This is a genomic window from Streptomyces sp. S.PB5, from assembly GCF_030403745.1.
In the GTDB taxonomy this organism is placed as follows: Bacteria; Actinomycetota; Actinomycetes; order Streptomycetales; family Streptomycetaceae; genus Streptomyces.
This window is the reverse complement of sequence record NZ_JAQMWP010000009.1, coordinates 1-56,151: the sequence shown is the minus strand read 5'-3', so window position 1 is coordinate 56,151 and position 56,151 is coordinate 1. Positions and strand designations below refer to the sequence as shown.

At 69.1% G+C, this 56,151-nt stretch carries 56 protein-coding genes, 1 tRNA gene and 2 pseudogenes (1 of these 59 only partly in view); 9 read left to right on the top strand and 50 right to left on the bottom strand.

The features are described 5' to 3' along the window. Positions 1-932: the 3' portion of an LLM class flavin-dependent oxidoreductase gene (locus PH203_RS23865; protein ID WP_289922525.1), read on the top strand. 97 nt of this gene lie to the left of the window's left edge; 932 of the gene's 1,029 nt are visible here — the last part of the coding sequence; its start codon lies beyond the left edge, outside the window; its stop codon occupies positions 930-932. Between the two features lie 81 nt (positions 933-1,013). Here PH203_RS23865 and PH203_RS23860 read toward each other — a convergent pair whose 3' ends face one another. Beyond that, positions 1,014-1,406: an SCO5389 family protein gene (locus PH203_RS23860; RefSeq protein ID WP_019060740.1), complete on the bottom strand. Its 393-nt coding sequence runs from the start codon at positions 1,404-1,406 to the stop codon at positions 1,014-1,016. A gap of 249 nt (positions 1,407-1,655) precedes the next feature. Here PH203_RS23860 and nucS point away from each other — a divergent pair, with 249 nt between their 5' ends. Next, on the top strand, positions 1,656-2,339 hold the full coding sequence (nucS, locus tag PH203_RS23855; RefSeq protein WP_289922524.1) for an endonuclease NucS: 684 nt from the start codon (positions 1,656-1,658) through the stop codon (positions 2,337-2,339). Between the two features lie 127 nt (positions 2,340-2,466). On the opposite strand, the gene PH203_RS23850 is transcribed toward nucS, so the two are convergent. The 4 genes and pseudogenes from PH203_RS23850 to PH203_RS23835 all read right to left on the bottom strand — a co-directional run. Next, entirely contained in the window at positions 2,467-4,986 is a 2,520-nt protein-coding gene (locus PH203_RS23850) for an ATP-binding protein (protein WP_289922523.1), read from the bottom strand. A 255-nt stretch (positions 4,987-5,241) separates the two neighbouring features. Continuing rightward, positions 5,242-5,565 carry an STAS domain-containing protein gene (locus tag PH203_RS23845; protein WP_067029557.1) on the bottom strand — a complete coding sequence of 108 codons (324 nt, stop codon included), beginning with the start codon at positions 5,563-5,565 and terminating at the stop codon, positions 5,242-5,244. 173 nt (positions 5,566-5,738) lie between these two features. Then, positions 5,739-6,587 (bottom strand): 3-hydroxyacyl-CoA dehydrogenase family protein, encoded by an 849-nt coding sequence (locus tag PH203_RS23840; RefSeq protein ID WP_289922522.1) that lies wholly within the window; start codon positions 6,585-6,587, stop codon positions 5,739-5,741. 137 nt (positions 6,588-6,724) lie between these two features. Further along, positions 6,725-6,850: pseudogene (locus PH203_RS23835) on the bottom strand (TetR/AcrR family transcriptional regulator); the annotation flags it as partial. A gap of 47 nt (positions 6,851-6,897) precedes the next feature. Here PH203_RS23835 and PH203_RS23830 point away from each other — a divergent pair. Next, positions 6,898-7,470 (top strand): cob(I)yrinic acid a,c-diamide adenosyltransferase, encoded by a 573-nt coding sequence (locus PH203_RS23830; protein ID WP_289922521.1) that lies wholly within the window; start codon positions 6,898-6,900, stop codon positions 7,468-7,470. A 10-nt stretch (positions 7,471-7,480) separates the two neighbouring features. On the opposite strand, the gene PH203_RS23825 is transcribed toward PH203_RS23830, so the two are convergent. After that, positions 7,481-8,146 carry a hypothetical protein gene (locus PH203_RS23825; RefSeq protein ID WP_289922520.1) on the bottom strand — a complete coding sequence of 222 codons (666 nt, stop codon included), beginning with the start codon at positions 8,144-8,146 and terminating at the stop codon, positions 7,481-7,483. Between the two features lie 161 nt (positions 8,147-8,307). Between PH203_RS23825 and PH203_RS23820 the strand changes: the two genes are divergently transcribed. From PH203_RS23820 to PH203_RS23810, 3 genes are all read left to right on the top strand, one after another. Then, entirely contained in the window at positions 8,308-9,489 is a 1,182-nt protein-coding gene (locus PH203_RS23820) for a histidine kinase (protein ID WP_289922519.1), read from the top strand. Then, positions 9,486-10,136, top strand: a complete 651-nt coding sequence (locus tag PH203_RS23815; protein ID WP_289922518.1) for a response regulator transcription factor — start codon at positions 9,486-9,488, stop codon at positions 10,134-10,136. The genes PH203_RS23820 and PH203_RS23815 overlap by 4 nt, the downstream gene beginning before the upstream one ends. A 158-nt stretch (positions 10,137-10,294) precedes the next feature. Further along, on the top strand, positions 10,295-12,121 hold the full coding sequence (locus tag PH203_RS23810; RefSeq protein ID WP_289922517.1) for a glycoside hydrolase family 18 chitinase: 1,827 nt from the start codon (positions 10,295-10,297) through the stop codon (positions 12,119-12,121). Between the two features lie 31 nt (positions 12,122-12,152). On the opposite strand, the gene PH203_RS23805 is transcribed toward PH203_RS23810, so the two are convergent. From PH203_RS23805 to PH203_RS23680, 26 genes and pseudogenes are all read right to left on the bottom strand, one after another. Beyond that, positions 12,153-12,599 carry a DUF2550 domain-containing protein gene (locus PH203_RS23805; RefSeq protein ID WP_289922516.1) on the bottom strand — a complete coding sequence of 149 codons (447 nt, stop codon included), beginning with the start codon at positions 12,597-12,599 and terminating at the stop codon, positions 12,153-12,155. 143 nt (positions 12,600-12,742) lie between these two features. Further along, positions 12,743-13,117, bottom strand: a complete 375-nt coding sequence (locus tag PH203_RS23800; RefSeq protein ID WP_046262507.1) for a F0F1 ATP synthase subunit epsilon — start codon at positions 13,115-13,117, stop codon at positions 12,743-12,745. 133 nt (positions 13,118-13,250) lie between these two features. Then, positions 13,251-14,687, bottom strand: coding sequence for a F0F1 ATP synthase subunit beta (gene atpD, locus PH203_RS23795; protein ID WP_289922515.1), 1,437 nt, complete (start codon positions 14,685-14,687; stop codon positions 13,251-13,253). Beyond that, positions 14,687-15,604: a F0F1 ATP synthase subunit gamma gene (locus PH203_RS23790; protein ID WP_289922514.1), complete on the bottom strand. Its 918-nt coding sequence runs from the start codon at positions 15,602-15,604 to the stop codon at positions 14,687-14,689. The genes atpD and PH203_RS23790 overlap by 1 nt, the downstream gene beginning before the upstream one ends. Before the next feature lie 21 nt (positions 15,605-15,625). Beyond that, positions 15,626-17,215: a F0F1 ATP synthase subunit alpha gene (atpA, locus tag PH203_RS23785; RefSeq protein WP_289922513.1), complete on the bottom strand. Its 1,590-nt coding sequence runs from the start codon at positions 17,213-17,215 to the stop codon at positions 15,626-15,628. A 122-nt stretch (positions 17,216-17,337) separates the two neighbouring features. After that, positions 17,338-18,159 carry a F0F1 ATP synthase subunit delta gene (locus PH203_RS23780; protein WP_289922512.1) on the bottom strand — a complete coding sequence of 274 codons (822 nt, stop codon included), beginning with the start codon at positions 18,157-18,159 and terminating at the stop codon, positions 17,338-17,340. Further along, positions 18,156-18,710 (bottom strand): F0F1 ATP synthase subunit B, encoded by a 555-nt coding sequence (locus PH203_RS23775; RefSeq protein ID WP_289922511.1) that lies wholly within the window; start codon positions 18,708-18,710, stop codon positions 18,156-18,158. The genes PH203_RS23780 and PH203_RS23775 overlap by 4 nt, the downstream gene beginning before the upstream one ends. A 42-nt stretch (positions 18,711-18,752) precedes the next feature. Further along, positions 18,753-18,977, bottom strand: coding sequence for an ATP synthase F0 subunit C (gene atpE, locus PH203_RS23770; RefSeq protein WP_030860414.1), 225 nt, complete (start codon positions 18,975-18,977; stop codon positions 18,753-18,755). A gap of 77 nt (positions 18,978-19,054) precedes the next feature. Continuing rightward, the gene (atpB, locus tag PH203_RS23765; RefSeq protein ID WP_289922509.1) at positions 19,055-19,900 is read right to left on the bottom strand and encodes a F0F1 ATP synthase subunit A; all 846 of its coding nucleotides are present in this window, start codon (positions 19,898-19,900) and stop codon (positions 19,055-19,057) included. A gap of 210 nt (positions 19,901-20,110) precedes the next feature. Then, a complete protein-coding gene (locus tag PH203_RS23760; RefSeq protein ID WP_289922508.1) occupies positions 20,111-20,542 on the bottom strand; it encodes a hypothetical protein in 432 nt (143 codons plus the stop codon). A gap of 310 nt (positions 20,543-20,852) precedes the next feature. Continuing rightward, positions 20,853-22,181 carry an MraY family glycosyltransferase gene (locus PH203_RS23755; RefSeq protein WP_289922507.1) on the bottom strand — a complete coding sequence of 443 codons (1,329 nt, stop codon included), beginning with the start codon at positions 22,179-22,181 and terminating at the stop codon, positions 20,853-20,855. A gap of 150 nt (positions 22,182-22,331) precedes the next feature. Next, positions 22,332-23,573 carry a serine hydroxymethyltransferase gene (glyA, locus tag PH203_RS23750; RefSeq protein ID WP_289922506.1) on the bottom strand — a complete coding sequence of 414 codons (1,242 nt, stop codon included), beginning with the start codon at positions 23,571-23,573 and terminating at the stop codon, positions 22,332-22,334. A gap of 107 nt (positions 23,574-23,680) precedes the next feature. Further along, the gene (locus PH203_RS23745) at positions 23,681-24,361 is read right to left on the bottom strand and encodes a protein-tyrosine-phosphatase (RefSeq protein WP_289922505.1); all 681 of its coding nucleotides are present in this window, start codon (positions 24,359-24,361) and stop codon (positions 23,681-23,683) included. Next, entirely contained in the window at positions 24,358-25,005 is a 648-nt protein-coding gene (locus PH203_RS23740; RefSeq protein ID WP_289922504.1) for an L-threonylcarbamoyladenylate synthase, read from the bottom strand. Before PH203_RS23740 ends, PH203_RS23745 begins: the two co-directional genes overlap by 4 nt. Positions 25,006-25,052: 47 nt before the next feature. After that, positions 25,053-25,898, bottom strand: a complete 846-nt coding sequence (gene prmC, locus PH203_RS23735; RefSeq protein WP_289922503.1) for a peptide chain release factor N(5)-glutamine methyltransferase — start codon at positions 25,896-25,898, stop codon at positions 25,053-25,055. Positions 25,899-25,938: 40 nt separating this feature from the next. Next, complete coding sequence (gene prfA, locus PH203_RS23730) at positions 25,939-27,015, bottom strand: peptide chain release factor 1 (protein WP_289922502.1); 1,077 nt, start codon at positions 27,013-27,015, stop codon at positions 25,939-25,941. A 108-nt stretch (positions 27,016-27,123) separates the two neighbouring features. After that, a complete protein-coding gene (gene rpmE, locus PH203_RS23725; protein WP_007384712.1) occupies positions 27,124-27,342 on the bottom strand; it encodes a 50S ribosomal protein L31 in 219 nt (72 codons plus the stop codon). A gap of 149 nt (positions 27,343-27,491) precedes the next feature. After that, positions 27,492-28,628, bottom strand: a complete 1,137-nt coding sequence (locus PH203_RS23720) for an LCP family protein (protein WP_289922501.1) — start codon at positions 28,626-28,628, stop codon at positions 27,492-27,494. Positions 28,629-28,832: 204 nt separating this feature from the next. Next, the gene (locus PH203_RS23715) at positions 28,833-30,581 is read right to left on the bottom strand and encodes a trypsin-like serine protease (protein ID WP_289922500.1); all 1,749 of its coding nucleotides are present in this window, start codon (positions 30,579-30,581) and stop codon (positions 28,833-28,835) included. A 168-nt stretch (positions 30,582-30,749) separates the two neighbouring features. After that, the gene (gene rho, locus PH203_RS23710) at positions 30,750-32,756 is read right to left on the bottom strand and encodes a transcription termination factor Rho (RefSeq protein WP_289922499.1); all 2,007 of its coding nucleotides are present in this window, start codon (positions 32,754-32,756) and stop codon (positions 30,750-30,752) included. A gap of 410 nt (positions 32,757-33,166) precedes the next feature. Beyond that, entirely contained in the window at positions 33,167-34,096 is a 930-nt protein-coding gene (gene thrB, locus PH203_RS23705) for a homoserine kinase (protein WP_289922498.1), read from the bottom strand. Between the two features lie 253 nt (positions 34,097-34,349). After that, positions 34,350-35,408 carry a threonine synthase gene (gene thrC / locus PH203_RS23700; protein ID WP_289922497.1) on the bottom strand — a complete coding sequence of 353 codons (1,059 nt, stop codon included), beginning with the start codon at positions 35,406-35,408 and terminating at the stop codon, positions 34,350-34,352. 6 nt (positions 35,409-35,414) lie between these two features. Continuing rightward, positions 35,415-36,707, bottom strand: a complete 1,293-nt coding sequence (locus tag PH203_RS23695) for a homoserine dehydrogenase (RefSeq protein WP_289922496.1) — start codon at positions 36,705-36,707, stop codon at positions 35,415-35,417. Positions 36,708-36,855: 148 nt separating this feature from the next. Further along, positions 36,856-38,256, bottom strand: a complete 1,401-nt coding sequence (gene lysA, locus PH203_RS23690) for a diaminopimelate decarboxylase (protein ID WP_289922495.1) — start codon at positions 38,254-38,256, stop codon at positions 36,856-36,858. A 19-nt stretch (positions 38,257-38,275) separates the two neighbouring features. Then, positions 38,276-39,412, bottom strand: a complete 1,137-nt coding sequence (nrtL, locus tag PH203_RS23685; protein ID WP_289922494.1) for an ArgS-related anticodon-binding protein NrtL — start codon at positions 39,410-39,412, stop codon at positions 38,276-38,278. Positions 39,413-39,500: 88 nt separating this feature from the next. Continuing rightward, a pseudogene (locus PH203_RS23680) lies at positions 39,501-40,017 on the bottom strand (response regulator). Positions 40,018-40,110: 93 nt separating this feature from the next. On the opposite strand from PH203_RS23680, the gene PH203_RS23675 reads away from it, so the two are divergent. Then, positions 40,111-40,182 (top strand) — tRNA-Arg (locus PH203_RS23675). A gap of 189 nt (positions 40,183-40,371) precedes the next feature. Here PH203_RS23675 and PH203_RS23670 read toward each other — a convergent pair. The 16 genes from PH203_RS23670 to PH203_RS23595 all read right to left on the bottom strand — a co-directional run bounded on the left by PH203_RS23670 (position 40,372) and on the right by PH203_RS23595 (position 53,021). Then, positions 40,372-41,055 carry a hypothetical protein gene (locus PH203_RS23670; protein WP_289922493.1) on the bottom strand — a complete coding sequence of 228 codons (684 nt, stop codon included), beginning with the start codon at positions 41,053-41,055 and terminating at the stop codon, positions 40,372-40,374. Between the two features lie 173 nt (positions 41,056-41,228). Beyond that, on the bottom strand, positions 41,229-42,695 hold the full coding sequence (locus PH203_RS23665; RefSeq protein WP_289922492.1) for a site-specific integrase: 1,467 nt from the start codon (positions 42,693-42,695) through the stop codon (positions 41,229-41,231). Further along, complete coding sequence (locus tag PH203_RS23660) at positions 42,692-42,883, bottom strand: helix-turn-helix domain-containing protein (protein WP_126274364.1); 192 nt, start codon at positions 42,881-42,883, stop codon at positions 42,692-42,694. The genes PH203_RS23665 and PH203_RS23660 overlap by 4 nt, the downstream gene beginning before the upstream one ends. A 202-nt stretch (positions 42,884-43,085) precedes the next feature. Further along, positions 43,086-44,288, bottom strand: coding sequence for a DUF3631 domain-containing protein (locus tag PH203_RS23655; protein ID WP_289922491.1), 1,203 nt, complete (start codon positions 44,286-44,288; stop codon positions 43,086-43,088). Beyond that, positions 44,285-44,425, bottom strand: coding sequence for a hypothetical protein (locus PH203_RS23650; protein WP_289922490.1), 141 nt, complete (start codon positions 44,423-44,425; stop codon positions 44,285-44,287). Before PH203_RS23650 ends, PH203_RS23655 begins: the two co-directional genes overlap by 4 nt. 218 nt (positions 44,426-44,643) lie before the next feature. Next, positions 44,644-45,558, bottom strand: coding sequence for a bifunctional DNA primase/polymerase (locus PH203_RS23645; RefSeq protein ID WP_289922489.1), 915 nt, complete (start codon positions 45,556-45,558; stop codon positions 44,644-44,646). Between the two features lie 86 nt (positions 45,559-45,644). Beyond that, positions 45,645-46,925: a DNA cytosine methyltransferase gene (locus PH203_RS23640; RefSeq protein ID WP_289922488.1), complete on the bottom strand. Its 1,281-nt coding sequence runs from the start codon at positions 46,923-46,925 to the stop codon at positions 45,645-45,647. Positions 46,926-47,011: 86 nt separating this feature from the next. Next, entirely contained in the window at positions 47,012-47,446 is a 435-nt protein-coding gene (ssb, locus tag PH203_RS23635) for a single-stranded DNA-binding protein (RefSeq protein WP_289922487.1), read from the bottom strand. A 17-nt stretch (positions 47,447-47,463) separates the two neighbouring features. Further along, positions 47,464-47,772, bottom strand: coding sequence for a hypothetical protein (locus PH203_RS23630; RefSeq protein ID WP_289922486.1), 309 nt, complete (start codon positions 47,770-47,772; stop codon positions 47,464-47,466). A gap of 169 nt (positions 47,773-47,941) precedes the next feature. Next, positions 47,942-49,954, bottom strand: coding sequence for a plasmid transfer protein TraB (gene traB, locus PH203_RS23625; protein WP_289922868.1), 2,013 nt, complete (start codon positions 49,952-49,954; stop codon positions 47,942-47,944). Positions 49,955-50,011: 57 nt separating this feature from the next. Continuing rightward, entirely contained in the window at positions 50,012-50,578 is a 567-nt protein-coding gene (traA, locus tag PH203_RS23620) for a plasmid transfer protein TraA (RefSeq protein WP_289922485.1), read from the bottom strand. A gap of 19 nt (positions 50,579-50,597) precedes the next feature. Beyond that, complete coding sequence (locus PH203_RS23615; protein ID WP_289922484.1) at positions 50,598-51,092, bottom strand: hypothetical protein; 495 nt, start codon at positions 51,090-51,092, stop codon at positions 50,598-50,600. A 28-nt stretch (positions 51,093-51,120) separates the two neighbouring features. Continuing rightward, positions 51,121-51,504, bottom strand: a complete 384-nt coding sequence (locus tag PH203_RS23610; protein ID WP_289922483.1) for an RRQRL motif-containing zinc-binding protein — start codon at positions 51,502-51,504, stop codon at positions 51,121-51,123. 16 nt (positions 51,505-51,520) lie between these two features. Beyond that, the gene (locus PH203_RS23605; protein WP_289922482.1) at positions 51,521-52,411 is read right to left on the bottom strand and encodes a DUF2637 domain-containing protein; all 891 of its coding nucleotides are present in this window, start codon (positions 52,409-52,411) and stop codon (positions 51,521-51,523) included. Further along, positions 52,408-52,740, bottom strand: a complete 333-nt coding sequence (locus PH203_RS23600; RefSeq protein WP_289922481.1) for a hypothetical protein — start codon at positions 52,738-52,740, stop codon at positions 52,408-52,410. Before PH203_RS23600 ends, PH203_RS23605 begins: the two co-directional genes overlap by 4 nt. Then, on the bottom strand, positions 52,737-53,021 hold the full coding sequence (locus tag PH203_RS23595; protein ID WP_289922867.1) for a hypothetical protein: 285 nt from the start codon (positions 53,019-53,021) through the stop codon (positions 52,737-52,739). The genes PH203_RS23600 and PH203_RS23595 overlap by 4 nt, the downstream gene beginning before the upstream one ends. Before the next feature lie 724 nt (positions 53,022-53,745). Here PH203_RS23595 and PH203_RS23590 point away from each other — a divergent pair. Together PH203_RS23590 and PH203_RS23585 are read left to right on the top strand one after the other, a co-directional pair. Then, on the top strand, positions 53,746-54,462 hold the full coding sequence (locus PH203_RS23590) for an XRE family transcriptional regulator (protein ID WP_289922480.1): 717 nt from the start codon (positions 53,746-53,748) through the stop codon (positions 54,460-54,462). A 2-nt stretch (positions 54,463-54,464) separates the two neighbouring features. Then, a complete protein-coding gene (locus PH203_RS23585; RefSeq protein ID WP_289922479.1) occupies positions 54,465-54,938 on the top strand; it encodes an NUDIX domain-containing protein in 474 nt (157 codons plus the stop codon). On the opposite strand, the gene PH203_RS23580 is transcribed toward PH203_RS23585, so the two are convergent. Both PH203_RS23580 and PH203_RS23575 read right to left on the bottom strand, forming a co-directional pair. Continuing rightward, a complete protein-coding gene (locus PH203_RS23580; RefSeq protein ID WP_289922478.1) occupies positions 54,926-55,492 on the bottom strand; it encodes an HD domain-containing protein in 567 nt (188 codons plus the stop codon). The genes PH203_RS23585 and PH203_RS23580 overlap by 13 nt on opposite strands. A 1-nt stretch (position 55,493) precedes the next feature. Further along, the gene (locus PH203_RS23575; RefSeq protein ID WP_289922477.1) at positions 55,494-55,955 is read right to left on the bottom strand and encodes a GntR family transcriptional regulator; all 462 of its coding nucleotides are present in this window, start codon (positions 55,953-55,955) and stop codon (positions 55,494-55,496) included. Positions 55,956-56,151: the final 196 nt, after the last annotated feature.

Sequence of the window (56,151 nt, the reverse complement as noted above, 5' to 3'; positions counted from 1 at the left end):
AAGCGGGCCTGGACTCGGTCTGGCTGGCCGAGCACCACTTCGTGCCGTACGGCACCTGCCCGTCGGCGATCACCCTGGCCGCGTTACTGCTCGGCCGCACCCACCGGCTGAGGGTCGGCACCGCGGTCAGCGTGCTGCCCACCGCCCACCCCGTGAGCCTCGGCGAGCAGGCCGCGCTGCTCCACATCACCTCCGGCGGACGGTTCTCGCTGGGCGTGGGGCGCGGCGGGCCCTGGGTGGACCTGGAGGTGTTCGGCTCGGGTCTGCAGGCGTACGAGACGGGCTTCCCGGAATCACTCGATCTGCTGGTGCGCTGGCTGCGCGAGCCCTCGGTCGGGGCCCAGGGGGAGCGTTTCAACTTCCGTGAAGTACCCGTCGTACCGAGGCCGTCGGAGAACCTGTCGGGGGAACCCGGCCCCGAGGTCGTCGTCGCGTGCACCTCACCGGCGAGTGTGCGGCTGGCCGCCGAGCGCGGGCTGCCGATGCTGCTCGGGATGCATGTGGGGGACGAGGAGAAGGCCGAGATGGTCTCGCTGTGGCGCAGCCACGCGCGCGCGGCGGGCCGTTCGCCGGAGGAGGTCATGGGCGCGGCCCATGTCTCCGCCGGTGTCTGCCAGATCGCGGACCGGCGTACGGACGCGGTGGAGGCCTTGGTGAAGGCGATGCCGGGCTGGCTGCGGCAGGGCCTGGAGGCCCATGTGACGGTCGACGGCCGCCATCGCTCGATGCGGGACCCGCTGGCATACACCGAACTGCTCTGCGGGCTGCACCCGGTGGGCACGCCCCGGCTGTGTGCCGACCGGCTCGCGGCGACCAGCGAGCGGACCGGCATCTCCCGCTTCGCCCTGCTCACCGAGGGTTCGGGAGACCTCGCGGCGACGGAGGAGAACATCCGCCGGCTGGGCGCCGAGGTGCTCCCCCACCTCGGCTGACCATGCGGTCCCGCCACGCTTGCCGCCCCGGTACTTAATGCACCTCCCGCGTACGGAGCGGCAAGCAGGTGGCTCGCTGCCTCAGCAGTCCCGGAACTCCGGTGACTGGTTGAGCAGCTGACTACGGACCGAGGTGAAACGGGCCAGCGTCTCGTCCACCGAGCCGTCCAGCGGGAACACCGCCACACGGTGGCAGTTCTGGAAGGCCAGTCGTACCCCGAAGTGCCGTTGCAGCGCGCCGCGTATCGCGTCACTCGCAAGCGCACGCAGCAGCTGACCGCGTGCCTGCTCGTCCGGCGGAGGCGTCTGGTTGTCGGCGAACGCACCGCCGTCGACCTTCAGCTGGGCCACCAGGGAGCTGATCATCTCCCATGCGTAGGGCAGGGAGGTCCGGACGCAGTCGACGAATTCCGCTTCGTCGACCTCGCCTCGCTCGGCCTTCTCGAGTAGGGCCGGTGAGACGTCGAGCGACATGGGTTCTCCTCTCGCACCCCCGAACGGGTATTCAGGGGTTGCCGGACAGGTAAGGGAGTTCGCGAATTCGAACACGCTGCGTGCACGTACCGCGACCTCCCGGTTACTACGGTAAGCAACGGACGGTGACCGCACCAGGAAAACGCGTACAAAGAGAGCCCTGCTTAGGCGCACAATCGGCCACAAACGAACATCGCGTTTCTGGGGCGAATCGCGTGGACCCGGGCCCGTCGAGTAGCGTTGCCGACCATGCGTCTCGTCATTGCCCGGTGCTCCGTCGACTACGCGGGCCGGCTCACCGCCCACCTCCCGTCCGCCCCCCGTCTCATCCTGGTGAAGGCGGACGGCAGCGTGTCGATCCACGCGGACGACCGGGCCTACAAGCCCCTGAACTGGATGTCGCCGCCCTGCACGTTGAAGGAGGAGTCGGGGGACTTTCCCGAGGGTGCCGTTGGCGTCTGGACCGTCGTCAACAAAGGCGGCGAGAAGCTGATCATCACCATGGAGGAGATCCTCCACGACTCCTCGCACGAACTGGGCGTGGATCCCGGCCTGATCAAGGACGGCGTGGAAGCACACCTTCAGGAGCTCCTCGCCGACCGCATCGAAACCCTCGGCGACGGCTATACGTTGATCCGCCGCGAGTACATGACCGCCATCGGCCCGGTCGACATCCTGTGCCGGGACGCCGAGGGCCAGACCGTCGCGGTCGAGATCAAGCGGCGCGGCGAGATCGACGGCGTGGAGCAACTCACCCGCTACCTGGAGCTGTTGAACCGCGATCCGCATCTCGCCCCGGTCCGCGGCATCTTCGCGGCCCAGGAGATCAAACCCCAGGCCCGCGTCCTGGCCACCGACCGCGGCATCGGCTGCACGGTCCTCGACTACGACGCCCTGCGCGGCATCGAGGACGACAAACTCCGCCTGTTCTGACGGCTTCTCCGCCCGCGGCGACATTTCTCCCACGGCGGCATGTCACCCGCGACGGCAGTTCTCCTACTACGACGAGGGCCGGGTCCTGTTTCCAGGACCCGGCCCTCTCGTGCTGCCGTGACCGGCGTCAGATCACCGCGTCCGACGCCGAGCCCGAGGTGCTGGGCGTGCTCGCGGCGCTGCTCTCCGGGGCACTGGCCGGTGCGCTGGAGGAGGCGGGACCGCTCGCGGAGTCCGAGGTGGACGGCTCCGACGGCGAGGTCGTCGGAGTCTCCGTCGGCGTCGGGTCACCGCTGGGCTCGGTCTCGGTCGGGGTGGGCGTCGTCGGAGTCGGAGTCGGCGAGGTGGGCGGCTTCGACGTAGACGACGGCGGCTTGGACGTGGGCGACGGCGGCTTGGTCGGCGAGCCCGACGTCCCCTTCGTCCCGCTCGGATCGTCCGAGGGCTCCGCCGTGTCGGTCGGCGTCGGGTCGTCGGACGTGCCGTAGGTGCCGTCGGGGCCCGGGTCGGTCGGCCGGCTGGTGGCCGTGCCGGTGTCGCCGGAGCCGTCGTCGTTCTTCGGGACGTCGGCGCCCAGACTGCCGTCCTCCAGGCCCTGGCTGGCCGACGGGTTGGGGCCGACCCGGGTGGACGGGGAGTCGGGGTCGTTGTCGGAGGTGGCTCCGAGCGTCACGACCGTACCGAGCACGGCCGCGAGCAGGGCGCCCGCGCCGGCCGCGACGAGGTTGCGGCGGGCGAGGCCCTTGAGGCCGCCCCGGGCCTTGCGGTTCGGGGCGTTGGCCGCCGGGACCCGGTTGGTGACCAGGGTCGAGCTGTCGAGCGGCGGCCGCAGCGGCGGGAAGGCCATCGGGACGCCACCGGGCGGCGACTGCGACTCCTCGTGCCGGGCGTCGGGCACCTCCTCGCCGGCCGTGGCGGATATCCCGAGCGGGGTTCCCGTACGGTCGGACACCAGGGCGAGCGCCCGGCGGCCGGCCACGGTGCCGCGCTTGTCGGCGAGAGCGCCCCGCAGCCCGATGGAGGTCTCCAGTTCGGCACGGGCCCGGTCGAGCTGGTCGACGCAGAGCGCGAGTATGCCCAACTCGTGGTGGAAGTAGGACTGTTCGGCCACCTCGCCGGAGAGCCGGGAGGCCTCGGCGCCGAACCGCAGGGTCCGCTCCCAGGCGCTCCAGTGCAGCCCGGCGGCGAACGCGGGCGCCGCCGTGCGGGCCAGCTGGACGGTGACGGTCTCCTCGCCCTCGACGGGCGGTACGGCGGCCGGTACGAGCAGGCCCAGGGCGGCGAGCACGGCGTCCGCCTCGGCGCACACCCGCTCGGGCGTCACCGAGGGGTGTCCGGCCCACCAGGCGTAGTGCCGGGCGGCGGCGAGCGCCTTGGCCTCGGCGTCCTCGCCGTATCCGACGGCCTCCAGCTGGGTCTGCACCCCGGCCGCGAGCCGGTAGCGCGATCCCACCGGGGAGACCAGCGCACAGCCCAGCAGTTCACCGAGGGCCGCGTCCGCGTGGGTGTCGCCGACCAGGGCGGGCAGATGCGCCTGGTGCGGCACCTCGCCGTCGAGGGCCACGGCGAACCGCAGCGCGGCGCGCGCGGAGTCGCTGAGCCGGGTGGCGAGCAGGGCGGCGGGCGCGGCGCCCTCGGCGAGCGAGGGCAGCGGTACGTCATGGCCGTCGCCGGCGTCGAAGGGCGCGTCGATCTGGGCTTCCTGGAAGACGCCGAACTCGTCGAAGGCGTCCGCGCTGGCCCGCAGTTCGTCGCGCTGCCTCAGCAGGGCGCCGGCCTGGACGAAGCGCAGCGGCAGGCCCTCGGACTCGAACCAGAGGTCGCCGGCCCAGTTGGCCTCCTCCTCGGTGAGGACCCGGCCGACACCGCGCTCCAGGAGCTCGACCCCGCCGGCCCGGTCCAGGCCGCCGAGGAAGACCTCCTCCAGGGCCGAGTCGGCGGACGGCGCGGGCACGTCCGGCGTGGCGGCGACCAGGAAGGCGCATTCGGGGGTGGCGTCGAGGAGTTCGTCGAGCGCGGCCCCGCCGAACTCGACGTCGTCGAGGACGACGACGGCGCCGATCTCCCGGATGTACCCGAGCAGCTCGTCCCGTGCGGGCCGGTGCAGGGGTGCGCTGTATACGGCGTAGAAGAGGTCGTACAGCAGGTCGTCGGCGGTGCGGTGGAAGCCGCTCAGCCGGACCACGCCGTCGGGGGCGAGGTCCGAGCAGTCCTCGGCGACGACGTCGAGCAGGGCGGTACGGCCGGAACCGGCCGAGCCGGTGAGCCGTACGGAACGGCCTCGGGCCAGCAGCCGGACGAGCTGTTCGCGCTCGTCCTGGCGGGCCAGGAGGTGCTGTTGTGCGGGCCGGTTCAGACCGGCCGGGACGGGTGGCCGGGCGGCACGGGCCACCTCGGCGCGTTCGGCGGCGCTGAGCTTCTGCGGCCGCGAGGGCCTTTCGCCCGGCGGGCAGACCTCTATCTCGCTGCCGTCGACGGGGTTGACGGTGAGCAGGTGGTCGCCGGAGACCAGCTGCACCGTGCGGGCCAGGGCGGGCGCGCTCTGGGCGAAGTCGGGTGTGAGGGGGTCCCTGGGCGGTCGCTGGCGCGGCGCATCGCCGTCACCGTCATGGCCGTACTCCTCGGGTCCCCGGTTGTTCGGGTCCATAGGTTCAAGCCCCCCAAAAGCGTCGTGTGCCGAGCCCCTCCCGGCCTTGCTGCACACCGCGCTGTCGCTTCTGGTCCGGGCCCGCTCATACAGGGACGTTCACTCAGCGGGCGACCGAACCCTAAACCTTCGCACAGTATCTACGACAGTCCGGGGTACCGCGCCGTCCGAGACGTCACAGTCTCGTGAGGATTGTGCGCGACCTGCGTTTCACAGACGCAACACCCGGCCCTCACATCGCGTCCACACAAGGGGTCACACCCGGGGCAGTGACTCCACCCCGATACCGCCCTCGATCGCCAGGATCCGGTGCAGCCGGGTGGCCACCAGCAGGCGCTGCATCTGCGGCGGTACGTCGCGCAGCACCAGGCGCCGGCCGCAGCGGCCGGCCCTGCGGTGGGCCCCCATGATCACCCCGAGTCCGGTGGCGTCCCAGGAGTCGAGCTCGGACAGGTCCAGCACCAGATCGCCGACTCCGTCGTCGACGGCCGTGTGCAGGACCGTACGGGCGTCCGCCGCGCTGCGGACGTCGAGGCGGCCCCCGACGACCAGCTCGGCGTGGTCGCCCCTGATGAACATATGCACTCCCCGTGGTGCGTCTCGTGCTCCGCGAATGTGAAGTCCGGTGATGCAACCTCTGACTGCGTAAGGCGGCCAGAGGTTGCCGTCTGTAAGCGAACCGATACCGAATTCACCCCTGAGTGTGAGACTCCAGGGGCGTGTGCGGTTTCAGTGCCTGATGGTGCTGATGCTCAGTGCTTGTAGAAGCCCTGCCCGCTCTTGCGCCCGATGTCACCGGCGTCAACCATCCGGCGCATCAGCTCCGGCGGAGCGAACTTCTCGTCCTGGGTCTCGGTGTAGATGTTGCTGGTGGCGTGCAGCAGGATGTCGACGCCCGTGAGGTCCGCCGTGGCGAGCGGTCCCATGGCGTGGCCGAAGCCCAGCTTGCAGGCGAGGTCGATGTCCTCAGCGGTGGCGACACCGGACTCGTAGAGCTTGGTCGCCTCGACGACGAGGGCGGAGATGAGCCGGGTGGTCACGAAGCCGGCCACGTCCCGGTTGACGACGATGCAGGTCTTGCCGACGGACTCGGCGAACTCCCGCGCGGTGGCGAGGGTTTCGTCGCTCGTCTTGTAGCCGCGGACCAGCTCGACGAGCTGCATCATCGGCACCGGCGAGAAGAAGTGCACACCGACGACCCGCTCGGGGCGCTCGGTGGCCGCCGCGATCTTGGTGATCGGGATGGCGGAGGTGTTGGAGGCGAGCACGGTGTCGTCCCGCACGATCTTGTCGAGCGCGCGGAAGATCTCGTGCTTCACCTCCAGCTTCTCGAAGACGGCCTCGACGACGATGTCGGCGTCCGCGGCGGCGTCCAGATCGGTGGTCGCGGTGATCCGGCCGAGGGCGGCGTCGGCGTCGTGCGCCTCCAGCTTGCCCTTGCTGACGAACTTGTCGTACGAGGCCTTGATGCCGTCGGTGCCACGCCTGAGAGCCTCGTCGGTGACGTCCCGCAGGACGACGTCCCAGCCCGCCTGCGCGGAGACCTGGGCGATCCCGGAACCCATCAAGCCGGCGCCGATGACGGCAAGCTTCCGTGCCACTGTTGCGACTCCCCTTTTGTACGCCTTACCCGCTGTTGAGATTGCCTCTCCGGCGGACCTTAGCGTTCGTGAGGAGCTGAGTGAGCGGTAAGTAATGCGCGTCACGTCTCATCTGACGGACATCACACCGGCACGGGTCATTCGGCGCCACGTACGGCGTAGTTGAGCGTCTTCACGCTCAACAGCTCCCCGATGCCGCCGAGAAGCACCAGCACCTCTCGTGACACTTCGTCCGGATTGCGCCCGGCGGCCGTCTCACGCCCGGCACGGGCGGCTGCCGGACCGCCGGGGCGTAACTACGCTGGGCCTCATGGTCAATCTGACGCGCATCTACACCAGGACCGGCGACCAGGGCACCACCGCCCTCGGCGACATGAGCCGGGTCGCCAAGACCGATCTGCGGATCTCCGCGTACGCCGACGCCAACGAGGCGAACGCCGTGATCGGCACGGCGATCGCGCTGGGCGGGCTGGACACGGAGATCGTCAAGGTCCTCACCCGGGTGCAGAACGACCTGTTCGACGTCGGGGCCGACCTGTCCACGCCGGTCGTCGAGAACCCGCAGTTCCCGCCGCTCAGGGTCGAGCAGTTCTACATCGACAAGCTGGAGGCGGACTGCGACCTGTTCAACGAGCGGCTGGACAAGCTCCGGTCGTTCATCCTGCCCGGCGGCACGCCCGGCGCGGCCCTGCTGCACCAGGCGTGCACGGTGGTACGCCGTGCGGAGCGGTCCACCTGGGCGGCTCTGGAGGTCCACGGCGAGGTGATGAACCCGCTGACGGCGACGTACCTGAACCGGCTGTCGGACCTCTTGTTCATTCTGGCGCGGACGGCGAACAAGGCCGTGGGTGATGTGCTGTGGGTCCCTGGCGGCGAACGCTGAGGAATCCGGCCTACTGCCGGGGGTCCGGCCCGCCGCGCAGCGGCAATGGGGTACGGCGTTCCCCGGGAGATGCAGCATCCTTGCCCTGACGGCCGACAAGGACGTCGGGGACGTGCTCCGGGTCCCGGGCGGGGAGCGCCGAGGCCGGCTCCTTCTTCGGCCAGATGGTGTACGACAGGGCGATCAGGCCGTAGATGCCGACCGCCCGCAAGGCCACCCACTGGAACGAGCGCAGCGAGCTGATGTCGCCGGAGTCCCCGACGTACCAGATCGCGAGCTGGAGGAGACCGGCCGCCACCGCGCCCCCGTAGACGGCCCGCAGCCACAGCTTCGCCTCATGAGCGGCGCGGGCCCGCCCGTACCTCGGGGGCTTCGGCGGGCGCGGGGCCCCGGCCAGGCGGTGGGCGGCATGGCCGTCGAGCCAGCGGATCGTGTAGTGGCCGTACGCGACGGTGTAGCCGATGTAGAGCGCGGCCACCCCGTGCTCCCAGCTCGGTTCGGCGCCGTTCTTGAGATCGATCGCCGTGGCGACGAACAGCACGAGTTCGAGGACCGGCTCGCACAGCAGAAGGACGACGCTCAGCCGGCGCCGCTTCAGCAGGTACCGGACGGTCAGGCCCAGGGCCAGCAGCACCCAGAAGCCCACTTCGCAGGCGATGATCAGCGCGACGATCACGACTCACTCCTCAACGGGATCTCGGTCACGCTTCCAGGCTCCCGTCGCCTTTGGCCGCTTTCGTCGTCGCCGATGACGAAGTGCCGGTACATCGAAAGATGCAGTGCGGAACCGTTCACGGGGATCAGGCGGAGCGCGGGCCCGCCGTGTTGGATGGGGTCATGGCCGTACGACTCCCCCGCCCGCACCGCTTCGACGTGTACGCCGCGGTCGGCGGACTGCTCGGCGGCCTGTTGCTGGTGCTCCTCGGGCTGGGAACCCGGCGGCCCGAGGACCCGATCACCCTCTTCGACGGCCCGTGGCCGGTGCTGGTGCCGCTCACCGTGCTGGCCGGCTGCGAGCTGCTGCGCCGCACGGCACCCCGCACGGCCCTGCTGACCGGCACCCTCGCGATCTGCGCGGACGTGGTGACCCAGGGCAGCCTCGCGTCGGTGCTGATGTTCACCGACGTCGTCTACGCGGCCGTCCTGTACGGCCCGCTCGCCTCGGCCCGCCGCATCCAGTGGATCACCGGCCTGCTCACGGTGGCCGGGACGCTGGTGCCGTTCGCGGTGTGGCGGAAGCCGGAGGCGCTGCTGATCGGGGTGGTCGTCGGGGTCGTGGCGTACGGGCCCGCCGCCACCGGCTGGATCGTCCGCAACCACCGCGACGCCGCCGAGGCCGCCCGGCTGCGCGCCGAACAGACCGCGCTGCTCGCCGAGATGGACCGCGCCCAGGCCGTCACCGCCGAACGCGCCCGGATGGCACGGGAGTTGCACGACATGGTCGCCAACCACCTCTCGGCGATCGCCATCCACTCCACCGCCGCGCTCTCCCTGGACGACCCGGACACCTCACGACAGGCCCTCGGTGTCATCCGTGAGAACAGCGTCAAGGGCCTCGAGGAGATGCGACGGCTGATCGGCATCCTGCGCGACGGAGACGGCGAGCCCAGCGCGGTCCCCACCCTCGACGGCGTCACCGTTCTCGTCGAGGGCGCCCGTACCAACGGACTGGACGTCACGTTGGAGGCCGAGCACGGTGACAGCCTGCCCGCGCCCGTGGAACTCGCCGCCTACCGCATCGTCCAGGAGTCCCTGACCAACGCCCTCAAGCACGCCTGCCCCGGCCGGGTCACCGTGACCCTGCGGCAGGCGGACGGCGCCCTCGCCATCACCGTGACCAGCCCGTACGGTGATCGGGGCCGGCCCGGCGCACCCGGTTCCGGTGCCGGTCTGGTGGGTATGCGGGAGCGGGCGGCGCTGCTGGGCGGCACCTTCGAGTCCGGTCCGGAGAGTTCCCGGGAGGGCAAGATCTGGACCGTCCGCGCCGCCCTCCCCGTCACCGAAGGAGACCCCGTATGAGCCGGCCCATCCGGGTCCTGGTCGCCGAGGACCAGTCCGCCGTACGCGCCGGGCTCGTCCTCATCCTGGGCAGTGCGCCCGACGTCGAGGTGGTCGGCGAGGCCGCGGACGGTGAGCAGGCGGTGGCGCTGACACGGGAGTTGAGGCCGGACCTCGTCCTCATGGATGTCCAGATGCCGAGGCTGGACGGCGTCTCGGCGACCCGGAAGGTCACCGAGGAGGGGCTCGCGGACGTCCTCGTGCTCACCACCTTCGACCTCGACGAGTACGTGTTCGGGGCGCTGCGTGCCGGGGCCGCCGGGTTCCTGCTGAAGAACACGGAGGCGAAGGACCTCATCGAGGCGGTCCGTACGGTGGCCCGCGGGGAGGGGATCGTCGCGCCCGCCGTCACCCGCCGCCTGATCTCCGAGTTCGCCGCCAGGCCGGTGCGGCAGCCGGGCGCCGATCCGGCGGTCCTGGACACCCTCACCCGCCGGGAGCGCGAGGTGCTGTCCTGCCTCGGCGAGGGCATGTCCAACGCGGACATCGCGAACCGCCTGGACATGGCGGAGGCGACGGTGAAGACACACGTCAGTCGATTGCTGGGCAAACTGGACCTTCGCAGCCGGGTCCAAGCGGCCGTACTGGCGCAGGAGTTGGGGATCTGAGGGGCGCCCGAAGGTTTAATTCCGCCGACAGGTCACTCACTGGTCCAGACCTATTGACCTGTGGTCCAGACCTTTCTATTCTCGCCGCACCGTGGGCGTGAAGGCTCAGTCGCGCCCCCAGCACCCTCCCCCGAGGAAATCAGACAAGGAGGCGCGGCATGCGCTTCAGACACAGAGTGGCGGCAGGGATAGCAACCCTGGTGCTCCCGTTCGCCGGCCTCGTCGGTCTCGCGAGCCCCGCCGAGGCGGCGGCCTCCGCGACCGCCACCTACGCCAAGACCCAGGACTGGGGCACCGGCTTCGAGGGCAAGTGGACCGTCAAGAACACCGGTACCACCAGCCTCAGCTCCTGGACGGTGGAGTGGGACTTCCCCTCCGGCACCGCGGTCACCTCCGCCTGGGACGCCGACGTCACCTCCTCCGGCACCCACTGGACCGCCAAGAACAAGTCCTGGAACGGCACCCTCGCCCCCGGCGCCTCCGTCTCCTTCGGCTTCAACGGCAGCGGCTCCGGCTCCCCCGCCAACTGCAAGCTCAACGGCGGCAGTTGTGACGGCGGCACCACGAACCCGGGCGACAGCGCGCCGAGCGCCCCCGGCACCCCGACCGCCTCCGACATCACCGACACCTCGGTGAAGCTGTCCTGGAGCGCGGCCACCGACGACAAGGGCATCAAGAACTACGACGTGCTGCGCGACGGCACCAAGGTCGCCACCGTGACGACCACCTCGTACACGAACACCGGTCTGACCGCCGGCACCGACTACTCCTACTCCGTGCAGGCCCGCGACACCGCCGACCAGACCGGCCCGGTCAGCGGCGCCCGCGCGGTACGCACCACCGGCGGCACCACCGAGCCGCCGCCCACCGGCGACAAGGTCAAGCTCGGCTACTTCACCGAGTGGGGCGTCTACGGCCGCAACTACCACGTCAAGAACCTGGTGACCTCGGGCTCCGCCTCGAAGATCACCCACATCAACTACGCGTTCGGCAACGTCAAGAACGGTCAGTGCACCGTCGACGACACCTACGCCGCCTACGACAAGGCGTACACCGCCGACCAGTCCGTCAGCGGCACCGCCGACACCTGGGACCAGCCGCTGCGCGGCAACTTCAACCAGCTGCGCCAGCTGAAGGCCAAGTACCCGCACATCAAGGTGCTGTACTCCTTCGGCGGCTGGACCTACTCCGGCGGCTTCGGCCAGGCCGCCCAGAACCCGGCCGCCTTCGCCAGGTCCTGCAAGGCTGTCGTGGAGGACCCCCGCTGGGCCGATGTCTTCGACGGCATCGACATCGACTGGGAGTACCCGAACGCCTGCGGTCTGACCTGTGACACCTCCGGTGCCGCGGCCTTCAAGAACCTGATGTCCGCACTGCGCACCGAGTTCGGCTCCAACTACCTGGTCACCGCGGCCATCACGGCCGACGGCTCCTCCGGCGGCAAGATCGACGCGGCCGACTACGGCGGCGCCTCGGCCTCGGTCGACTGGTACAACGTGATGACGTACGACTACTTCGGCGCCTTCAACGCGCAGGGCCCGACCGCCCCGCACTCGCCGCTGACCTCGTACGCCGGCATCCCGCAGGCGGGCTTCAACTCCGCCGACGCGATCGCCAAGCTGAAGTCGAAGGGCGTGGCCTCGAAGAAGCTGCTGCTCGGCATCGGCTTCTACGGCCGCGGCTGGACCGGTGTCACCCAGGCCGCCCCCGGCGGCACGGCGACCGGCGCGGCCCCCGGCACCTACGAGGCGGGTATCGAGGACTACAAGGTCCTCAAGAACTCCTGCCCCGCCACCGGCACCATCGCCGGCACGGCCTACGCCTACTGCGGCAACAACTGGTGGTCCTACGACACTCCCGCCACCATCGGCACCAAGATGACCTGGGCCAAGAACCAGGGCCTGGGCGGGGCGTTCTTCTGGGAGTTCAGCGGTGACACCGGCAACGGTGAGCTGGTGAGCGCCATCAACAGCGGCCTGTCGTAAGGGCCGTTCGGGAACCACCCGAAAGAGTCACCTAGGCGACATTGACGCGCTGACCGGGCGGGGCTGCTTCCAGCCACGCGAGGAAACCGGTCAGCGCGTCTTCGCTCATGGCGAGTTCAAGGCGCGTGCCCCGGTGCAGACAGGTCAGGATGACGGCGTCGGAGAGCAGAGCCAGCTCCTCCTCGCCCTCGGGGAGCCGGCGCCCGGCGACCTCGATCGCGGCGCGCTCCAGGACGCGGCGGGGGCGGTAGGCGTAGGAGAAGACGCGGTACCACTCGATGCGGTCGCCGTTGTAGCGGGCGACGCCGTAGGACCAGCCTTTGCCGCTGGTGTCGGTCTTCTCCGGGACGTCCCAGCGCAGCGAACAGTCGAAGGTGCCGCCGGAGCGCTGGATGAGTCTGCGGCGGAGGCCGAAGACGAACAGTCCCAGCACCACGAGCGCCACGACGATTCCGCACACAGTCAGAGCGAGGACCATCGACACCGACCTCCTCGTCTCCTAGGTACCTTCAATTGAGGTAACGGAACGGAAAAAACATCCATATTTGCCTCAGCCGCGGCCAGGGCCGGATTGCTCCGGTCCCAGCCGCGGCTGAGTGACGTCATACGGTCTCGCGCAGGCTAGCGCGTCGCCGCCGCACGGATTCGTACGTCCGCGCGGCGCTCGGCGGCGGCGTCACCCTCCGCCTTCGCGCGCTCCAGCTCGCGCTCCGCGCGCTGGACGTCGATCTCGTCCGACAGCTCGGCGATCTCGGCCAGCAGCGACAGCTTGTTGTCCGCGAACGAGATGAAACCGCCGTGCACCGCGGCGACGACCGTTCCACCATCACTCGTACGGATGGTCACCGGGCCCGACTCCAGCACACCGAGCAGCGGCTGGTGACCGGGCATGACGCCGATGTCGCCGGACGTGGTGCGCGCGACGACCAGGGTGGCCTCGCCGGACCAGACCTCTCGGTCGGCCGCGACCAGCGCGACGTGCAGCTCAGCAGCCAAGGTGGCTCCTCGGGTCACCACCCGGCGGTTCTGCCGGGTGTTGGTTACAAGTCTAAGGGGCGTGAAAGAGGGGGCGGGACGTGCCCCGCCCCCTCAGACGTGAACCACAGGGTTCACTTCGAACTCAGGGAGTTCAGGAGACGCCGAGCTCCTTGGCGTTGGCCTTGAGGTCCTCAATGCCACCGCAGAGGAAGAACGCCTGCTCCGGGAAGTGGTCGTACTCGCCGTCGATGATCGCGTTGAAGGCCGCGATCGACTCGTCCAGCGGGACGTCCGACCCGTCGACGCCGGTGAACTGCTTGGCGACGTGGGTGTTCTGGGACAGGAAGCGCTCCACGCGACGGGCACGGTGGACGACGAGCTTGTCCTCTTCGCCCAGCTCGTCGATACCGAGGATCGCGATGATGTCCTGGAGGTCCTTGTACTTCTGCAGGACCGTCTTGACGCGCATCGCGGTGTTGTAGTGGTCCGCCGCGATGTACCGCGGGTCGAGGATGCGGGACGTCGAGTCCAGCGGGTCCACGGCCGGGTAGATGCCCTTCTCGGAGATCGGACGGGACAGAACCGTCGTCGCGTCGAGGTGGGCGAAGGTGGTGGCCGGGGCCGGGTCGGTCAGGTCGTCCGCGGGGACGTAGATCGCCTGCATCGAGGTGATCGAGTGACCACGGGTCGAGGTGATGCGCTCCTGGAGGAGACCCATCTCGTCGGCCAGGTTCGGCTGGTAACCCACCGCGGAGGGCATACGGCCGAGCAGGGTCGAGACCTCGGAACCGGCCTGCGTGAAGCGGAAGATGTTGTCGATGAAGAACAGCACGTCCTGCTTCTGCACATCGCGGAAGTACTCCGCCATGGTCAGACCGGCGAGGGCCACGCGCAGACGGGTGCCCGGGGGCTCGTCCATCTGACCGAAGACCAGGGCGGTCTTGTCGATGACACCCGAGTCGGCCATTTCCTCGATGAGGTCGTTGCCCTCACGGGTGCGCTCGCCGACACCGGCGAACACCGACACACCGTCGTGGTTGTTGGCGACGCGGTAGATCATCTCCTGGATGAGCACCGTCTTGCCGACGCCGGCACCACCGAACAGACCGATCTTTCCACCCTTGACGTACGGGGTGAGAAGGTCGATGACCTTGACGCCGGTCTCGAACATCTCGGTCTTCGACTCGAGCTCGTCGAAGTTCGGGGCCTTGCGGTGGATGCCCCAGCGCTCGCCCTCGTACTTCTCGTCGACGTTCAGCACCTCACCGAGGGTGTTGAACACCTTGCCCTTGGTGAAGTCGCCGACCGGCACGGTGATGGAGGCACCGGTGTCGGTCACCGGGGCCTGGCGGACCAGACCGTCGGTGGGCTGCATCGAGATGGTGCGGACCAGGCCGTCACCCAGGTGCTGGGCGACCTCCAGGGTCAGCGTCTTCTTCGCGCCGTCCTGGGCCGGGTCGGCCACCTCGACGTGAAGGGCGTTGTAGATGTCGGGCATGGCGTCGACGGGGAATTCCACGTCGACGACCGGGCCGATGACCCGGGCGACGCGGCCCGTGGCAGCGGCCGTCTCAACTGTCGTCGTCATTACCTGTCACTCCCCGCGGTCGCGTCGGCCAGGGCTGCGGAGCCACCGACGATCTCGCTGATTTCCTGGGTGATTTCGGCCTGGCGGGCCGCGTTGGCAAGACGGGAGAGCGTGGTGATCAGCTCGCCCGCGTTGTCGGTGGCCGACTTCATCGCGCGCCGCGTGGCGGCGTGCTTGGAGGCGGCCGACTGGAGCAGCGCGTTGTAGATACGGCTCTCCACGTAGCGCGGCAGAAGGGCGTCGAGGACGTCCTCCGCCGAGGGCTCGAAGTCGTACAGCGGAAGGATCTCGCCCTTGGGCGCGGCCTCCGCGGCTACCTCTTCGAGGCTGAGCGGCAGCAGACGGTCGTCGAGCGCCGTCTGCGTCATCATCGAGACGAACTCGGTGAAGACGATGTGGAGTTCGTCCACACCACCCTCGGCCGTGTCCTTCTCGATGGCCTCGATCAGCGGACCCGCGACCTTCTTCGCGTCCGCGTACGAGGGCTCGTCGGTGAAGCCCGACCACGACTCCACGACCTTGCGCTCGCGGAAGTTGTAGTGGGCCAGACCGCGGCGGCCGACGATGTACGTGTCGACCTCCTTGCCCTCGGCCTCAAGACGCGCGGTCAGCTGCTCCGCGACCTTGATGGCGTTGGAGTTGAAGGCACCGGCCAGACCACGGTCGCTCGTCAGGAGCAGCACCGCGGACCGCACGACCGTCTCGGCCTGCGTGGTCAGCGGGTGCTTGGTGTTCGAGCCGGTACCGACCGCCGTGACCGCACGCGTCAGTTCCTGCGCGTACGGCGTGGAGGCCGCCACCTTGCGCTGTGCCTTGACGACACGCGAGGCGGCGATCATCTCCATCGCCTTCGTGATCTTCTTGGTCGCTGTGACGGATCGGATGCGACGCTTGTAGACCCGGAGCTGGGCTCCCATGAGTCAGGTCCCTTCCTTACGTCACTTGGCCGCGGCAGGCGCGTCTTCGCCGAGAAGCTTGCCGTCCGAGGTCTCGAACTGCTTCTTGAACTCCGCAATGCCGTCGGCGATGGCGGTGAGCGTGTCGTCCGACATCTTGCCGCCCTCCTTGATGGAGGTCATGAGGCCCTGCTCCTTGCGGTGCAGGTACTCCAGGAGCTCCTTCTCGAAGCGGCGGATGTCGGCGACCGGGACGTCGTCCATCTTGCCGGTGGTCGCGGACCACACGGAGACGACCTGGTCCTCGGTCGGCATCGGCTGGTACTGCGGCTGCTTGAGCAGCTCGACCAGACGCTGACCACGCTCCAGCTGCGCCTTCGACGCGGCGTCCAGGTCGGAACCGAAGGCGGCGAACGCCTCCAGCTCGCGGTACTGGGCCAGGTCGAGGCGGAGACGGCCGGAGACCTGCTTCATCGCCTTGTGCTGCGCGGAACCACCGACTCGGGAGACGGAGATACCGACGTTCAGCGCGGGGCGCTGACCGGCGTTGAACAGGTCCGACTCCAGGAAGCACTGGCCGTCGGTGATGGAGATGACGTTGGTCGGGATGAACGCCGACACGTCGTTGGCCTTGGTCTCGACGATCGGCAGACCGGTCATCGAGCCGGCGCCCAGCTCGTCGGAGAGCTTCGCGCAGCGCTCCAGCAGACGGGAGTGCAGGTAGAAGACGTCACCCGGGTAGGCCTCACGCCCCGGCGGGCGGCGCAGCAGCAGGGACACGGCGCGGTAGGCGTCGGCCTGCTTCGAGAGGTCGTCGAAGATGATGAGGACGTGCTTGCCCTCGTACATCCACTGCTGGCCGATGGCCGAACCGGTGTACGGCGCCAGGTACTTGAAGCCGGCCGGGTCGGACGCCGGGGCGGCGACGATGGTCGTGTACTCCAGCGCGCCGGCCTCTTCGAGGGCGCCACGCACGGAGGCGATGGTCGAGCCCTTCTGGCCGATGGCGACGTAGACGCAGCGGACCTGCTTCGACGGGTCGCCGGAGCGCCAGTTGTCGCGCTGGTTGATGATCGTGTCGACGGCCAGGGCGGTCTTGCCGGTCTGACGGTCACCGATGATCAGCTGACGCTGGCCACGGCCGATCGGGGTCATCGCGTCGACGGCCTTGTAGCCGGTCTCCATCGGCTCGTGCACCGACTTACGGGCCATGACGCCCGGGGCCTGCAGCTCGAGGGCGCGGCGACCGGTGGTCTCGATCTCGCCGAGGCCGTCGATCGGGTTGCCGAGGGGGTCGACGACACGGCCGAGGTAGCCCTCGCCCACGGCGACCGACAGGACCTCGCCGGTACGCGTGACCGGCTGACCCTCCTCGATGCCGCTGAACTCACCGAGGACGATGGCGCCGATCTCGCGCTCTTCCAGGTTGAGCGCGAGGCCGAGGGTGCCGTCCTCGAACTTCAGCAGTTCGTTGGCCATGGCCGAGGGCAGACCCTCGACCTTCGCGATGCCGTCGCCGGCAAGGGTGACCGTACCGACCTCCTCGCGCGAGGCCGCGTCCGGCTTGTACGACTGGACGAAGTTCTCCAGCGCGTCCCGGATCTCCTCCGGCCGGATCGTGAGCTCCGCCATCTGGGTTCCCTGCTCTCCTTGTTGGGCCCGAAGTTTCAACTTGGGGGTCTGGGGGCGACCCCCAGGAATCCTCTGCACGGCCCAACCGGGCCGTCTGTACGTACTGCTTATGAAGTTGCTGCTCAGCCCGCCAGGCGGCGGCCGGCGTCCTCGATACGGTCCGCGAGGGAGCCGTTGATGACCTCGTCACCGACCTGCACCCGGATACCGCCGAGGACCTCGGGGTCCACGTCGATGTTCAGGTGGATCTGGTGCCCGTAGAGCTTCGCGAGGGCGGCGCCCAGGCGCTGCTTCTGCGTGTCGCTCAGCGGCACCGCCGAGGTGACGACGGCGACCAGTCGGTTCCGGCGCTCGGCGGCGAGCTTGGACAGGGACTCCAGTCCCGACTCCAGGCTACGTCCCCGGGGCGCGGTCACAAGACGCGTCACCAGACGCTCGGTGGTCGCGTCGGCACGGCCGCCGAGCAGGCTGCGCAGCAGCTCGCCCTTGGCCGACGCCGTCGCGGCGCGGTCGGTCAGCGCGGCGCGCAGCTCGGTGTTCGAAGTGACGATCCGGCCGAAGCGGAACAGTTCGTCCTCGACGTCGTCGAGCGCGTTCGCCTGCTGCGCGGCGGTGAGGTCGGCGAGGTCCGCCAGCTCCTCCAGGGCGTCCACCAGGTCGCGCGACTGCGACCAGCGGGAACGCACCATGCCGGACACCAGATCGGCGGTCTCCCCGCCCACCTGGCCGCCGAAGAGGCGCTGGACCAGTTCGGCCTTGGCCTCGCCGGCCTGCGCCGGGTCGGTGAGGACCCGACGCAGCGACACCTCGCGGTCGAGCAGCGCGGTGACGGCGGCCAGCTCGTTGGCGAGCGTGCCGGCGTTCACGGACGTGTTGTCCGTCAGCGCGTCGAGACGCTCACGTGCCGAAGCTGTAGCCTCGCGGCTCGCTCCGTGCGCCGTCATCGAGCCGCCTCGGCCTTCTCCTCGAGCTCGTCGAGGAAGCGGTCGATGACGCGGGACTGCCGGGCGTGGTCCTCGAGGGACTCACCGACGAGCTTGCCGGCCAGGTCGGTGGCGAGCTTGCCGACGTCCTGACGCAGCGCGGACGCGGCGGCCTTGCGGTCGGCCTCGATCTGGGCGTGACCGGCGGCCACGATCTCCTCACGCTGCCGCTGGCCTTCCGCGCGCATCTCGGCGATGAGCGTGGCGCCCTGCTCCTGCGCCTCCTGGCGCAGACGCGCGGCCTCGTGCCGGGCCTCGTCGAGCTGAGCCTTGTACTGCTCAAGGACGCTCTGAGCCTCGGTCTGGGCGGCCTCGGCCTTCTCGATACCGCCCTCGATGGCCTCGCGACGCTCTTCCAGAACCTTGTTGATGGTCGGGAGGAGCTTCTTCGCGAGGAAGCCGAAGACGATGACGAAGGCGATCAGGCCGATGACAACTTCCGGCCACGGCGGAATGAGGGGGTTTTCCTTGTGCCCCTCTTCAGCCGCCAGGAAAACCAGGGCGGATGTCACATCAGTGCCTTTCGTCGAAAGGGTCGGTCGTCAGGGTTCGTCTTAGTAGACGAACGGCATGACGAGACCGATCAGGGCAAGCGCCTCACAGAAGGCGAAGCCCAGGATCTGGTTGGCGCGGATCAGACCGGCGGCCTCGGGCTGGCGGGCGAGAGCCTGGGTGCCGTTACCGAAGATGATGCCGACGCCGACGCCCGGGCCGATCGCCGCGAGGCCGTAGCCGATGGAGCCGAGGTTGCCGTCGACCGCAGCGAGCATCTGGGACATGCCAGTTCTTCCTTCTCTTTACGTGACCGGTGGGGGTTGGCCACCGGATGTCTCTGGGGGTGTGGCGGGGGCGGTGCTCAGTGGTGCTCGGCGAGCGCGCCCTGGATGAAGGTGCAGGTCAGCAGGACGAAGACATACGCCTGAACCGCCTGGATGAAGAGCTCGAAGGCCGTCATCACGATGACCATCACGAAGGAGACGGCCGAGTAGGCGATGCCGATGCCGTTGAGCATGTACCAGCTGGCGATCGTGAAGAGCAGCAGCAGGGTGTGGCCGGCGAACATGTTCGCGAAGAGTCGCACCGCGTGGGTGAAGGGGCGGACGATCAGGTTCGACGCGAGCTCGATGGTCATGGAGAGCGGGAGGACCGCGCCCAGCGACTTGTCGTAGCCGGAGAAGTTCTTGAAGGCTCCGACCAGACCGTGCCGCTTGAAGGTCAGGGAGACCCACAGGACGTAGACGATCAGGGCGAGGACCATCGGGTAGGCGATGATCGACGTCACCGGGAAGGCGGCGACCGGGATGATCGACCAGAGGTTCATCATCCAGATGAAGAAGAAGAGGGAGACGGCGAGCGGTACGTACTTCTCGCCCTCCTTCTTGCCGATCGTCTCGTAGACGATGCCGCGGCGTACGAAGTCGTAACCGGCCTCGGCGATCATCTGGAGCTTGCCGGGGACGAGCTTCGGCCGGGCGAACGCGGCCCAGAAGAAGCCCACGATGATCAGCGAGCCGAGCAGGGCCAGCAGCATCGGCTTGTTGAAGTAGAGCGCGTTACCGTCTGCGTCGCCCAGCAGGGGCTCGAAGAGGAACGAGTGCAGGCCCGGAGCGACCGTGTCGAAACCACACCCGTCGAACAGGTGACAGCTCGTGTCGAAAGCGAGCGTCTGCGTCGGGTCAGCACTCACCGCGGGCTCCTTCATCGTGGCGCATAGGTACGGCAACCTCGTTGTGTCGGCGCGGCGCGGGGCCGCGATTCGGCACGGGACTGGTGTTACGGATGTGGGGGCGGCTGGGGGGCATCTCGCCTCGCGATTGAGCAGGCGTCAGCTCAGATGCCCGCGCCCGCGATGCCGCAGTTGGCACCGGACGATAGCAGGCTCTCTCATGCACATTTATCCCGGCCCTACCTCTCACGACGAGTGCCCCGATTTTTCGGGCTTGTTGCCCGAATCGGGTTCGACGTAGAGGATCTTGGCCTTCATGTGGGCGCGCGTCTGCGCCGCGATCCACGCGAGGGTGCCGGCGACGAGTGTGATGGCAAAAGCCTTGGGGTGGAACAGCGTTGTGTTCTTGAACGCCGCCAGGAAGACGAACAGCAGCAGGATCTGAGCCGCGTACAGCATCAGGCCCATCGCCTGGAAGAGGTGCGGAAGCGATTTGGCAGTGCGCTGCAGAACGTAGAGACCGATTCCCATGAAGAGGATCACGATCACCGTCGCGACGACCGCCCCGATCGCCCCTTTGCCACCGGCGACCACGCCACTGACGACGGCGGCAACAGCGCCGACGGCGGCCGTGGGCACGGCAGCCTGGGCCAGATTCCGGACGTCGTTGGACGGCATGGCGGCAACTCCGCTTTCAAAGGGGGAAGGGGTGTCGTCATGGACGAGCGTAGTCCCGGACTGAGAGGGGACCTCACACCAATGGACCGTCGCACTACGGTCCGTCGGCTCTACCCGGGGTTCTCGTGAACCGTATCACAAACTATTTGATGAGGTCTTTACCTGGTTGGTGTGCTTGCTGTCACACATGAGAGTGACAGTGCGCGTCTGTGCAAGAATGCGGCCCAGTTGTCTGATATTGGGCCGCTATGCACACCCAACCCACTCCCACGACTTGGCAATGCTCTAGTCAGATTCTTACCTTGCCGCGTCAGCGCGACGACCCGGCTTTACGCCGGTCCAGGAAGCGCGAACGGGCGCCGAGGGCGGTCGCGCCGTTGACACCGGAGACGCCGACGGCGACGGGAGTGCGTTCCTCCTCGTCCTTCGCGGGGACGCTCGGCTGCACCGCCGCAGCCGGTTCCGCAACGTCCGTACGACGACGGCGGTAGCGCGGCGGTACGAAGGCCTGGGCCCACATCGGGGCGCGCGGGGTGAAGCGCGGCAGCAGCAACAGGAGCAGCCCGATCGCGCTGAGGAACACCACACCCAGGACGATCCACATGGACGCCGAGTTCACGGAGTAGGCGAGCGCTCCGAACGCGATCAGCGCCGACCAGAAGTACATGATCAGCACCGCGCGGCTGTGCGAGTGCCCGATCTCCAGGAGCCGGTGGTGCAGATGCCCGCGGTCGGCGGCGAACGGCGACTGGCCGCGCCAGGTGCGGCGCACGATGGCGAGGATCAGGTCGGCGGCCGGGATCGCGATGATCGTCAGCGGCATCAGCAGCGGGATGTAGAGAGGGACCATCTGATGCACCGCGCTGCGCTCGGACCCTCCGAAGAGGTTGTCCGGGTCGACCTGGCCTGTGACCGAGATGGCGCCCGCCGCCAGGACCAGCCCGATGAGCATCGAGCCCGAGTCGCCCATGAAGATCCGCGCCGGGTGCATGTTGTGCGGCAGGAATCCCACGCACATGCCCATCAGGATCGCCGAGAAGAGGGTCGCCGGGGCGGCCGCCTCGATGCCGTACGAGTACCAGATGCGGTAGGCGTACATGAAGAACGCCGCGGCCGCGATGCACACCATGCCGGCCGCGAGGCCGTCGAGGCCGTCGACGAAGTTGACCGCGTTGATGGTGATGACGACCAGCGCGACCGTCAGCAGGGTGCCCTGCCACTGGGTCAACGCGACCGTGCCGACCTTGGGGATGGGCAGCCACAGAATCGTCAGACCCTGCATGACCATGACGCCGGCGGCGATCATCTGGCCGCCCAGTTTGATCAGGGCGTCGATCTCGAACTTGTCGTCCAGGACACCGATCAGCCAGATGAGGGCGGCGCCGGACAGCAGCGCGCGCGGCTCGTTGGAGTTGTCGAAGACCTCACCGAGGTTGGTGAGGTGGTCGGCGACCAGCAGCCCCGCGCACAGACCGAAGAACATGGCGATACCGCCGAGCCGCGGAGTCGGTTCCCGGTGCACGTCACGGGCCCTGATCTCCGGCATCGCTCCGGCCACGATCGCGAACTTCCGCACCGGCCCTGTCAGCAGATACGTCACCGCGGCCGTGATGCAGAGCGTCAGCAGGTATTCACGCACGGGCTTCCCCACAGGTCTCGCTGGCCATCTCAGCCCCACACCCTAGCGATGCACGCATACGGATGGAGACTTCCGGGTAGCGACGATGGTTGCACGTGTGGCTGTGCACTCAGGTTGCACCCAGGTGTACGCAGGGCCGCCTACCCCCGCTCAGCCGTGATACGGCGGAAATCCGCCGACCAGCTCCCGCACTTCTTCACGAACCTTCACGGCGTCGCTCTCCCCTCTGAGCACCCCCGCGAGCAGTACGGCGATCCGCGCCATCTCGGCCTCGCCCATCCCCTGCGTGGTCACGGCCGCCGTACCGAGCCGCAGGCCCCGGGCGTCCGCGTGCGGCAGCGCACAGCAGTCCAGCACCATCCCCGCCGCCGCGAGCCGCCCACGCGCGGTGCGCCCTTCGACGCCGAGCGGGGCGGGGTCGGCGGTGACCAGATGGGTGTCGGTGCCGCCCGTGGTGACGACGAACCCCTCGGCGGCCAGCCCCGCCGCGAGAACCCTCGCATTGGCGACCACCTGATGGGCGTACGCCGTGAACGCCGGTGTTGCCGCCTCGCCGAACGCGACGGCCTTGGCGGCGATGGTGTGCATCTGCGCGCCGCCCTGCGTGAACGGGAACACCGCCCGGTCGACCCGCTCGGCGAGCTCGCCACCGCACAGGATCATCCCGCCGCGGGGCCCCCGCAGCACCTTGTGGGTGGTGGCGCACACGACATCGGCGTACGGCACCGGACTGGGCGCCGCTCCCCCGGCGACGAGCCCGATCGGGTGAGCGGCGTCGGCGATGAGATAGGCGCCGACCTCGTCGGCGACCTCCCGGAAGAAGGCGTAGTCGATGTGGCGGGGATAGGCGATGGACCCGCACACGATCGCCTTGGGCCGGTGGTTACGGGCGAGCGTGCGCACCTGCTCGTGATCGATGAGCCCGGACTCGGCATCGACGCCGTAGGGCACGAAGTCGAACCAGCGGCCGGAGAAGTTGGCGGGCGACCCGTGCGTGAGATGCCCGCCGTAGGGCAGCCCGAGAGCGAGGACGGTGTCCCCCGGCCGCAGCAGCGCGGCGTACGCGGCCAGCACGGCGGAGGACCCGGAGTGGGCCTGCACATTGGCGTGCTCGGCCCCGAACAGCGCCTTGGCCCGGTCGACGGCGATCCGCTCGGCGACATCGACGATCTCGCACCCGCCGTGATGCCGTGCGCCCGGATACCCCTCGGCGTACTTGTTGGCGAGCGGCGACCCGAGGGCCGCCAGCACGGCAGGCGAGGAGAAGTTCTCGGCGGCGATCAGCTGCAACGACGTCGACTGCCGCTCCAGCTCCCCGAGCAGGATCCCGGCCAGCTCTGGGTCCTGCCGCCGCAGGACGTCAGCGGTCTCGGGCGCATGGGTGACCGACATGATGGACTCCGGGGCGTCGACGATGACGTACGTCCAATGTAGGCCGGGGCCGACAGCCGCGCCCGGTGTTGCCACCGCCGTGGGCTTGTCGTCGGCGTTCCGCGGAGTTACGTCCGGGCAGGCACGCCCGTCAGCGCCGTCACCACCGGGTCCACCGCCTGGTGTATCTCGTCGCCGATCGACCGGAAGAACGTCAGCGGGGCGCCGTACGGGTCGTACACCTCGTCCGCCTCCGCCGTCGGGGCCAGGAGCCACCCGCGTAGAGCCGCCGCCGCGCGGACCAGGGCGCGGGCGCGGACCACCACGCCGTCCTCCAGGGGTGGCAGCGTTGTCGGGTCTATCGCGCGGACCAGGCGGGTGAACTCCTTCAGCGTGAAGGTGCGCAGGCCCGCCGAGTGGCCCATCGAGATGACCTGCTGGCGGTGGTCGCGGGTGGCCGTCAGGACCAGGTCGGCCATGATGACGTGCTCGTCGAGGAGCTCACGGCCCACGAAGCCGGAGGCGTCCGCGCCGAAGTCGGCCAGCACGGTCTCCGCGTTGGCCTCCATGGGCGCGCCCTCGTGGCCCCAGGTGCCCGCGCTCTCCACGATCAGCCCGCCGCCGAGGACGCCGAGCCGCTGGTGCACGTAATGGCGGGTGAGCCGCTCGGTGATGGGTGAGCGGCATACGTTGCCGGTGCTGACGTGGAGGATGCGGAAGCTGTCGCGCGGAAGCCCCACGAACGTCGTCGTGATCTCCGCCAGGCTTTCCCGGTGGCCTATGCCACGCCCCGCTTCAGGGGCTGTCAATTGGCCACCTCGAGGTCTGGTACGACCTTCCGCAGCTCCTCCGCGGAGATCGCGCCCGCGCGAAGGAGCATGGGGACCTCACGGGTGACGTCGACGATCGACGACGGGACGTTGCCGGGGGTCGGGCCGCCGTCCAGGTAGACCGAGACCGAGTCGCCGAGCATCTCCTGCGCGGCGTCACAGTCCTCCGGCGCCGGGTGACCCGTGAGGTTCGCGGACGACACCGCCATCGGGCCGACATCCGTCAGGAGCTCGATCGCCACCGGGTGCAGCGGCATGCGGACGGCGACCGTGCCCCGGGTGTCACCGAGGTCCCACTGGAGGGACGGCTGGTGCTTGGCGACGAGCGTGAGCGCGCCCGGCCAGAACGCGTCGACCAGCTCCCACGCCAGCTCGGAGAAGTCCGTGACGAGGCCGTGGAGCGTGTTCGGGGAGCCGATCAGGACGGGCGTGGGCATGTTGCGGCCCCGGCCCTTGGCCTCCAGCAGGTCGTGGACCGCCTCCGAGGAGAACGCGTCGGCGCCGATGCCGTACACCGTGTCCGTCGGGAGGACCACCAGCTCGCCACGGCGGACGGCGGACGCGGCTTCGCGCAGACCGGTGGAGCGGTCGGTCGCGTCGTTGGTGTCGTATCGCCGTGCCATTTAGCGGGCCTCCTCGTACACGTACATCTCAAAGGGCTTCGGGGTGGTCACGGCAGCGCCTTGCGGGCGGTCGCGAACCGGGGGCGGTTGTTGAGGTCGGGGTGGTCGGCCGCGTCGGCCCAGCCCCGTTCCTCGGTGAAGATCCACGGCACCTGCCCGCCCTGGGTGTCGGCGTGCTCGATGACGACGACACCACCCGGGCGCAGGAGCCGGTGTGCGGTCCGTTCCAGGCCGCGGATGAGGTCGAGGCCGTCCTCCCCTGAGAACAGGGCGAGTTCGGGATCGTAGTCCCGCGCCTCGGGGGCGACGTACTCCCATTCGGTCAGCGGGATGTACGGCGGGTTGGAGATGACCAGGTCGACCTGGCCGTCGAGGTCCGGGAAGGCGTCCAGGGCGTTGCCCTGACGCAGGTCGACCCTGGACCCCTCCATGTTCTTGCGCGTCCACTGGAGGGCATCCTCGGACAGCTCCACGGCGTGCACACGGGAGCGCGGGACCTCCTGGGCGAGGGCGAGCGCGATGGCGCCGGAGCCGGTGCACAGATCGACGATGCACGGTTCCACGACGTCCATGGCCCGTACGGCGTCTATCGCCCACCCGACCACGGACTCGGTCTCCGGGCGGGGCACGAACACACCGGGTCCCACCTGGAGTTCGAGATACCGGAAGTAGGCGAGCCCGGTGATGTGCTGCAGCGGCTCGCGCTGCTCACGGCGGGCGATGACCTCCCAGTACCGGGCGTCGAAGTCCGCGTCCTTCACGGAGTGCAGCGCGCCCCTCTTCACCCCGTGCACGAACGCGGCGAGCTCCTCCGCGTCGTTGCGCGGCGAGGGCACGCCGGCGTCGGCCAGCCGCTGGGTGGCCTGGGCCACCTCTGCGAGCAGCAGGTTCACGCAAGTCCTCCGTGTCGTACTCGGTCGTGCGTATGTGCCTTTAGGCAGCTGCCAGCTTCGCCGCCGAGTCCGCGTCGACGCAGGCCTGGATCACCGCGTCGAGGTCGCCGTCCAGGACCTGGTCCAGGTTGTACGCCTTGAAGCCGACGCGGTGGTCGGAGATGCGGTTCTCCGGGAAGTTGTACGTGCGGATCTTCTCGGAGCGGTCGACGGTGCGGACCTGGCTGCGGCGGGCGTCGGCGGCCTCCCGCTCAGCCTCCTCCTGCGCCGCCGCGAGCAGCCTGGAGCGCAGGATACGCAAGGCCTGCTCCTTGTTCTGCAGCTGGCTCTTCTCGTTCTGGCAGGAGGCGACGACTCCGGTGGGAATGTGCGTGATGCGCACGGCGGAGTCGGTCGTGTTGACGGACTGGCCGCCGGGGCCCGAGGAGCGGTACACGTCGATGCGGAGGTCGTTGGGGTTGATCTCGACGTCGACCTCTTCGGCCTCCGGGGTGACCAGCACACCGGCGGCACTCGTGTGGATACGGCCCTGGGACTCGGTCGCCGGCACACGCTGCACGCGGTGCACACCGCCCTCGTACTTCAGCCGGGCCCACACGCCCTGCCCAGGCTCGGTGGCGCCCTGGCCGCCCTTGGTCTTCACAGCGACCTGGACGTCCTTGTAGCCGCCCAGCTCGGACTCGGTGGCGTCGATGATCTCGGTCTTCCAGCCGACGCGCTCGGCGTACCGCAGATACATGCGCAGGAGGTCGCCGGCGAACAGGGCCGACTCGTCGCCGCCCGCGCCCGCCTTGATCTCCAGGATCACGTCCTTGTCGTCGCTGGGGTCCCGCGGGACGAGCAGCAGACGCAGCTTCTCGGTCAGCGCCTCGCGCTGCTCGGCGAGCTCCTTGACCTCGGCCGCGAAGTCGGGGTCGTCGGCGGCGAGTTCCTTCGCCGTGTCGATGTCGTCGCCGGTCTGCTTCCAGGAGCGGTACGTGGCGACGATCGGGGTGAGCTCGGCGTAGCGCTTGTTCAGCTTGCGCGCGTTGGCCTGGTCGGCGAAGACCGACGGGTCGGCGAGCTTCTTCTCCAGGTCGGCGTGCTCACCGACGAGTTCCTCGACGGCCTCGAACATCTCTGGGCTCCTGTACTGCGTGGGAAGGGGAAAGGCGGGCGACCAAAAACGCCGGTCCCGGCGCGCCCTGGAAGGGGGCGCTGCCGTGGACCGGCGAATTGGAGCTCGCTACTTCTTGGCAGCAGCCTTGCCGAAGCGGGCCTCGAAGCGGGCCACACGGCCACCGGTGTCGAGGATCTTCTGCTTGCCCGTGTAGAACGGGTGGCACTCGGAGCAGACCTCGGCACGGATGGTGCCGCTGGAGATCGTGCTACGGGTGGTGAACGACGCGCCACAGGTGCAGCTGACCTGCGTCTCGACGTACTCGGGGTGGATGTCGCGCTTCAAGGTGTCTCCTAGTTTCGGGAGGGCACCGGGTCGCCTTCCGCGGGCTGCGGGGGCGTGAACCGGGGCCGACGTACCAGTCTGCCAGGACTGGCCGCATCCCCCAAAACGGGGGGTGTCCGTGATCTATTCCCGGCGGGTCCGGAACGGCTCTAGGAGGCGCTCACGACGCCGTCGGCCTGGCCGGTGGCCGTGCCTTCGGTGGCGCTCTTCGGGATCGCCCGGTCGTTCTCCAGGGCCTTCCAGACCACCTTCGCCTTGGCCTCGTCCACCAGCACCCGGTTGCCGTCCTGCGGGTCGTACTGGACCGGCATCGTCACCATGGTCATGTTCTTGGAGCTGATGCCCTTGAGGCCATTGGCGAAGGACATGAGCTTGTTGACCGAGCCGAGGTCGGAGTCGGTCGTCACGGCCTTGGTGGCGGTGTCGGCGAGGTCGTACAGCTTCTTCGGGTTGCCGAAGACGTCGACGTGCTTGATCTGGTCGATCAGCGCCTTGATGAACGCCTGCTGGAGCTGGATGCGTCCGAGGTCGGAGCCGTCGCCGACGCCGTGCCGGGTCCGGACGAGGCCGAGGGCCTGCTTGCCGGTGAGGGTGTGGGTGCCGGCCTTGAGATCGAGATGGCTCTCGGAGTCGGTGATGTTCTGCGTGGTGGTGACCTCGACGCCGCCCAGCTCGTCGATGAGCTTCTGGAAGCCGGAGAAGTCGACCTCCAGATAGTGGTCCATGCGGATGCCGGAGAGCGACTCGACGGTCTTCACCGCACAGGCGGCGCCGCCGGTGGAGTACGCGGAGTTGAACATCACACCGCTCGCGGCGTCGTGGACCGTGCCGTCGGAGTCGGTGCACTCGGGGCGGTCGACGAGGGTGTCGCGGGGTATGGAGACCACGCTGGCCTTCTTGTGGCCCTCGTAGACGTGCACGATCATCGCCGTGTCGGACCGGGCGCTGCCGTCGTCGGCGCCGCCGCCGAGCTTCTTGTTGGAGCCGGAGCGGGTGTCGGAGCCGAGGACGAGGATGTTCTCGGAGCCGTTGTCGACCTTGGTGGGCCGGTCGGTGCCGAGGGCCTGGTCGATGTCGACGCTCTTGATGTTGCCGTTGAGCTTGAAGTACAGATAGCCGGCTCCGGTACCGCCCAGCACGACGATGCCCGCGGCGGTCCAGGCCATGATCATCAGGCCCTTGCGCTTGCCGCGGGTCTTGCGGCGGCGGCCCTTGGCGCGGTGGCGCGGGCCCGTGGTGCCGGACTCCTCGGGTATGCCGGGAACCGGCGTGCTCTCGGCGGACATGTGCTCCTCGTTCTCGTCCGGTCGGTTACCCCCTGCTTTCAGGGTCAGACGTGGTCGTTACGACCCGGACCTCACCATGGTCGCTCCGTCCGGTCAGACGGGGAAACCGGAGAAAGGGTTGCACAACGCACTGTGCCCACCCTGTGGAAGGGTGGGCACAGTGCGTAGTCGTTGAACGCGGTCGTACCGCCCTCACCTGCTATTTCATCCGAAGATGTCGTACTGCTTGAAATCGGTACCAACCGAGATCCTTGTGGCAAAGATCTCGCTCGTGGCCTTGCCGGTGCCCTTGTACAGGTACAGGGTGCCGCCGGGCGTACGGGCCAGGAAGTCGGCCTTGCCGTCACCGGTGATGTCACCGATGGCGTCGAAGGCGTTGTACGTGGTGTTGCTCCAGGTGCGGACCTTCACACGGGCCGAGAAGGGGCTGGAGGCGTTGCCGGTTCCCTTGTACAGGTAGAGCGCGCCGGTGCTCTTGTTGCGGGCGAGCAGGTCGGCCTTGCCGTCACCGTTGAAGTCGCCCTTGCCGCGCACCATGTTGTAGCTGTTCCAGCCGCTGCCGGTGCCGATCTGCTTGCGGGTCGAGAAGGTGCCGTCGCCGTTGCTCGGGTAGAGCCATGCCTTGCCCGCGGAGTCCACGGAGACCAGGTCGGGCTTGTAGTCGCCGGTCAGGTCACCCGGGGCGATGATGCGCGTGCGGGTCTTCCAGTTGTCGAAGATCTTCTTCCTGGAGAACTCGCCCGTCGACCACACGTAGCGGTCCCAGTAGACGGCGCCGGTGGAGCTGTTGCGGTAGATGAGGTCCTGGACGCTGTCCCGGTTCAGGTCGGTCTGGAGGACGACGTTGTAGGCGCCCCAGTAGCCGAGGTCCTGCCGGGCGCCGAAGGAGGTGCCCTTGGAGTCCTTCTCGTAGCCGGTCTTCGTGGACGCGTTGCGCACGAAGAGGTCGGCCTTGTTGTCCGTGTAGCTCATGTTGGCGTCGTCGACCTGGGCGTAAGCGGCGCCGAGGTAGGTGCTGACCTTCGAGAAGACGCTGTACGCGCCCTTCTCGACGCAGTTCACGACACCCCAGGAGACGACACCGACGATGCGGCCGCCGACGACCAGCGGGCCACCGGAGTCACCGTTGCAGGCGGACGTCGTGCCCGCGTCGCTGCCGCTGGCGGGGTTGCCGGCGCAGACCATGTGGCCCTTGATGAAGTCGGCCCCGTAGTAGCCGGCGCAGGTGGCGTCCGACTGGATCGGCAGGGTGGCCGTCTTCAGGGTGTCGGAGACGTCCTCGGTGGTGGAGCTGGTGCGGCCCCAGCCGTAGACCTTCGCGCTGGTCCCGGCCTTGTACGAGGTGGTGTCGGTGGACGTCGTCATACGGATCGGCGTCGCCTTGACCGGCTCGTTCAGGGTGAGGACGGCGATGTCGTTGTCGATGGTCCGCGCGCTGTACGAGGGGTGGCTCCACTGGCGCACCGCGCCCCTGAGCGTGCCGTTCGTGTTGCCGTTCGCGTCCGGCATCGTCGTGGTGCCGGTGACGATCGTGCCGTACTTGGCCCAGTTGTAGCCCTTGACGCAGTGCGCGGCGGTGAGGATCTTCGTCGGCGAGACGACGGCGCCGCCGCAGAAGAAGCGCTCGTCGTTGGCCACGTCCTGGTAGAAGAGCTGGGCCATCCAGGGTGCCGAGGAGATGGTTGTGGTGGTACCACCGATGATCTTCGGGTCGACGGTGCCGCTGCTGGTGCTGGAACTCAGCGACGACTTCTCGGTCGTCTGTCCCGCGATGTCACCACCGGCCAGGCCCCCCACGACCCTGGCCTGAAGCTCGGCCTGCGACACCGTGCTGAGAACGGGCGTCTTGAGCTCCGGCTCGGCAGCGGTGGCCGCCCCGGCCGAGGCGTTCAAGAGCGCCGCGGCAACGGCGGCGGCGACACCGGCCGCGGCGACCGGCAGCCCGATCCGCATCCGGCGTCTGTGGCGGCCTCCGGACATGGGTGTACCCACGCAAGTCCCCCCTCGGGATCTGAAGTTCAGCGGTCGAAAAAGTGACCGAAGAGCGCGATCGTACACCGGTCGTACACAGCAGAAAGGGCCACCCCCGTCACAGGGGTGGCCCTTCGCTGAAGACTTGCGTCAGTCGCCGTTGCCGGGCGTCGGGGTCGTCTTCTGGATCTGCATCAGGAACTCGGCGTTCGACTTCGTCTGCTTCATCTTGTCAAGGAGCAGTTCGACCGCCTGCTGCTGGTCGAGGGCGTGCAGCACCCGGCGCAGCTTCCAGACGATGGCGAGTTCGTCGGGGGCGAGCAGGATCTCTTCCTTACGGGTACCGGACGCGTCCACGTCCACCGCGGGGAAGATCCGCTTGTCGGCGAGCTTGCGGTCGAGCTTGAGCTCGGCGTTGCCCGTGCCCTTGAACTCCTCGAAGATCACCTCGTCCATGCGGGACCCGGTGTCCACCAGCGCGGTGGCGAGGATGGTCAGCGAGCCGCCGTCCTCGATGTTGCGGGCCGCACCGAAGAAGCGCTTCGGGGGGTACAGGGCGGTCGAGTCGACACCACCGGACAGGATGCGGCCGGAGGCGGGCGCGGCGAGGTTGTACGCACGACCCAGACGCGTGATCGAGTCGAGCAGCACGACCACGTCGTGGCCCAGCTCCACCAGGCGCTTGGCGCGCTCGATGGCGAGCTCGGCGACCGTGGTGTGGTCCTCGGCCGGGCGGTCGAAGGTCGAGGAGATGACCTCGCCCTTGACCGACCGCTGCATGTCGGTGACCTCTTCCGGACGCTCGTCGACCAGGACGACCATCAGGTGGCACTCGGGGTTGTTGTGGGTGATCGCGTTGGCGATCGCCTGCATGATCATGGTCTTGCCGGTCTTCGGCGGGGCCACGATCAGACCGCGCTGACCCTTACCGATCGGCGACACGAGGTCGATGATGCGGGTCGTGAGCACACCCGGGTCCGTCTCCAGACGGAGGCGGTCCTGCGGGTACAGCGGGGTGAGCTTGTTGAACTCCGGGCGGCCGCGGCCGTGTTCGGGCGCCATGCCGTTGACGGAGTCCAGGCGCACCAGCGCGTTGAACTTCTCGCGCCGCTCGCCTTCCTTGGGCTGGCGGACCGCACCGGTGACGTGGTCGCCCTTGCGCAGGCCGTTCTTGCGGACCTGGGCGAGGGAGACGTACACGTCGTTGGGACCCGGCAGGTAGCCCGACGTACGGATGAAGGCGTAGTTGTCGAGGATGTCCAGGATGCCCGCGACGGGGATCAGGACGTCGTCCTCGGCGAGCTGCGGCTCGGCGGCGCCGATCTCGTCACGGCCACGACGGCCACGACGGTCCCGGTAACGGCCGCGACGGCCACGGCGACCGCCCTCGAAGTCGTCGTCGTCCTGCGGCCCGGCGTTACGGTCCTGGCGACCGCCACCCTGCTGCTGGTTCTGCTGCTGGCCCCGCTGGCCGCCCTGCTGGTCGTCGCCCTTGCGACGATCGCCGCGGTCCCCACGGTCCCCGCGGTCACGGCCGCGGTCCCCACGGTCACGGCGGTCGCGACGGCCACGGCCCTCGCCGTCACCGGCGTCGCCCTTGGCCTCGCCCTGCGCCTGCTGGGGCGCCGGCGTCTCGGCCTTCGGCTCGCTCTTGGCCTCGGCGGCGACCGTCTCGGGGCTGCCGGCCTCGGCGGTGGCGCGGCGACGGCGGCGCTCGGCGGGAGCGTCGTCGGAGGCCGGCTGGCCGGGGATCTCGATCTGCTGCTGGGCCACGGCCTTCTCGGCGGGGGCCTCGGCCGCCTTCTCCGCCTTCTTCTCGGCGGCTTCGCCGGTACGGGCCTTGGAGGTGGCGCGGCGCTTGGGCTTGGTCTCGCCGGCGTCCCCGGCGGAGGAAGATTCAGCCTTGGGGGCAGCGGCACCTCCCCCGGCCTGCGCCTCCTTGATGACCTCGATCAGCTGGCTCTTGCGCATCCGCGCGGTGCCCCTGATTCCGAGGCCGGAGGCGACCTGCTGCAGCTCGGCCAGCACCATGCCTTCGAGGCCGGTACCGCGGCGCCGCCGGGAGCCGGCACCGCTGGCAGGCGCGGAGGCGTCCGTGGCGGGCGCGGCAGCGGTCTCCTCGACACGTGCGCCCATCAGATCGGTGGTGTCGCTCACGAAGGGTCCTTCCCTGGAGCGGACGTCGGCCTGTCTGGCTCGGCGACCGGTTGTGCTGTCCGACGTCGGTCCCATCCTTGTGGACCGTGCCGGGGCGGTGGTCCGCCTGGGCGGCGGAGGAAATTTCTGGTGATGGCGCTTCCCAGAGCAGTGACACCGACGATCTGTGTCACGTGGCTCGGTCGCACCGGTTCCGGAGCGTGCCCGGCAAGTCGCTCAGTGCTCGCGTACGAGGTACTGCCCGCGTACGTCGTACGAAACACAGTGCGGCTTGGGAGGCTCCCGGAAGAATGTCTGTCCCGGACGGGGACGTGAAGCACCTCGCCATGGTGGGGTCGGGTGCAGACTTGAGGTTAACACTACCGGATCCAACAAACATTCCCCCTCTCCAAATCCGGCAACCGCCGGCTTCAGACGTCACTCGTGGCAGCGAGCGGCAGCACACTCGCTCCCTGGGCGTCGAGCGCGAGCCTGTTCGCGGCCCAGCCCTCGCCCGCCAGATGGGCCACCTTGTCGGCGCTGTCCTCGTCGACGAGCGCGAGCACGGTGGGACCCGCTCCGGAAATCACCGCCGGGACTCCGTCCGCCCTCAAGCGCTCCACGAGCGCGGCGCTCTCCGGCATCGCCGGAGCCCGGTATTCCTGGTGCAGCCGGTCCTCGGTCGCGGGCAGCAGCAGCTCGGGGCGCCTGGTGAGGGCCTCGACGAGCAGTGCGGCGCGGCCCGCGTTGGCGGAGGCGTCGACATGCGGCACGGAGCGCGGGAGGAGACCGCGCGCGGTCTCCGTCAGAACCGGCTTTCCGGGCACGAAAACCACCGGAACGATGGAATCGGAGGGCTCCAGCCTGATGGCCCGGGCGGCACCGGCCTCCATCCAGGCGATGGTGAACCCGCCGAGCAGACACGGCGCCACGTTGTCGGGGTGGCCCTCGATCTCGGTCGCGAGCTCCAGGAGCGCGGTGTCGTCGAGCTTGGACTCGCCACCTATGGTCACGGCACGCGCGGCGACGATGCCCGCGCAGATGGCGGCGGAGGAGGAGCCGAGGCCCCGGCCGTGCGGAATGCGGTTGGCGCAGACGATCTCCAGGCCGCGCGGCTGCCCGCCGAGCAGGTCGAAGGCGGTGCGCAGGGACCGTACGAGGAGGTGCTTCTCGTCGCGCGGGAGGGTCTCGCTGCCCTCACCGGCGATGTCGATGTGCAGCCCTGAGTCGGCCACCCGGACGACGACGTCGTCGTAGAGCCCCAGCGACAGGCCGAGGCTGTCGAAGCCCGGGCCGAGGTTGGCGCTGGTGGCGGGGACGCGCACCCGGACGGCGGCGGCGCGGAACGCTGGACCGGCCATCGCTCGATGACTCTCCTTGAGCTGCGTGATTGTCGAATGACATTCGATACGTACGGGGAGACCCTCAGGACACTGTCGACGAGCCCTGTAAGACCGCTGTCGACGGCGCGGCACCGCGGCATATGCGGCGGGCGGGTTCAGTACAGCCTATCGAAGGAAGGTTCTGTGGCGACATAGGGCGCACAGGAGGCGCACGATGCGTGTCGTAAGCCCCCTGTGCACCCCCTGTAGGGATGTCGCTCGGTCGTCCTGGTTACGCGAGACCGAGGCGCTCGGCGGCCGTCGCCGCGTCGACCGGGACGGTGACCGGCTGCGGGGCGCCCGCGACGGCCCAGTCGGGGTCCTTGAGGCCGTTGCCGGTGACGGTGCAGACGATCTTCTGGCCCGGGTCGACCAGACCCTGCTCGGCCGCCTTCAGCAGACCGGCGACGGACGCGGCGGAGGCGGGCTCCACGAAAACGCCCTCCTGTGCGGCCAACAGCCGGTAGGCGCGCAGGATCTCACGGTCCGTCACCTCGTCGATGAGGCCGCCGGATTCGTCGCGGGCCGCGAGCGCGTACTGCCAGGAGGCGGGGTTGCCGATGCGGATGGCGGTGGCGATGGTCGACGGGTCCTTGACGACCTCGCCGCGCACGATCGGGGCGCTGCCGGACGCCTGGAAGCCCCACATCCGGGGGGTCTTGGTGGCGATGCCGTCGGCGGCGTACTCCTTGTAGCCCTTCCAGTAGGCGGTGATGTTGCCCGCGTTGCCGACCGGGAGGACGTGGATGTCGGGCGCGTCGCCGAGCATGTCGACGATCTCGAACGAGGCGGTCTTCTGGCCCTCGATACGCACCGGGTTGACCGAATTGACCAGCGCCACCGGGTAGTTCTCGCTCAGGGCGCGGGCGAGCGTGAGGCAGTCGTCGAAGTTGCCGTCGACCTGGAGGATCTTCGCGCCGTGGACGAGCGCCTGGCCCATCTTGCCGATCGCGATCTTCCCCTGCGGGACGAGCACGGCGCAGACCATGCCGGCGCGCACCGCGTACGCGGCGGCAGAGGCCGACGTGTTGCCGGTGGAGGCGCAGATGACCGCCTTCGCGCCCTCCTCCTTGGCCCGGGTGATGGCCATGGTCATACCGCGGTCCTTGAAGGAACCGGTCGGGTTCGCGCCCTCCACCTTCAGGTGGACCTCGCAGCCCGTGCGCTCGGAGAGCACCTGCGCGGGCACGAGGGGCGTGCCGCCCTCGCGAAGCGTCACGACCGGCGTGGTGTCGGAGACCGGCAGCCTGTCCCGGTACTCCTCGATGATTCCGCGCCACTGGTGGGTCATTGCTGGTTACTCTCCTTCAACCCGCATGATGCTGGCGACACCCCGCACGGTGTCCAGCTTGCGCAACGCCTCGACGGTCCCGTTCAGGGCGGCGTCGGAGGCCCGGTGGGTGACGACGACGAGGGAGGCCTCGCCGTCCTTGCCCTGCTGGCGAACCGTATCGATGGAAACGCCGTGCTCGGCGAACACGGTGGCCACCTGGGCGAGAACACCCGGTTTGTCCGCCACGTCAAGGCTGATGTGGTACCGCGTGACGACCTCACCCATGCCCGAGACGGGCAGCTTGGCGTACGCGGACTCGCCGGGACCGGTCGCGCCGTTGAGCCGGTTGCGGCAGACGGCGACAAGGTCGCCGAGGACTGCGGAGGCGGTCGGGGCGCCGCCGGCACCGGGACCGTAGAACATGAGCTGACCGGCCGCGTCGGACTCGACGAAGACGGCGTTGTAAGCGCCCCGCACGGAGGCCAGCGGATGGCTCAGCGGGATCATCGCGGGGTGCACGCGCGCGGTGACGGAGCCGCCGTCCTCTGCGCGCTCGCAGATGGCGAGCAGCTTGATGGTGCAGCCCATCTCCTTCGCGGAGGCGAAGTCGGCGGCGGTGACCTCGGTCATGCCCTCGCGGTAGACGTCGTCGAGACGCACGCGCGTGTGGAAGGAGATTCCGGCGAGGATGGCGGCCTTGGCGGCGGCGTCGAAGCCCTCGACGTCGGCGGTCGGGTCGGCCTCGGCGTACCCGAGCGCGGTGGCCTCGTCGAGCGCCTCCTGGTAGCCGGCACCCGTGCTGTCCATCTTGTCGAGGATGAAGTTGGTCGTGCCGTTGACGATGCCCAGCACCCGGTTGACCTTGTCACCGGCGAGGGACTCGCGCAGCGGGCGGATCAGCGGGATGGCACCGGCGACGGCGGCCTCGTAGTAGAGGTCGGCGTCGTGGTCCTCGGCGGCCTTGTGGAGGGCGGCGCCGTCCTGGGCCAGGAGGGCCTTGTTGGCGGAGACGACGGAGGCACCGTGCTCGAAGGCGGTGGTGATGAGGGTGCGGGCGGGCTCGATACCGCCGATGACCTCGACGATCACGTCGATGTCCCCGCGTTTGACGAGCGCGGTGGCGTCGGTGGTGACGAGGGCCGGGTCGATGCCCTCACGGACCTTGGAGGGCCGCCGTACCGCGACCCCCGCCAGCTCGACGGGGGCGCCGATGCGTGCGGCGAGGTCTTCGGCGTGCGTCGTCATGATGCGCGCCACCTCTGAGCCGACAACCCCACAGCCCAGCAGCGCCACCTTCAGCGGACGCGTACGCATCATCCGACCTCGTTTCCTCATACCGTCTACGGTTGGACCAGTCTCACTCACCGGACTGGAGTTTCTGTCCATTGTCCGGATCGTGAGACGTCTATTTCATTGAGCGGAGGGCGAAAGACAGGAGATCTTCCGCCCCCCTGGCGGTTCGGGCCTACCCGACGTCGAGACGGAGAAGGTCCTCCTCCGTCTCCCGGCGGACGATGACCCGGGACTCCCCGTCGTTCACGGCGACGACCGGCGGCCGCAGCACATGGTTGTAGTTGCTGGCCATGGACCGGCAGTACGCACCCGTGGCCGGTACGGCGATCAGGTCGCCCGGCGCGATGTCGGCCGGCAGGAACGCGTCCTTGACCACGATGTCCCCGCTCTCGCAGTGCTTGCCGACGACACGGGCGAGCATCGGCTCCGCGTCGGAGGTGCGGGACACGAGGGCGACGCTGTACTCGGCGTCGTACAGCGCGGTACGGATGTTGTCCGACATGCCGCCGTCGACGGAGACGTATGTGCGCAGGCCGTCGAGAGGCTTGATGGTGCCGACCTCGTAGAGCGTGAAGGCGGTCGGCCCGACGATGGCCCGCCCCGGCTCGACGGAGATACGCGGCGTGCGCAGCTTCGCCGCCTCACACTCACGGGTGACGATCTCGGTGAGCGCCTTGGCGATCTCGTGCGGCTCACGGGGGTCGTCGTCGCTGGTGTACGCGATGCCAAGGCCACCACCGAGGTCGATCTCGGGCAACTCGACGCCGTGCTCGTCGCGGATGTCCTTGAGCAGCCCGACGACGCGGTGCGCGGCCACCTCGAAACCGGACATGTCGAAGATCTGCGACCCGATGTGTGAGTGGATCCCGATGAGCTCGAGCCCGTCCAGCTGAAGGGCCCGCCGCACGGCCTCGGCGGCCTGACCCCCGGCGAGGGGAATACCGAACTTCTGGTCCTCGTGGGCGGTGGCGATGAACTCGTGCGTATGAGCCTCGACACCCACGGTGATACGGATCTGCACGCGCTGCCGCCTGCCCAGCTCCTGGGCGATGTGGGCGACGCGGACGATCTCCTGGAAGGAGTCGAGGACGATACGCCCCACACCGGCCTCGATGGCGCGGCGGATCTCACCGGTGGACTTGTTGTTGCCGTGGAAGGCGATGCGGTCTGCGGGCATGCCGGCGGAGAGAGCGGTGGCGAGCTCGCCGCCGGAGCAGACGTCGAGGTTGAGCCCTTCCTCATGGAGCCACCGGACGACGGCCCGGCTGAGGAACGCCTTGCCGGCGTAGAAGACGTCGGCGTCGTGCCCGAAGGCGGTGCGCCAGGCGCGGGCGCGGGCCCGGAAGTCGGTCTCGTCGATGACGTACGCGGGCGTGCCGTGCCGTTCGGCGAGGGTCTTCACGTCGATGCCGCCGACGGTGACCACGCCGTCGTCGCCACGGCTGACCGTCTGGGCCCAGACCTTCGGGTCGAGGGAGTTGAGGTCGGCCGGCGGGGCTGCGCTTGCTGCGGAGCGCCCCTCGGGAAGGACATCGGCGTGACGGGGCCCGGCGGGGTGTGCGGATCGGCTCATGTCTGGGTCTCTTCTTGGCTCAGAGGTGTTCGGGTGCGTCGATGCCGAGCAGGGTCAGGCCACCGGCCAGCACCGTCCCGGCGGCTTCGGCGAGCGCGAGCCGGGCCCGGTGGGCGGCCGAGGGTTTCTCGTCGCCGCGCGGGAGAACGGTGCACAGGAAGGGCAAGGTGGCGTCGGCGACGGCGACGAGGTGCCGGGCGAGGCGATCCGGGGTGCGGTGCGCTGCTGCGGCGGCGAGGACGCGGGGGTGGTCGGCGAGGGTGGTGAGGAGGGGGGTGGGGTGGGCGTCGGGGGCGGGATGCGCGTCTCCGAGCCGGGCGTCTTCGGGGTGAGCCTCTCCGGGATGTCCGGGACGGGCCTCGAATGCCAGTCGTACGTCGCCTGGGTACGCCTCGAATCCCAGGTCCGCGGCGTTGCGGCTGAGGGCGCGGGTGCGGGCGTGGGCGTAGCGGATGCGGAAGAGGGGGTTGCTCTCGCGCTGGGCGAGGTGCTCGTCGGTGATACGGGGCCGGTCGTGGGCGGCGGGGTGAAGGAGAGCCCAGCGGCCGGCGTCGCGGCCGAGGCGGAGGGGGTCGACGGGGGCGGGCACCGGGCGCACGGGGACATGGAGCGGTGGGGCGAGCGGCGTCCTCGGGGGATGCGCGTCGACTCGTACGCCCAGGATGTCGGTCCACTCCGAGGCGGGCTCGGCCTCGGACCAGGTGTGGACGGCGGCGCCCTGGGACCGCAGGATCCGGGCGACGGCGTCCATCACGACGACGGCACGCACCTCGTGCGGACAGGTCAGCCGCAGGAAGTCCGGGGAGGGGCCGCGGGAGTGTCCGTACCGATTGCCGCGCCGCAGGATCTCCTCGACGAGGGCGATGGACGCGGTGTCGCCCAGGCTGATGTTGAGGAAGCCGGGTCCGGTGACGACGACGTCTGTGACACCGGGGGTGTCGAGGAGGTACGGCCGCAGGATCTCGGCGACCTGCTCCGACGGCCGGCCGGCGGGGCGGGCGAGCTGGAGGGCGACATTGGTGGCGTAGTCACCGCAGCCGCCGGGCCCGGGCGGCGTGACGACGGCCCGTCCGGGAACGGTCACGCTCAGCTCCCCGTCGTCGACAGCGCGACGGACCGCGCGCAGCACGGTACGGGAGAGCTCGACGGGGGTCACGGGACCAGCGTATGGGAGGAGGGGGGTGGGTAGGCGAGTCGGTTTCGGCGATGGTCCGGGATATGGACGGGGCCGGATGAACCGGGCTTCAGGCGCCGGCGCGCCCCGCCCGCTCGGCCTCCCCCGCACCGAGGACACTCCCGAAGACGCCGCCGCTGCCCTCGCTCGGGTCCCCGCCGCGCCTGCGTTCGATCAACTGCCGTACGAGCTGCACCAGTTCGGCAGGCTCGAAGGGCTTGGCGAGGAAGGCGTCGACGCCGACATCGAGGCCGCTCTCGACCTCGTACTGCGTACAGGCGCTGACGATGGCGAGCGGAAGATCACGCGTCCGGGGATCGGAACGCAACCGAGCGGCGGTCCGAAGCCCGTCGAGGCGGGGCATCACCACATCAAGGGTCACCACGTCGGGCCGCACCTGATGCACGACATCCAGACACTCGGCACCATCGGCCGCGGTCACGACCTCGATGCCCTCCAGCTCGAGATTGACCCTGATCAACTGCCGAATGACCTTGTTGTCGTCCACAACAAGCACCCGACCCGACGCGCCTGGCACAACACCGAGAGTAGGTCGGGACCGGCCACCGCGTCCGGGTTTTGCCCACTTCCGCCCCGGCGGGGAGAACGAAACCCGTTCATGAACACCCCGACGGAGCTGGTAGTGTTCTACCCGTCGCCGCGAGCAACGCGACCGACACGCCCCCGTAGCTCAGGGGATAGAGCAACGGCCTCCGGAGCCGTGTGCGCAGGTTCGAATCCTGCCGGGGGCACTTGCCGGTCAGAGACTCTCAACCAGGGTCTGACCAGGGCATATGCCGAGAGAAGAGGGCGGGAGTCAGTCTCACTGACTCCCGCCCTCTCTCGTTGCCTCTCAGTGTTCCCGACACACCTCCGACACAGCCGCCACTACCGCTCGTCGTACTCGTCGCGCAGGTCGCGGATCACGGTCGCTCCCACACCTAGGCATCGGGCGGTTGCACCCCCGAGGTGTAGCCGCCAACGGCATCGACGCCCAGTCCGCGGTTGGCGATTCCGCGGTCGATGCTGGCCTTCCGGGTGTCCTGCAGCATGCGGAGAGCTGCCTGGAAGTCGGAGATTGGCTTATCAACTCCCAGATCATGCCTGAGGACCTGACGGTGCACCCACGCCGCCTCCGAAAAGCCGTCGTAGAGCCACTGCTGAAGCTCAGCAGCCTTGTCTGCGTCGTAGTTCTTTTGGAGTTGAGCGAGGACCCGGTAGGCACTGTTGAAGCTTCTGTTGATTTCGGACGTGATGATCATGGGGTATTCAGGAAGGATCATCTGCGCGCGGGCGTACTCGATCTGGTAAGCGCGTCGGGGTTCGTCCAGGACGTCCAAGGCGGGACCCGGTGAGGTTGCTTGGTCCAACAGGTCCTGCACATAGAGTTCGACCGCTGCGCGGAAGGTACGCACGGCTTGGTTAAGGTCGGCGTACAGCGCTCGCTTTTCAGCGAGCTCGGCGCGCTGGTCTTCGTGCACTCGGTCTTCAGCCCGCTGCTGGCGCTGGAGATCAAACTCATGCTTCTTTGCGCGGATTGCGGAACGTTGCGTCGTAATGGGTGCTGCCAGCGTTCCTATGATGCCGATGAGGGCAACGAAGGCAGCAGTAAGGTTCCCTGACAAGGTCTCTCCCGAAGCGGACGAGGAACCGACGAACGGTACGGCTACAAGCACACTGCTTCAGAGCGTCCGTGTCGAGATTCTTCGCAGGTTGCAGCACGCTGCAGCCGTACCTGTGTCCGAGGGAGACAAGGTCGCCTTCCTGCAGGAAGCCTTAACACCTCAGTACCTAGGCCCTAGACGTCCTCAGGCTCCCAACCCATCGTCTTTTCGATCTTCTTGTTGTTTTCCTCCTCGCTGTTGTCGATGCAGCCCGCGTAGTGGCGGTCGATGACCTCTGGAGAGGTGCCCGCACGGCGGGCCACCTCCGCTACCGGGAGGCCGGAACGGAGCCAGTCCGTGATGCAGGTGGCGCGTCCGTCGTAGGGCCTCCGGGCAAGCGGCGAGGCGTATTTGTACGGCGGGAAGGCGTACTGCCGAGCCTCCTGCCAGACGCGCCAGTAGCTGGACGTGCCGACCAGACCGCCCCGCTCGTTCTGGAACAGCCGGCCGTCCGCCGCCGTGCCGAACTCCTTCACGTGCGCCCGGAGCATCGCCACCAGGACTGGCGGAATCGGTACGGGGCGGTCTGCGGCGGGGTCCCTCATCTTGAGGCCGCGCTTGTCGTGCCGCTCGCCGGAATCGGTCCACTTCTTGCCGGACACGGGGCGCGTTTCCCGGAGGGTGAGCACACCCCAACCCTTCTCCGGCAAGTGGCAGTTCTCCAGCTTCAGCCCCACGACTTCAGCCGGGCGCATTGCGGCGTAGAGGATGCAGCCGAAGAAGGCAACGAGACGCCTCCCCCGGTTTCGGTGCACCGACCCCACATAGGAAACGGCCGTCAAGAACTCTCGCCCCTGCGCTGCGTTCATGAGGACGCGCGGATCGATAGGGCCACTGGCAGCAGTGGACGGCCGTTCCAACCCGGCGATCGGGTTTTCCTTCAGATACCCCTTTTGGACTGCGTACGCCATGGCCATGTTGAACCCACGGCGACGACGCTTGTAGGTGTCCTTTGCCGCCAACTTGCCATCGAGCTTGTAGGCAAGCCGGTAGTGGACGTCTTCCGCAACGCTGGAGTTCGTCAGAACCGACAGCGGTAGGGAGTTCTCCCGCAGCCACGTGCAGACCTTCTCGAGGTCCGGCGGCGGTTCCTCGTTCGCGTGAGCTGGCACGATGGCCCACCTCACGGCCCGCCGCACGGCGCGTAGTTCGGGAGCATCCGTCCTCTCTCCCATCACGCCCAATGCCGCCGACGCAAGACTGTCCGCGTACCCTTCCCGCGTCTTCGCCGCGGCGGTGCGCCAACGGCGCTTCATGAACTCACGCGAGAATTCCCACCACGTGGGGTCCAACTTCGCCTCGGTCTTTGCCGCTTCGGCCGCCTCCGCCTGCCGAACTTCTGACTCAGGCAGACCGGATGCGATCTCGAATGGCTCGCCGCGTCGGTTCATCGCATGCAGTAGCTCATTGCGTCGGCTCTCGGCGAGCGGGAGCGTGGCGAATGTGTCACCCCATACTCGGCCGGCCACCACCCAACGAACTCGCCAAGGACGGGACTTACGGCCGGTCTTGGCGATTTTCCAGAGCTTGACGTCGAAGGTGTAGCCCGGCCGGGCAGACCCGCGAGGGCGCCCGGCCGAGGTTTCGTTCTCAGTGCTCACGCAGCTTCCTCCAACGAGGTAAGCCACCGTTCCAGTTCAGAACGACGAATCCGTACTGCGCCGCTCGGGAGCTTGATGGATTTCGGCCCTTTCCGGCAGGAGCGCCACCGGTAGAAGGTGGCCCGGGGAACTCCGATCTCTTCGATTACCTGCGGGATGGTCAGCAGTTCGTCGCGCGGCTTGCCCACGCTGTCTCTCCTCGTCGCGCTGGCTACGGCTGCCCTCCCCCAGGTCCGCTACATCCGCTACATCCGCTACATCGCAGGTCAGAGGCCTGTTTCGTGTAGCGGATGCGTAGCGTGTAGCGGATAGAGCCGGCCACACCGCCCCGGGTGTAGCGGATGTAGCGGCCCGGGAGGGCGGTGTAGCGGCTGGTAAGTGGTCGGTCTGCTAAGCGTTGACGCTGGTCAGGAGCGGCTCAGCGTCGGGCGTGGCCGATGTAGCGGATGTAGCGGACACCGGAAGGGACGGCAGCGGCGGCGGGCAGTAGCGCATCCACGCGTCGCGCAGATCAGCCGCGTAGTAGCCCTTAAGCAGTCCGGCCGCGGTCCGCATGTTGCGGGCCTTGATCGGCTTGTTGTCCGCCTGCATGTACTCCTTGAGCATGCGCGAGAGCCGCCGGGAGTCCAGGGGCCTGCCGTTGAGGTCACCCCAGGGGGCGTCTTCAAGGCTGTTGAGCCGATCCAGGATGACCGCCGTAGGAGCACGATCGGCGCCGTTGAACACGTGGTCCCGCAGGTCGGTCAACAGGCGAACCCCGAGGGACGTTTCGCTGTTGTCCTGCGCCGCACGGACCAGCTCCACGCAGGCGAGGCGGGCGCGCTCTGGCCACGCGCCGCCGGCTGCGTCGGCAACCGCGAGCAGGGGTTCCCAGACATCGGCGGGCCGGTCCGTAATGCCCTCCGGCATCTCAGGCCACCCGCTGGCGACTTGTTCTCGAATGGTGTCTGCCCATTCAGCGAGGCGATCCCGCAGGGCGTGCCCTTCCCGCTCGTTGATGCGCTCGCGGTAGGGCTCGACTTTCTCGTTCGGAGCGCGCTTGCGCATGCGGACGATTACCGAGCGGGTCAGGATTGTGTCGGGCAGCGAGCCGAGTCCGGCCATGGCCACGGCGGCGTAGGACGGGAAGCCCTGAACCGTCTGGTTGGCGCCATCGCCGACGCACCGGTACATGAGCCGCCCTCGCCGGTGTCCGGCGTTGAGGAAACCGCGGAGTTGCTCGTTCTCTCCGGCCTTGGGGCCGAATACGGTGTCGATCTCGTCGAAGATGATCGTGGGACGCTCGCCCTCGATGCCGGACACCGCGCGGAAGAGCGCAGATGTCGACGCGTCCACCGCAGACATCTTGTTGGGCACCAAGGTTTCCACGATCTCCAACGCGCGGGACTTACCCGACCCCGGTTCAGGGGACAGGAAGGCGATGCGCGGCGTGGAGTCGAAGCAGTCGAGCAGGTGGGCGTGTGCGTCCCAGAGAGTCACGGCCACGTAGGCGGCTTCACTAGGGAAGATGTTGAACCGGCGGTGGAACGCTTCGACGTCGTCGAGCAGCGCGGCACCGTCGATGGACGGGGCGGGCGGGTTGGTGCTGGTCATGCGGCGTTCCTCCCTTCCTGGGTGGTGCGGAGCGGGCAGACGTCTCGATGGGTCGTGTGGTCGGCGATCAGGGCGAGCACCTTCCGGCGGCCGATGGCGCTGCGGTCCCTGCCGCACAGGCACTTCGAGGTGGCCATGGGAGTGGCGCCGTATGGCGCGCGGATGTGGAGACAGGCCACGGGGAAGCGCCCGTCACCGGGCGACGGGGCGCTCGGGAGCTGGTCGGGGGGAAGGGCTGAAAGGACGGCCTGACGGCCGTCGCCCTTCGTGCCACGGCCCCCGCCCGGGACACCCGGAATCAGGCGCGAACCCTTGTCCGTGAGCGAGTGAGGCTTTTCAGGGAGGGGGTGCTGGCTCATGCGACCCCCTGCGGGCGGGCAGTGCGGATGGACCAGTCAAGGGCGCTGCGGATGGTGGTCCGGCACTCGCCGGCGGGCAATCCGGCCGCCTCCCCCGCCACCTGAAAAGCCTCCTCAACCACGGCCCGGGTGATCTCGCCCCAAGCAACGAACCTGCCCAGGGCGCGAGCACCCGCCAGCAGACGAGCGTTCCGGCCGCCCTCCCCCGTCGCCGTGACGGCAGCAGTCTCGCGTTCGAGGGCAACCGAGGCCCGGCGGGTGGCCCGTCCGGGGACGATGAGGGGAGCGGGCGCCTGCGGGGCGGTAGTGGAGGGCTGAAGCTGACTCAGCAGCCACGCGGGCAGTTCGGCCACCCGATCCACGGCGGCGATCTCGTAGGCACCTTCAGGCAGGGTGCTACCCGCAGCGACGACGTAACCGCCCCAGGCTCGAGTGTCGACCAGCGGCGCGAGCATGCCCGCGGTGTTGGTCAGCCGCGCCCCGGGCGGGGCGGTGAAGTACAGGTGCATGCCGCCACTAGGCGTCCGTACCGTGTAGGTAGACGGCCAGGGCTGTCCGGCGCGCTCGCAGAGCGCCAAGAAGGAGCTCACGCCGCTAGGCGTGTCCGAACTGCCCTTCCCGCTCTTCCCCTTGGGCACGTCCAGGTCGACGACGACCAGACCGGACGGGCCGGTCGCGATCGCGACGTTGGCCGGGTACGTCTCCCAGCACAGTGAGATGCGCTGCGGGTCGTTGCTGGCGCGCTGTTCCCACTTCAGGTGTCCATTGGCGCAGTCGCCGGTGGTGCGGCACCGGTCGGCGCCGTGCAGGGCGGGTTGCTTGCTGCCCGGACGCAGGGGGAAAACGCACCAGCCGCGCGCGGCTGCTCCTAACGCTGCGGAGAGCAGCGTGGGTGGGGTGGCTTGGGGCATGCTGAAGGTCTCCGGTTCTGTCGAAGGGACGGGAGAGCCGGGACGGTCGCGATTCTTTGGCGAGAGGGCGACCGTCCCGGGCGTCTTTAAGCGATGTCCAGGGCAAGTTGCGCCGGGGCGGAGTTGGCCGCTTGGAGCGTTTCGGCGGCGAGCAGCGTCCGGTAGGCGAGGACGGCTTGATGAATGACCACGCCATTGCCGAGGATCTTGAGCTGGTCGGAGCGGGAAAGGCCCAGGTCCGTGCCGGTGACCCAGCTGGGATCGGCGCCCATCATCCATTCCACGAACGCCGGGGACAGCCGGCGGTTGCCCTTGGTTCCCGGCTCGGTCGGTTCCGGCGCGGGGCGTCCGAGGACGGCTTCCCAGCGTCGGATGGCGGGGCCGTAGTCGGTGCCATTGGTGGCCACCCATCGCTCGTCGAGCCGCACGGCCTTGCCGGGAAGGTAGTAGTTTCCGGCGCTGTCTCGCTGGTTGGGTCCGCCGTGCGGCCCATCGGATGCCTTCGGGGTGGGCAGCAGGTTGACGACCACTTCGTTGAGCGGGCGGGAGTTGGTGCCGATCAGGTTGGAGGCGCCCGACTTCCAGTCCCGCGCGGCCGGAGTGGGCAGCAGCGTGACTGCGGTGCGCAGGTTCATACCGCCCTGCCGCTTGGGCGAGAGCCCAGGTCCTCCGGTGCCATCGGCGGCGGCCGGGGTGGGCAACAGCCTCAGGCTTCGGCTGGGGGCAGCAAGAAGACCACTTCGTCCTCCAGCGTCGGCCCGTGCCCGCCCGCCCTGCGCTTGTCCGGGTGCTGCGGCCCCCCGTTCCTGCCGAGCTGTGAGGTGGGGGTCTTCAGCAGCGGGATACGCGACGGCGAACCAGCGGTCCCGGCGGTGGCAGGCGCCGACTTCGGGATCTCCAGCGCGTAGGCACATCCACCGCGCGTCGTACCCGAGCGCGGCCAGGTCGGCGGCGACGACGTCGAGTCCCCGGGAGCGGAGGGCGGCGACGTTTTCCAGGAAGACGAGTCGGGGTCGAAGGTGGCGAATGGCTCCGTGGGCGATGGTTTTCCAGAGTCCCGAGCGGTCACCGGCGATCCCTCCCCGAGGTCCGGCATTGGAGATGTCCTGGCAGGGAAATCCGGCCGTCAGCGCCGCCGGACGCGGCACGGAGGCGGCCAGCGCCGGCCAGTCGACGGCCGTAATGTCACCCAGGTTGCGGGCATCGGGCAGGCGGGCGGCGAGCAAGCGGGAGGCCGCCGGGTCCTTCTCGCCGACCAGGACCGTGGGTAAGCCGGTGACGGCTTCCACAGCCAGGTCCAGCGCACCGGACCCGGTGCACAGGCTGATGTTGCCGCCCTCCGGCGGCGCGGAGGTGCGATGAGCCATGCCGGAGGTCTCCGGTTCTGTCGAAGGGACGGGAGAGCCGGGGCGGTCGCGATTCTTTGGCGAGAGGGCGACCGCCCCGGGCGTATCTAGAACGGCGGCTTCTCCCCGCCGCCCGCGGTGTTCCACGGGTCGCCGGAGGCGTCCGGCTTGCTGCCGGTCTTGCCGTTGATGGCGACGGTGGTGAAGCGGAGCGAGGCGCCGATGTCGTCGACCTCGACTGCGAGCATGGAACGGTTCTCGCCTCCCTCGGTCTGCCAGTTGTGCTGGCGGACACGGCCAGACAGCACCACGCGCGAGCCCTTGGTGAGCGACTCGGCGACGTGTTCGGCGAGGGAGCGCCAGGCGGCGCAGCGGAAGAACGTGGACGTGCCGTCCTTCCACTGGTTCGCCTCGCGGTCGAAGGTGCGCGGCGTGGCGGCGACGGTGAACTTGGCCAGCGCCTGGCCGGAGTCGGTGAACTTCAGCTCCGGGTCGGCGGTCAGGTTGCCGATGATCGTGATCTGGGTTTCTCCGAACGACATGAACGTTCCTTCCCGGCTCAGCGCTTGGAGCCGAAGAGCTTGAGAGAAATGCCGCCGACGCTGACGGGTCCGGCGGCGCCGGCGATGACGGTTGCGGTGTGCGCGGCCGTGTCGAGCAGCCAGCACAGGGCGACGACCAGTCCCCAGCCACCCACGACGACGGCCCCCGCGATCGCGAACGGGTACAGCAGCCGCGGCCACGAGAGGCCGGCCTTGGTGGGGTCGGTCGTGACGATGACGACGGGCCGCCCGGTGGCTTCGGCGCGGCGGTAGGCGTCGGCGGGGATGTGCGGGGCGATGATCCCGGGCGGGTCACGGTGGGACATGAGGGCTCCCTCGGGTAAGCCGCGGGCCCGCACGACGAAGGTGTGCGGGCCCGTGCGGATGGGTGTTACATGCTGGTGTTAGGCAGCGTGAGCGGCCGCTGTTAGGGCGGGTAACACGCGTGCCTGCCTAGGGGTTTGGGTGTTAGGCGGCCGTAACGCGTTACGAGTGTCAGGCGGCCGTGAGGGCGGGGACGATGCGCCACCGGCCGGTGGTGTTCGTCGCCTCCAGACGGCCCTCCTCCGCGGCTTCCTTCAGCCGCAGGGACACCCAGGAGCGGGAGAGGTGGTGTCGGTCGCACCAGTCCATGAAGTCCTTCGGACCGATGATCATCAGTCCGTTCGACTCGAACTCCGCGAGCGCGGAGGCGAACAGTCGGCGGGCCTCCTCCGGGGACGGCTTGTGCCCCGTCTCCTGCCCGAAGATCGGGGCGTCGTCGCCCTCCTCCGCCTCCGGCAGTTCCTCCTCCGGATCGATGTGCGCATCCTCGGGGTCGACAAGGAGTCCGCCGCGGTCCATCTCGTCCTCCTCGTCGACGACGGTGAGCGCGGCCCGCTCCTCGCCGGGGGTGGCACGGCCGGTGTAAGTGCGTCCGGCGACGCCGGAGGCCGCGCCGGCGGTGACCGGGTCGGCGGATGCTCCGTTGGCTTGTGCCCATGCGGCGAGGCGTTCCATGACCGGCACGGCGCGGAGGGTGAAGCGCCGGGTACGCGCCGGGGAGGGGTAACGGTCCTCGGGGATACCGGGCGAGACCACATAGCAGTAGCCAGGGCGCCGGTTGCCCCACGCGCCCGGGTGGGCGCCCGCCGCCAGCACCTCATCAGGGAGCGAGAAACCCTCGTCTCGCGCGTCGCAGCCGAGTGCGATCACGGACGGGAGGGAGGCGCGGGTGGAGGTGGACATCTGGTCGTACGACGGCCGCTGCAACGACACAATCAGCGAGATCCCCGCGGAGCGGGCTTCCTGAGCGATGCCGGTGAACGCGTCGTCGCCCATGGCGCGCAGGGTGTTGGCAGCTTCCTCGAACCACGCCACCAGGAACGGCATCCCCGCGCAGTCGCACGCGGTGCCGTCGCTGCGGCAGGAGTGCGCCGCGTCGTTCTGCACCTGCGCCGCCTCGGGAACCCACTGGCGGTAGCCGTGGGCACCCAGCCAGCGGGTCCGGGCGGGAATGGCGGCTTCGACGGCCGCCACGAGCACCTCTGTCTGCGTGCCGCCCTCCGCAGCCCAGTCCAGACCCGGCCGCAGGGGCGCGAAGTCCTGGAATGCCTTGGGGTCGGAGAACCACACGATCACGTCACGGCGGGAGAGCACCTCCGTGAGCAGGTTCAGGGCGGTGTCGCCCTTGCCCGATCCAGTGCCGCCCGCGACCAGGACGTGCGTGGAGTTGCGGCCCGCGTCCGGGTCACCCGGGAGCCAGATGACCAGTGAGGCGCCGTCGTCGTACCGACCCAGCACCAGCGGGTCCGCGATCGAGCCGCCAAGGTTCGACGGGCCCTCCCATTCCACCACCTCCGCGAGCATGTCTTCCGGCACGATCACCAGGTCACCGCGGCGTTCGGAACTGGGGTCGGGGGTATAGCGGACTGCTGAGCGCGGCAGGTCCAGCGCGGAAGCGATCCGGGCCAAGGCCTTGGCGACGTCCTCGTTGGTCTGCTCCCCCGGCTCCAACGCCAGCGGCGCCGTCACCCGGTTCGGCTCCACCTTCGCCGCACCGATCTGCGCCCGCGCGAGCCCGACCTTGGCCAGCAGGCCACCGTCCGAGCTCCCCGCGACTCCTTCGGTGTTGTGCCGCAGGACTACGCGCACGTTCCACGACAGGGCCAGCGCGGGTCCGCCCATCAGGTACAGGTCGTCAATCGGTCCGGCGGTAGGTCCGGCCAGGCAGGCGGCGGTCACCCACGCCGACCCGGCCGCCACCGTGATAGCCGAGTGGATGCGGCGCTGCGTGCTGGTCGCCTTGCCTGCCAGCCACGTACCGCCGGCCAGCGCGACCGAGGTGAGGGTCAGGCCGACGCCAGCGGCGGCGCTGTCGGGCCAGCGCCAGTGCCCCAGGGCTCCGGCCACCCCAGTGGCGCCCCAGACCAGCCACGGCGGAAGGTGCGGCTTGGCCCGGTGCAGCAGATAGGCCCGCACGGTGCCGCTCTCCGGCCCGCCATGCGGGTCCACGACCATGCCCTGCATGCCGTCCGGGTAGTACGCGGTCATCTGATTCTGTGTCCGGGCCATGGCCCGACCTCCTTACTGCTGAGCCCAGTTCATGACCGGCTGCTGCGGGCGCCGGGCACGGTGACGCACCCGGTTGATCTCTTCCTCGTACTCCTGCTGGAACGTCGCGTAGCAGGCGGCGGCGTTCTTCGCGGCGTCCCGCATCGCGTCGGCGGACTTGCGCATCTTGCGGGCCACCCTCCGGGCCCGGATGCGGGAGCCGAACGCGCGGCCCTCCGGGTCGGGCACGGCCGCCAGGACGCTGTCGAGGATCTCGGCACCCATGGCCACCTCGATGGACAGATGCACCCCAAGCGCGCGCAAGTGGTTGCAGTAGTCGCGCACCTGCGCCGGGGACGTGAACTCCGGGGCGGGCAGCAGGGATTGCGAGCGTCCGCCGCTCGCGCCGCCGCGGGCGTTGTTGCGATTGTTGTTGACGGTGACGTTGATCGGCGGGACGAACGAGCCGCCCACTGCGCCGACGAACCCGCCCACCGCGGCACCCGCGTTGGCGAACTTGTTGCCCTTGTTGGTGGCCGCGTTCGTGTTGGCGGCGCGGCCGTTGCGCGCGCCCTGCCCGTTCCTGGTCGGGGTTGCCATCAGGCGATGCCTCCTTCAGTCAGCGGGTGCGGCGGACGATGAGCCAGCCGGTCTGCGCAGCGATCAGCACGAGCAGCCAGACCAGCGGGAGGGACCCGGCGAGCGGGCCGAACCCGGCCGCCAGCGCAGCCCACGCGAACGCGAGCGTGGCGAACACGGCCAGGCCGATGCGCCAGGCGAGCGTGGAGCCGTGACCGGGGTGGCCGCGCTGGACGATGCCCAGCCACAGCCCCGGGCCCACGGCGAGCGGCGCGAACATGAGCGCGGACCAGGGCGAGAGCGCGTGCAGCAGAGCCGTCACGGCGAACGCCAGAATGGCGATGCCGGTCGGGGCGAGCGCGTGGCGGCCCTTCCACAGGGCGCCGCCGACCACGCCGATTGCCTCGCGGGTCAGGGAGGGCTGTTCGGGGACGACGACCACGAACGGCTGCGCGCCGCGGCGGCGTCCGCGTGAGCGGGGGATCTGGACGGTGGTGACACCCGCGGCACGGCGGGTGCGGGTACGACTGGACACAGCGAAACTCCTTGCTCGAAGGGGAAGTTCAGGCGGCGCGCTGTTCGTCGTCGGGATAGGCGCAGGGCACGCACACCCCGAGCGAGACGGGGATGACGTAGCCCGCGTCCGTGCGGCACTGCGGGCACGTACGCCGTGCGGCGTTGGCCTTGGCCAGCGCGGCGCGCTTGGCCGGCGTCATCGGCCGGACCGGCTTGGCCTGGTCAAGGCGGTAGAGGTAGGCGACCAGCGGGCCGCGCCGGTAGCGCGGGCGCAGGACCTGCGCGGCGACCGGCTGACCGCCAGGGCGCAGCCCGCGTGCCCTCAGCTGGCGGCGGGTGGCGTAGCCTTCGGGAGCGCACCGCCAGGGGAATGTCGGTATCCCGTGGCGGGCGCCGTTCGGGTCGAAGCACTTGGCGAACGCGAGCGACATGACCGCGTCCTCCCGCTCAACCGGCCAGCGCCGTGGGGAAGTCGGCCAGGTACGGCTCACGGGCCTTGACCCGGCTACGCGCAGTGCGGGCCGTCGACTCCGACGCCCCGAGTCCCGCCCCGGCCATGGCTGTGGTCATGCGGGCCGTACTCGGCTGCGTGAAGTCGGTGCCGTACAGCGCCCGGACCAACTGGTCGACCCGGTTCGCGTACACCACCGGCATGCACAGGTCGACGGCCGTCGACGCCAGGGCGACGGGCGACGCCTCCTCGTCGACGGGCGTCGACGAAGCCAGCGCGGCCAACGGTTCCGGACCGGTGGAAGGCATGGGATCGAGCGCCGGCGGTGTGGCCGCGGGCGGGGCGGGGTGCGAGGCGTCGGCGCTCCCCATGACGGGCGTCGATGGTGCTTCGACGCCCGTCGACGCCGGATTGACGGCCGTCAGCGTCCGGCGGGTGAGGTAGGCGTGCACCTGCCTCATCAGCGCGCCGAACGCGAGCAGGGCCGCCACCGGTGGGACTGCCGCGACCACGTAGTCGAGGGCGTTCGCGTCTTGTCCGACCCCGGCCACGTTCAGCGCGATGGAGGCGCCGTCTCCGGCGGTGACCAGTGCGATTGCCCACCAGTCGACCCGGTGGGCGAGCGAGGCGCGCAGGATCAGGAGTTCACCGATCACGATGAACAGATCCACCGTGGCGGGCCAGGCCCACGAGCGGGCCACCGCTTCCGCCATGCCGTGCCGGGCGGCAACCTCCTGCAAGTGCTCGTACGAGAGCCAGAACGCCACCGCAGTCAGCACCACCGTGAGCACCGCGGCGAGCGTGGTGATGGCGCGCTCCACGCTGACGGGCGTCGGCGCGGCTTCGACGGGCGTCGACCGTGCGTCGACGGTTGCCGGGGCGCTCATGCCGCACTCGCTTCCGCGAGCACCTCAACGGCCATGTCGCCGTAGCCGACGAGTTCGAGTTCGGCGCCCGCGTAGACGACCGTCGCGCGCAGGACGCCTGTACGGCCGTCGCCCTGCACGTGGTAGTCGACGTGCCCGGGAGCGACGCACAGCGCCTCGCGCCAGGCTTCGAAGTCGTGCAGCCCGGTGTGGAGCGCAAGCTCCAACTGGTCCGGGTAGATGGGCGAGACGTTCACGGTCGGCGCGGGCAGGTGCCCGAAGTCTGCGGCCAGCAGCCGCAGCAGCCGCAGGGGCGAGGCCAGGTCGTCCAGCGTCAGGTTCGTGTTCATGCGGCGACCCCCGTGCGCAGGCTGCGGCGCAGGGCGGCGGTGGGCAGCGGCGTCAGTCGCAGCAGGCCCGCGTCGTCCAGCGCCTTGGCGGCCACCTGCACCGCGCGGTCCAGCAGCTCGGGGTCGTCGGCGAGGATGTCGCGGGCCGCGTCCAGACGCGCCGCGCGCTCCTCCTCGCTCTCCCCCTCGACTCCGAGCCACAGCTCAACGGGGGTACCAAGGGCCAGTTCGAGGAAGTCGTGCGCCGTGTCGGCCTGATGGCCGGAGACGTAGTTACGGATACGCATGGCGTACTCCTGAGTCGAAGGGACGGAGAGAGCCGGGGGCCGCGACACGTTGGCGAGAGGGCGGCCAGCCCGAGAAGCGGCCAACGCCGCAGAGGCGGCGGGCCGTAGCGCCCCGGCCGGGAGTCGAACCCGGACGTGCAGACCAACGGGGCGAGGAACGAGAGACCGGCTTCACCGGCCCGCCGTTGCCACGGCGGGCCGGTCCCGAGCCGGTAGGTCGGGCGCGTCATCGTTGCTGCTCTGACGCCAGCAGGGCGGCGCGCACCAGGTGGCATCCGCCGGGTTGACCTCCCGTGAGGAAGGGATGATCCCGGCGGATGTTCTCCAGAGCGGGTGCGCAGGGAAGTGGCCGCCGGCGGCCGTCACCCGGGCCGCCACGGGGACGGGGGATCTCACCCCGTCGACTTGGCACGCTGTGGAGTTGTCAAGGCACAGACGTTTCCTTCGACCCGTTTCACGGGGCCTCCGGACGTTCCGTGATGCAGTACCTGTTTTACAGGTACTGCATCGGGGTCCGTCAAGCACTACGGCGGAACCTCTTGGGCTTCGCACCGGGACTTCTTGGTGCACCATCAGAATCGGTGCAGGTCAGGGGAGTTGGTCACCCCATACGTGGACAGCTCGGGGAGTTCTGGCTACCGTCAAGAAGTCCCTAGACGTCCCTCAGGGGGAGCAGATGTCCAACGAGCGCTTACGGTCTGCCCTGTTGGCCAGGAGCATGACCGTCCAGAGCCTGGCTGACGCGATCGACGTCAACCCGAAGACGGTGGAACGCTGGATCACGCAGGGCAAAGTGCCGTACCGGCGCCACCAGTACGCAACGGCCGCAGCCCTCCAAGTCGACGTGACGATGCTGTGGGACGACTCCCGGACGCAAGACTCCGCGGCCGACATGAGCAAGGCGGAGATCCTCACCGTCTACCCGCATCGGCACACAGTGCCGTCAACGCTCTGGCGTGAGATGTGCGAGCGGGCCACGAAGCGCATCGACATCCTCGTGTACGCGGGCATCTACCTCGCAGAAGACCCTCACTTCTTCTCGACGCTGAAGGAGAAGTCCGAGAGCGGCGTGCGCATCCGAGTGCTCATGGGCGATCCAGAGTGCGATGCCGTGATCCGGCGCGGCATCGACGAGGGGCATCGCATCATGGACGGCAAGATCCGTAATGCGCTGGTCAACTACCAACCGCTGTTCACCAGTCACCCCGAGATCGAATTCCGCCTGCACGACACCGTTCTCTACAACTCGATCTACCTTGCCGACGACGAAATGCTGGCCAATACCCACGTCTACGGCATCGGCGCCTACATGGCACCCGTCTTCCACCTGCGACGACTCCCCGGAGGCGGTCTGTTCGACACCTTCGCCAATAGCGTTCAGCAGACCTGGGAAGGCGCCAGGCCAGTGACAGAACGCGACATCACGGGAGCTTGAGCATGGGACGCATCGACTACCTGCACGACCCGGACGCCCCGCCGGCCAACTCGGTCGTGCCGTCCGTCGTGGCGTTCGTCCAGAACGACGCAGGCCAAGTGCTGATGATCCAGCGGTCCGACAACGGGCGTTGGGCGTTGCCCGGCGGTGGACACGACGTCGGGGAGTCGATCAGTGACACCGTGGTGCGGGAGGTCTGGGAAGAGACCGGCATCAAGGCGGAAGTCGTCGACATGTCCGGGATCTACACCGACCCGGGCCACGTGATGCAGTACGACGACGGGGAGATCCGGCAGCAGTTCAGCATCTGCTTCCGCGCGCGGCCGGTCGGCGGCGAGGTCCGTACGAGCAACGAGACGACACAGGTCCGCTGGGTCTCCCCAGCGGACCTGGAGAAGCTGGACGTCCACCCCACGATGCGGCTCCGGATCGAGCACGCCATGGATCGGACGCGTCCGACGCCCTACATCGGCTGACGCTTGGCGGTGGACACCCGCTCCAGCACTCGAGACGTGCACGCGAGGATCTCCGGCTCAGCTCGCCGGATGAACGTCCCGATCAGGCTGTCCGGCCCGTACCGTCCCGCGATCTCGTTGACGCGATCGATGGGGTTCGTGGGGGTGCCGTCCGGCGTCGTGTTCATATCGCAGTAGCAGAGCGCGTCGTTCAGGTGCGCGCTCTCGCGGGGGAACTCGCCCTCCAGCTCCGCGCGCAGGCCACGCGCTTCGGCTTCCATCCATGCGCACGAGTGGTGCGCTACGAGATTCACGACTCGTTCATCGGCGCCGGCGACATCCCGGAGGTAGCGGGCGCCATCGAGGGGATGGAAACCGGTCTTAGCCAGGTCGGGCGCGTAGCCGATGTCGTGCAGGACTGCCGCGGCTTCGAGCAGCTCGGCGTCGTCTCCGAGGACGAGCGCGATCGTGCGCGCTCGCTCAGCGACGCCCAAGCAGTGCTGCCACCGTCGCGGAAGCGGCTCCGCGAGCAGGGATTCCGCGAGGGGATAGGCCCACTCCGTCAACGTCGACAAGCTACGAACGCTCCTCTCGGTTCGGCACAGCGCGGACGGTCCGCACCTTGCCCTGACCTTCACTCGCCAGCACGCCGGCGGCTTCGAGCTTGTCGAGGGCCTTGGTCACGGTCGGTCGGGAGACCTTGAACCTGCTCATCAGGTCGGACGCACTGAGGAACTTCGCCCCCACCTCGAACCCCTCGGTCGCGATGATCTCGGCGATGCGCTCGTCCAGCGGGCGTGGGTCGACATGCTCGCCCTCGCGTACTACCCGCCACCGGCCGCCCCGCACCGGCTCGGCAACCCCATTCGCCTGAAGCTCCTTGAAGGCGCGGAGCACCACCCCGCGCGAGACACCATGCTCCCTCATGAGGTCACCGGCGGCCGGGAGCTGTGTCATCTGCGGGTCCGCCTGAATCTGGGACTTTACGACCTCCGCTATCTGCAAAAAGGTCCCCCGCGGGCTGGCCTGCTGCGACACTCGCTCCCCTTCCTCGCCTGTCCTCGTCTGCTCGCTTCCTGGCTCAAGCTTCCCACGATCGGAGGCCGTTGCGGCAGGCAGCCGAAGGCGGCATCAGCCCGTCCTAAGGCCCGTCCCGCAATTGATGATCAGGCGCTAAGGGGGAGTCGGCCCGCTCGGAGCCAGGCCGAGGTTCATCTGCCGCCCGACTTGATCC

What these genes read in the sequence shown, in the direction of transcription:
- PH203_RS23860 (WP_019060740.1), bottom strand. Translation starts at nt 1,406, where the DNA reads ATGTCGCTCGACGTCTCACCGGCCCTACTCGAGAAGGCCGAGCGAGGC.
- nucS (WP_289922524.1), top strand. Translation starts at nt 1,656, where the DNA reads ATGCGTCTCGTCATTGCCCGGTGCTCCGTCGACTACGCGGGCCGGCTC.
- PH203_RS23850 (WP_289922523.1), bottom strand. Translation starts at nt 4,986, where the DNA reads ATGGACCCGAACAACCGGGGACCCGAGGAGTACGGCCATGACGGTGAC.
- PH203_RS23845 (WP_067029557.1), bottom strand. Translation starts at nt 5,565, where the DNA reads ATGTTCATCAGGGGCGACCACGCCGAGCTGGTCGTCGGGGGCCGCCTC.
- PH203_RS23830 (WP_289922521.1), top strand. Translation starts at nt 6,898, where the DNA reads ATGGTCAATCTGACGCGCATCTACACCAGGACCGGCGACCAGGGCACC.
- PH203_RS23820 (WP_289922519.1), top strand. Translation starts at nt 8,308, where the DNA reads ATGGCCGTACGACTCCCCCGCCCGCACCGCTTCGACGTGTACGCCGCG.
- PH203_RS23815 (WP_289922518.1), top strand. Translation starts at nt 9,486, where the DNA reads ATGAGCCGGCCCATCCGGGTCCTGGTCGCCGAGGACCAGTCCGCCGTA.
- PH203_RS23810 (WP_289922517.1), top strand. Translation starts at nt 10,295, where the DNA reads ATGCGCTTCAGACACAGAGTGGCGGCAGGGATAGCAACCCTGGTGCTC.
- PH203_RS23805 (WP_289922516.1), bottom strand. Translation starts at nt 12,599, where the DNA reads ATGGTCCTCGCTCTGACTGTGTGCGGAATCGTCGTGGCGCTCGTGGTG.
- atpD (WP_289922515.1), bottom strand. Translation starts at nt 14,687, where the DNA reads ATGACGACGACAGTTGAGACGGCCGCTGCCACGGGCCGCGTCGCCCGG.
- PH203_RS23790 (WP_289922514.1), bottom strand. Translation starts at nt 15,604, where the DNA reads ATGGGAGCCCAGCTCCGGGTCTACAAGCGTCGCATCCGATCCGTCACA.
- atpA (WP_289922513.1), bottom strand. Translation starts at nt 17,215, where the DNA reads ATGGCGGAGCTCACGATCCGGCCGGAGGAGATCCGGGACGCGCTGGAG.
- PH203_RS23780 (WP_289922512.1), bottom strand. Translation starts at nt 18,159, where the DNA reads ATGACGGCGCACGGAGCGAGCCGCGAGGCTACAGCTTCGGCACGTGAG.
- atpE (WP_030860414.1), bottom strand. Translation starts at nt 18,977, where the DNA reads ATGTCCCAGATGCTCGCTGCGGTCGACGGCAACCTCGGCTCCATCGGC.
- atpB (WP_289922509.1), bottom strand. Translation starts at nt 19,900, where the DNA reads ATGAAGGAGCCCGCGGTGAGTGCTGACCCGACGCAGACGCTCGCTTTC.
- PH203_RS23760 (WP_289922508.1), bottom strand. Translation starts at nt 20,542, where the DNA reads ATGCCGTCCAACGACGTCCGGAATCTGGCCCAGGCTGCCGTGCCCACG.
- glyA (WP_289922506.1), bottom strand. Translation starts at nt 23,573, where the DNA reads ATGTCGGTCACCCATGCGCCCGAGACCGCTGACGTCCTGCGGCGGCAG.
- PH203_RS23740 (WP_289922504.1), bottom strand. Translation starts at nt 25,005, where the DNA reads ATGGCACGGCGATACGACACCAACGACGCGACCGACCGCTCCACCGGT.
- prfA (WP_289922502.1), bottom strand. Translation starts at nt 27,015, where the DNA reads ATGTTCGAGGCCGTCGAGGAACTCGTCGGTGAGCACGCCGACCTGGAG.
- PH203_RS23720 (WP_289922501.1), bottom strand. Translation starts at nt 28,628, where the DNA reads ATGTCCGCCGAGAGCACGCCGGTTCCCGGCATACCCGAGGAGTCCGGC.
- PH203_RS23715 (WP_289922500.1), bottom strand. Translation starts at nt 30,581, where the DNA reads ATGCGGATCGGGCTGCCGGTCGCCGCGGCCGGTGTCGCCGCCGCCGTT.
- thrB (WP_289922498.1), bottom strand. Translation starts at nt 34,096, where the DNA reads ATGGCCGGTCCAGCGTTCCGCGCCGCCGCCGTCCGGGTGCGCGTCCCC.
- thrC (WP_289922497.1), bottom strand. Translation starts at nt 35,408, where the DNA reads ATGACCCACCAGTGGCGCGGAATCATCGAGGAGTACCGGGACAGGCTG.
- PH203_RS23695 (WP_289922496.1), bottom strand. Translation starts at nt 36,707, where the DNA reads ATGATGCGTACGCGTCCGCTGAAGGTGGCGCTGCTGGGCTGTGGGGTT.
- lysA (WP_289922495.1), bottom strand. Translation starts at nt 38,256, where the DNA reads ATGAGCCGATCCGCACACCCCGCCGGGCCCCGTCACGCCGATGTCCTT.
- PH203_RS23655 (WP_289922491.1), bottom strand. Translation starts at nt 44,288, where the DNA reads ATGACCAGCACCAACCCGCCCGCCCCGTCCATCGACGGTGCCGCGCTG.
- PH203_RS23650 (WP_289922490.1), bottom strand. Translation starts at nt 44,425, where the DNA reads ATGGCCACCTCGAAGTGCCTGTGCGGCAGGGACCGCAGCGCCATCGGC.
- PH203_RS23645 (WP_289922489.1), bottom strand. Translation starts at nt 45,558, where the DNA reads ATGCCCCAAGCCACCCCACCCACGCTGCTCTCCGCAGCGTTAGGAGCA.
- PH203_RS23640 (WP_289922488.1), bottom strand. Translation starts at nt 46,925, where the DNA reads ATGGCTCATCGCACCTCCGCGCCGCCGGAGGGCGGCAACATCAGCCTG.
- ssb (WP_289922487.1), bottom strand. Translation starts at nt 47,446, where the DNA reads ATGTCGTTCGGAGAAACCCAGATCACGATCATCGGCAACCTGACCGCC.
- PH203_RS23630 (WP_289922486.1), bottom strand. Translation starts at nt 47,772, where the DNA reads ATGTCCCACCGTGACCCGCCCGGGATCATCGCCCCGCACATCCCCGCC.
- traB (WP_289922868.1), bottom strand. Translation starts at nt 49,954, where the DNA reads ATGCAGGGCATGGTCGTGGACCCGCATGGCGGGCCGGAGAGCGGCACC.
- traA (WP_289922485.1), bottom strand. Translation starts at nt 50,578, where the DNA reads ATGGCAACCCCGACCAGGAACGGGCAGGGCGCGCGCAACGGCCGCGCC.
- PH203_RS23610 (WP_289922483.1), bottom strand. Translation starts at nt 51,504, where the DNA reads ATGTCGCTCGCGTTCGCCAAGTGCTTCGACCCGAACGGCGCCCGCCAC.
- PH203_RS23605 (WP_289922482.1), bottom strand. Translation starts at nt 52,411, where the DNA reads ATGAGCGCCCCGGCAACCGTCGACGCACGGTCGACGCCCGTCGAAGCC.
- PH203_RS23600 (WP_289922481.1), bottom strand. Translation starts at nt 52,740, where the DNA reads ATGAACACGAACCTGACGCTGGACGACCTGGCCTCGCCCCTGCGGCTG.
- PH203_RS23590 (WP_289922480.1), top strand. Translation starts at nt 53,746, where the DNA reads ATGACCGTCCAGAGCCTGGCTGACGCGATCGACGTCAACCCGAAGACG.
- PH203_RS23585 (WP_289922479.1), top strand. Translation starts at nt 54,465, where the DNA reads ATGGGACGCATCGACTACCTGCACGACCCGGACGCCCCGCCGGCCAAC.